Source organism: Pseudomonas sp. TE3910, assembly GCF_056279025.1.
Genome location: NZ_JBWBQN010000001.1, coordinates 1,886,903 through 1,944,573, shown reverse-complemented (window position 1 = coordinate 1,944,573; position 57,671 = coordinate 1,886,903). Strand labels below are relative to the sequence as shown.

Below are 57,671 nucleotides of genomic sequence, written 5' to 3'. Positions count from 1 at the left end.
TTTTTTTAAGCCCCAGACATGCTGGCGCAGACACCCCACCGACTGAGCCCGCGCAAGCCTGTAGGAGCCGGGCTTGCCCGCGATGCAGGCGCCGCGCACGCGCTGACACCCCACCGACGTCATCGCAGGCAAGCCAGCTCCAACAGGGTAGGAGCCGGGCTTGCCCGCGATACAGACGCCGCGAACTCGCTGCGACCCCACCGACGCCATCGCAGGCAAGCCTGCTCCAACAGGGCCCGCGCAGCCTGTAGGAGCCGGGCTTGCCCGCGATACAGACGCCGCGAACTCACGGATACCCCACCGACGCTATCGCAGGCAAGCCTGCTCCAACAGGGCCCGCGCTAGCTGTGGGAGCCGGGCTTGCCCGCGATGCAGACGCCGCGAACTCACGGACACCCCGCCGAGGCCATCGCAGGCAAGCCTGCTCCAACAAAGCCCGCGCAAGCCTGTGGGAGCGGGTCTTGCCCGCGATGCAAACGCCGCGAACTCGCGGGCCCCCCACCGACGTCATCGCAGGCAAGCCAGCTCCAACAAAGCCCGCGTAACCTGTAGGAGCCGGGCTTGCCCGCGATGCAGACGCCGCGTACTCATGGATACCCCACCGACGCCATCGCAGGCAAGCCAGCTCCAACAGAGCCCGCGCAAGCTGTAGGAGCCGGGCTTGCCCGCGATACAAACGCCGCGCACTCACGGACACCCCACCGACGCCATCGCAGGCAAGCCAGCTCCAACAAAGCCCGCGCAAGCCTGTAGGAGCCGGGCTTGCCCGCGATGCAAACGCTGCGAACTCACGGACACCCCACCGACGCTATCGCAGGCAAGCCAGCTCCAACAAAGCCCGCGCCAGCCTGTGGGAGCGGGTCTTGCCCGCGATACAGTCGCTGCGTACTCACAGGCACCCCACCGACGCCATCGCAGGCAAGCCAGCTCCAACAAAGCCCGCGCCAGCCTGTAGGAGCGGGGCTTGCCCGCGATGCAAACGCTGCGTACTCACAGGCACCCCACCGACGCCATCGCAGGCAAGCCAGCTCCAACAGAGCCCGCGCAAGCTGTAGGAGCCGGTCTTGCCCGCGATGCAAACGCCGCGAACTCACGGATACCCCATCGACGTCATCGCAGAGCTCCAACAGAGCCCGCGCAGCCCGTAGGAGCCGGGCTTGCCCGCGATACAGTCGCTGCGTACTCACAGGCACCCCACCGACGCCATCGCAGGCAAGCCAGCTCCAACAGAGCCCGCGCAAGCTGTAGGAGCCGGGCTTGCCCGCGATACAAACGCCGCGTACTCACGGACACCCCACCGACGCCATCGCAGGCAAGCCAGCTCCAACAGGGCCCGCGCCAGCCTGTAGGAGCCGGGCTTGCCCGCGATACAGACGCCGCGAACTCGCTGAGACCCCACCGACGTCATCGCAGGCAAGCCAGCTCCAACAGAGCCCGCGCCAGCTGTGGGATTGGGGCTTGCCCGCGATGCAGCCACCGCGAACTCACGTACACCCCACCGACGCCATCGCAGGCAAGCCTGCTCCAATAGAGCCCGCGCAAGCTGTAGGAGCGGGTCTTGCCCGCGATGCAGGCGCCGCGCACTCGCAGACACCCCACCGACGCCATCGCAGGCAAGCCAGCTCCAACAGAGCCCACGCAAGCTGTAGGAGCCGGTCTTGCCCGCGATGCAGACGCCGCGTACTCACAGGCACCGCGCTGAGGCCATCGCAGGCAAGCCAGCTCCAACAGAGCCCGCGCAAGCTGTAGGAGCCGGGCTTGCCCGCGATGCAGACGCCGCGCACTCACAGGCACCGCGCCGAGGCCATCGCAGGCAAGCCAGCTCCAACAGAGCCCGCGCCAGCTGTAGGAGCGGGTCTTGCCCGCGATGCAGGCGCCGCGTACTCATAGGCCCCGCGCCGAGGCCATCGCAGGCAAGCCTGCATCCCCCAGAGGCTTTAGCGATCCTCGGGGGCTTCCTGCAGCAGTTCGCGAAACTCGTTCAGCGGCAGTGGGCGGCTGTGCAGGTAACCCTGGTAGAGGTGGCAACCCAGCTGTTCAAGAAATTCCAGTTGCTCGGACAACTCCACCCCTTCGGCAATCACCGCCAGGTCCAGGCTGCGGGCCATGGCGACGATGGCGCGGACGATCTCGGCGTCGTTGGGGTCTACTGGCGCGTCGCGAACGAACGATTGGTCGATTTTCAGTGCATCAACCGGCAGTCGTTTGAGGTAGGTCAGTGACGAGTAGCCGGTACCGAAGTCGTCCATGGCGAAGCTGACGCCAAACGTCTTGAGTTCGCGCATTTTGTTGATGGTGTCTTCCAGGTTCTGGATCACGATGCCTTCGGTAATCTCCAGCTTGAGCATCCGGTAGGGCAGGCCATAGTCATCCAGGCTGCGGCGTATCCGTTCAACGAAGTCGTTCTGGCGGAACTGCCGTGGGCTGATGTTGACACACAGGCTGAACTCATCGGCATCGATCAGGCCGTCCTGCAGCATGCGCGCGCAGGCATCACAGGCTTCGTCGAGAATCCAGCTGCCGACTTCAAGGATCAGGCCGCTTTCTTCCAGCACCTGGATAAACTGGCTGGGCGGTTGCTGGCCCAGTTGCGGGTGATGCCAGCGCAGCAAGACCTCGGCGCCGATGATGCGGTTATCGCGGGCGTCGACCTGCGGCTGGAAGTGCAGTGCCAGTTCACCCCGTGCCAGTGCAAGGCGTAGGTCATTCTCCATGCGCAGGCGCTCGCTTGCGGCCTTTTGCATGGTGTTGTGGAACAGTTGAGTGGTGTTGCGGCCCGAGTCCTTGGCGCGGTAGAGGGCGATGTCGGCGCGCTTGAGCAGGTCGGCCGGGGTCGAGCCATGGTCGGGAATCAGTGCCACACCAATGCTCGGGGTTACTTGCAGGCGTTGTCCGTCCAGTGACATCGGTTCCGCCAGCAGTGCTCGCAGGGTGTCGGCCAGGCTACGAACCTTGTCTTCGACCTCTTCACGGCTACCTTCCAGGCCGCTGATCAGGACAACGAACTCGTCCCCGCCGAGCCGCGCCACGGTGTCTTCCAGGCGCACGCTGGCCTCCAGGCGAGCGGTGATGATTTTCAGCACGGTATCGCCCACCGGATGGCCCAGCGAGTCGTTGATGTGCTTGAAGTGGTCCAAGTCGAGGAACAGCAGGGCGCCGCGCAGGTTGTGACGTTTGAGCAAGGCGATCTGTTGGCTCAGGCGGTCCATCAACAAGGCACGGTTTGGCAAATTGGTCAGCGGGTCGTGATAAGCCAGGTGGCGAATCTGCGCCTGGGCGTTTTTCAGTTGGCTGACATCGCGTGCGGTCAGCAGCAGGCACTCGGTTTCATTGAGCGTGATGGGTTCTACCGACACTTCCAGGGTGAGCACTTCACCGCGCTTGTTGCGCCCAAGCATTTCCCGATGGTGGACTCGTCCCTTTTCCTGCAGTTCGGCAAGCAGTGCTGCCCGCTGTTTGTCGTCAGCCCAGACACCGATCTCCAGGGATGTACGGCCAATGACTTCGGCGGTTTTGTAACCGGTCAAACGGCAGAAACCGTCGTTCACCTCCAGGTAGCGGCCGCTCTCTCGTTCGGTGATGGTGATCGCGTCGGGGCTTGAGTGGAAGGCTTTGGCGAATTTTTCTTCGCTGGCTTTCAGTGCCGCTTCGGCGCGTTGTTGCTGAGTAATGTCACGCAGGGTGGTAACGCTGCACGGCTCATTGTCGACCTTGATCAGGCGGCTGGAGATTACGCAAGTCAGGGGGTGGCCATCCTTGTGGTTGACCAGCACGGCGACATTGTTCAGGGCCTGATCGCGAATAACCTGTTCAATACGCTTGGCCCGTTCGTTCGACTCGGCCCACAGGCCTATCTGTTCAGCGGTGCGTCCGAGTACTTGTTTGGCTTGCCAGCCAAAGGTCTGGGTAAAGGCCGGGTTGATCTCGATGAATTGACCGCTGTCCTGGCGGGTTACGCAAATCGGGTCTGGGCTGGCCTGGAACAGGCTGGCGAATTTTTCTTCCGAGCTGGTCAGGCGTTGTTCGCGTTCGACCTGTTCGGTAATGTCCAGCAGGGTGCCGGCCATGCGCAGAGGATTACCCTGTTCGTCGCGGTAGAGGCGCGCGCGGCTCTCGATGTAGCGCGAGGTACCATTTTCCAGCTGTATACGGTAGGTGATCTGGTAGTTGCCGGCTGGGCCTTCGCGCAGGCTGCGATAGGCCTGGCGCATGCTGCTGCGTTCTTGCTCGGGCACGCCTTCGAAGAAGGCTTCGAAAGACTCATGGAATGGAACGGGCTCAAGGCCGTGCAGCTGTGCGGCGCGGGCTGATCCATAGAGCATGCCGCTGGGAATGTGCCAGTCCCAGGTACCCAGTTGCGCGGAGTCCAGCGCCAGGTCCAGGCGCTCCTGGCTGTCCTTGAGTGCCTGTTCGGCACGTTTGCGTTCAGTGGTGTCGACAAAGGTGCTGAGCAGGTAGGCGACGCCCTCCATCTCGATGCCCTGGGTGCTCAGTATGCCGTCATGGATTTGTCCGCTGCCTGCACGAAACTGCACTTCCAGGGTGATGGGGTCGCTGGTGTTGCGGGTGGCTTCCAGGACCTGATGGCGTTGTTGCGGATTGACCCACAGGCCCAGCTCCAGTGTGGTCTTGCCGATCACCTGGTGGCAGGGCCAGTCCAGGGTTTTCTCAAAATGCTGATTGGCTTCATAGATCTGACCATCGATGCGTCGGGTCAGCAGGATCACGTTGGGGCTGAGGTGGAACAGGGTGGCGAAGCGCTTCTCGGAGTTGATCAGCGCCGCTTCCCGCTCGCGCTGGCGAGTAATCTCGCGTATGACCCCGATCATCTGTGGCTTGCCCTGTTTGTCATGGGTCAGGCTGCCATTGATCTCCAGCCAGTGAACGCTACCGTCCGGCCAGCGGATGCGATGGCGCAAGGCTTGGTCCTGTGGCTCGCCGGCCATTACCGCATAAAAGGTCTGCAGGGTGCGGGCGCGGTCTTCCACGGGCAACAGCTCGAGATAGTCGAGGTCGTTGGGCAGTGGCTGCTGCGGGTCAAAACCGAACAGTGCCTGCGTTCCGCGTGACCAGCTCAGGCGTCCGCTTTCCACATCCCAGAACCAGGCGCCCAGGTGCGCGCCGTTTAGAGCAGCCAGCAATTGCGTGGCGCTTTCCCAGGTTTGCTCGGATTCCTGAGGGTCGGCGGCGTGTATACGGGGCAGGCGCGGAAACCGGTTTGCTGATTTGGGCATCGATACCAGACCTTTGGCGAGTAACACATCCTTTGGATCAGAGCCTTCTGTAAGCGTTCAGCCTGGGCTCAAGGTCATACTGCGTGGCTGTCGAGCAAAGCCATGAAGGCTTTGGCGGCATTCGATAACGTTCGCTCAGTGTGCAGAATGTAGCCTAGTTGTCGCGACAGTTGTATGCCTGGCAACGCGATGGATGCGACCTGATCATCGAGCATAGTACGTGGCAGCACACTCCACGCCAGCCCGATGGACACCATCATCTTGATGGTTTCCAGGTAGTTGGTGCTCATGGCGATGTTGGGGGTAAGACCCTGCGCTTCAAACAGGCGCTGAACGATATGGTGGGTGAAGGTGTTGCCGCCGGGGAAAACCGCTGGGTGGTGTGCGATATCGGCCAGGCTTACAGCGCCCTTGCGTGCCAGCGGGTGTTCGGGGGCGGCGACGAAGTCCAGCGGGTCGTCCCAGACGGGCACGGCGCGAACCAGGGCGTGAGGCTCGGGCGCGAGGGTGATGACGGCGATTTCGGCGCGGCCATGAAGAATTTCTTCATAGGCCACTTCCGAGTCGAGGAACTGAATATCCAGTGCGACGGACGGGTACGCTCGGGTAAAGGCTCGCAGCAATGGCGGCAAACGGTGCAGGCCGATGTGATGGCTGGTGGCCAGAGTCAGGCGGCCGCTGACTTCGCCGGTCAGGTTGGTCAGGGCGCGGCGGGTGTCGTCCAGCACGTTGAGGATCTGGTAGGCCCGCGGCAGCAGCGCACGCCCGGCCTCGGTCAGGTTCACTTCGCGACCCAGGCGGTCGAACAGTCGTACGTCCAATTGTTGCTCAAGCCCGGCAATGCGTTTGCTGACGGCCGGCTGGGTCAGGTGCAGGCGTTCGCCGGCAGCGGAAAAGCTCCCGGTTTCGGCGATGGCAATAAAAGCATTGAGGTTGGCCAGGTCCACTACTCGGATTCCTTTTGGTTATCCAAAGTATAAAAATTATGAATTTGAGTTATTCAATCTAACCTCATAGCATCGTCCGTACAAGCCAAGTGGTTATTGGCATAGAAAGACGCTGATGAGGAACAGTCTGATGGCCGGCAAAACGCTCTACGACAAGCTCTGGGATTCGCATTTGGTCAAGCAGCGCGACGATGGGTCGGCGCTGATCTACATCGATCGTCACATCATTCACGAAGTGACGTCGCCGCAAGCCTTCGAAGGCCTGCGTCTGGCCAATCGCAAACCCTGGCGCATCGATGCCAACATTGCCACGCCTGACCATAACGTGCCGACCACGCCTGAGCGCAAGGGCGGCATTGAGGCCATCGTCGACCAGGTGTCGCGCCTGCAGGTGCAGACCCTCGATGAAAACTGCGACGAGTATGGCATCGTCGAGTTCAAGATGAATGATGTGCGCCAGGGCATTGTCCACGTGATCGGCCCGGAACAGGGCGCGACCCTGCCAGGCATGACCGTGGTTTGCGGCGATTCGCACACCTCCACCCATGGTGCTTTCGGTGCCTTGGCCCATGGTATTGGCACCTCCGAGGTCGAACACGTACTGGCTACCCAGTGCCTGGTCGCCAAGAAAATGAAGAACATGCTGGTGCGCGTCGAAGGCCAATTGCCGTTCGGTGTGACTGCCAAGGACATCGTGCTGGCCGTGATCGGCAAGATCGGTACCGCTGGCGGTAACGGCCATGCCATCGAGTTCGCCGGTAGCGCGATTCGTGACCTGTCTGTCGAAGGGCGCATGACCATCTGCAACATGGCCATTGAAGCCGGTGCCCGTGTCGGTCTGGTCGCTACCGATGAGAAGACGGTCGAGTATGTGAAGGGCCGCCCGTATGCGCCGAAGGGCGAGCAGTGGGCGCTCGCGGTCGAAGCCTGGAAAGACCTGGTTTCCGATGCTGATGCCGTGTTCGACACCGTCGTCGAACTGGACGCTGCGCAGATCAAACCGCAAGTCAGCTGGGGCACCTCGCCGGAAATGGTCCTTGCTGTCGATCAGCGCGTACCGGACCCGGCTGCCGAGGCCGATCTGGTCAAGCGCGGTTCCATCGAGCGGGCCTTGAAGTACATGGGCTTGCAGGCCAACCAGGCGATCACCGACATCCAGCTTGATCGTGTATTTATCGGTTCCTGCACCAACTCGCGGATCGAAGACTTGCGTGCCGCCGCTGAAATTGCCAAAGGCCGCAAGGTTGCCTCGACCATCAAGCAGGCGATCGTGGTACCCGGCTCGGGCCTGGTGAAAGCCCAGGCCGAGCAGGAAGGCCTGGACAAGATCTTCCTTGAAGCCGGTTTTGAATGGCGTGAGCCAGGGTGCTCGATGTGTTTGGCGATGAACCCGGACCGTCTGGAGTCGGGCGAGCACTGTGCGTCGACCTCCAACCGTAACTTCGAGGGCCGTCAGGGTGCTGGCGGACGTACCCATCTGGTCAGCCCGGCAATGGCCGCGGCCGCCGCCGTTACCGGTCGTTTTGTCGATGTACGCGAGTTGATTCAAGGGAGCGCAGCATGAAAGCCTTTACCCAGCATACCGGCCTTGTCGTCCCGTTGGACCGTGCCAACGTCGACACCGACCAGATCATTCCCAAGCAGTTCCTGAAGTCGATCAAGCGCACCGGTTTCGGCCCGAATCTGTTCGACGAGTGGCGTTACCTGGATGTCGGTCAGCCTTATCAGGACAACAGCAAGCGCCCGGTAAACCCGGATTTCGTGCTCAACCATGAGCGCTATCAGGGTGCCAGTGTGCTGCTGGCGCGGGAAAACTTCGGTTGCGGTTCCAGCCGTGAGCACGCGCCGTGGGCGCTTGAGGAATATGGTTTCCGTACCATTATTGCGCCGAGCTATGCCGACATCTTCTTCAACAACAGCTTCAAGAACGGCTTGCTGCCAATCATCCTCAGCGATGAGGAAGTCGACGCACTGTTCAAGCAGGTTGAAGCGGCGCCAGGTTATCAGTTGACGGTCGATTTGCAGTCGCAGACCGTCACCCGTCCCGATGGCAAGGTGTTGAGCTTCGAGATCGACGCGTTCCGCAAGCATTGCCTGCTCAATGGCCTGGACGATATCGGCCTGACCCTTCAGGACCGTGATGCCATTGCGACGTTTGAAGCCAAGCATCGCGCCAGCCAGCCCTGGCTGTTTCGTGACGCCTGATTGCTGTATTGAGTTTGTCGAGGCTATCGCTGGCACTGCCGGCGATAGGGCCCAGGAGATCTGCCGATGACCCGCAGCACCGTTCACACCGAAGTCGTCCAGCGCCAGTTCGGCGAGCAGGCTGCCGCCTACCTGAGTAGCGCCGTGCATGCCCAAGGCACCGAATTTGCGCTGTTGCAGGCCGCGTTGCGCGACCAGGGCAGTGCGCGTGTACTGGACCTGGGCTGCGGCGCCGGGCATGTGAGTTTTCACGTCGCGCCGTTGGTGGCTGAGGTCGTCGCCTACGACCTGTCGCAGCAGATGCTCGATGTGGTGGCAGCTGCGGCCACTGAACGTGGCTTGGGCAATATCGTTACCGAGCGTGGTGCGGCTGAACGCCTGCCGTTTGCCGATGCCTCGTTCGATTTCGTGTTCAGCCGTTACTCGGCGCATCACTGGAGCGATTTGGGCCTGGCGTTGCGTGAGGTGCGTCGTGTGTTGAAACCGGGCGGGGTTGTGGCGTTCATTGATGTCATGTCGCCCGGCAGCCCGTTGCTCGACACCTACCTGCAAACCGTGGAAGTGTTGCGTGACACCAGTCACGTGCGTGATTACTCGGCCGCCGAGTGGCTGCAGCAGGTCAGTGAAGCCGGCTTGTTCACGCGCAGCCACACCCGTCAGCGTTTACGTCTCGAGTACACCTCGTGGGTGGAACGCATGCGTACCCCTGAGCCGATGCGTGCGGCCATACGCCAATTGCAGCAGGCAATGGGTGAGGAAGTGCGGCAGTATTACCAGATTGAAGCTGATGGCTCCTTCAGCACCGACGTGCTGGTACTGTGGGCCGAGCGCTAGTTTTTTGGGTGGGCCTGTGTCGGCACACCGCTTGAATTGAATAGAGGAAAGCATGAGCAAGCAGATTCTGATTCTCCCTGGTGACGGTATTGGTCCGGAAATCATGGCCGAAGCGGTCAAGGTGCTGGAGCTTGCCAACGACAAGTTCCAACTGGGCTTCAGCCTTGAGCACGATGTGATCGGTGGCGCGGCCATCGACAAGCATGGCGTGCCGCTGGCCGACGAAACCCTGGAGCGTGCGCGCAAGGCTGACGCCGTGCTGCTGGGCGCTGTCGGTGGGCCGAAATGGGACAAGATCGAGCGTGACATTCGCCCTGAGCGTGGCCTGCTGAAGATCCGTTCGCAGCTCGGTCTGTTTGGCAACCTGCGCCCGGCGATCCTCTATCCGCAACTGGCGGATGCCTCGTCGCTGAAGCCTGAAATCGTCGCCGGCCTGGACATCCTCATCGTTCGCGAGCTGACCGGTGGTATCTATTTCGGCGCCCCGCGTGGCACCCGTGAGCTGGAAGGTGGCGAGCGTCAGGCCTATGACACCCTGCCATACAGCGAGAGTGAAGTGCGTCGTATCGCCCGTGTCGGCTTTGACATGGCACGCGTGCGCGGCAAGAAGCTCTGCTCGGTCGACAAGGCCAACGTGCTGGCTTCCAGCCAACTGTGGCGTGAAGTGGTCGAGCAGGTGGCCAAGGATTACCCGGACGTCGAGCTCAGCCACATGTACGTCGACAATGCGGCCATGCAACTGGTTCGTGCGCCCAAGCAGTTCGACGTGATCGTCACCGACAACATGTTTGGCGACATCCTGTCGGATGAAGCTTCCATGCTCACCGGCTCTATCGGCATGCTGCCTTCAGCGTCGCTGGATGCCAACAACAAGGGTATGTATGAGCCTTGCCACGGCTCGGCACCGGACATCGCCGGGCAGGGTATTGCCAACCCTCTGGCGACCATCCTGTCGGTCTCGATGATGCTGCGTTACAGTTTCAATCAGACCGCAGTGGCCGATGCCATTGAAAAGGCGGTGAGCCTGGTGCTGGATCAAGGCCTGCGTACGGGCGACATCTGGTCGGCAGGTTGCAACAAGGTGGGTACGCAGGAAATGGGCGACGCAGTAGTCGCAGCGCTGCGGAATCTGTAATCTCTCTGGCCCGCTGCCGATTTTTTCCCTTTAAGGCAGCGGCCCACTTTTTAGCAAAGGTGTAGTTGCGATGAAACGTGTAGGTCTGATCGGTTGGCGCGGTATGGTCGGTTCCGTGCTCATGCAGCGGATGCTGGAAGAGCAGGATTTCGATCTTATCGAGCCGGTGTTCTTCACCACCTCCAATGTGGGTGGACAAGGTCCGGCAGTGGGCAAGGAAATTGCCCCTCTCAAGGATGCTTACAGTATTGAAGAGCTCAAGACCCTCGACGTCATCCTGACCTGTCAGGGTGGCGACTACACCAACGAGGTGTTCCCAAAGCTGCGTGAAGCCGGCTGGCAGGGTTACTGGATCGATGCCGCTTCCAGCCTGCGCATGCAGGACGACGCGGTCATCGTGCTGGATCCGGTCAACCGCAAGGTGATCGACCAGCAACTGGATGCCGGTACCAAGAACTACATCGGTGGCAACTGCACCGTCAGCCTGATGCTGATGGGCCTGGGCGGGCTGTTTGAGGCTGGTCTGGTCGAGTGGATGAGTGCCATGACCTACCAGGCCGCGTCCGGTGCCGGTGCACAGAACATGCGTGAGCTGATCCGTCAGATGGGCGCTACCCATGCTGCCGTTGCCGACGACCTGGCCAACCCGGCCAGTGCCATTCTCGACATCGACCGCAAGGTTGCCGAGGCCATGCGCAGCGATGCTTACCCGACCGAGAACTTCGGTGTGCCGCTGGCTGGCAGCCTGATCCCCTGGATCGACAAGGAACTGCCAAACGGCCAGAGCCGTGAAGAATGGAAAGCACAGGCCGAGACCAACAAGATCCTGGGTCGCTTCAAGAGCCCGATCCCGGTCGACGGTATCTGCGTGCGCATCGGCGCCATGCGCTGCCATAGCCAGGCACTGACCATCAAGCTGAACAAGGATGTGCCGATCGCCGATATCGAAGGCATGATCAGCCAGCACAATCCGTGGGTGAAGCTGGTGCCTAACCAGCGTGAAATCAGCATGCGTGAGCTGAGCCCGACCAACGTTACCGGCACCTTGAATATCCCGGTGGGTCGTCTGCGCAAACTGAACATGGGCTCCCAGTACCTGGGCGCGTTCACCGTGGGTGACCAACTGCTGTGGGGTGCTGCCGAGCCGCTGCGCCGCATGCTGCGGATCCTGCTGGAGCGTTGATCAGCTTCTGTAGCTGACACCGAAACCCGCGCTGTCTGACAGCGCGGGTTTTTTGTTTTCAGTCACACTGGTCGAGGTTGCTTCCTGCCCGCTTGAGGTGTCCCTTGGGGCAGAATCCAAGTAAAGTGCCGCTCCCGCCGTACCCGCAGAGGATTTTTCATGAGCCAACCCATCAATATTGCCGTGATCGGCGCCACCGGAACGGTCGGCGAAACCCTTGTGCAGATTCTTGAGGAGCGCGATTTTCCGCTGGGTACGTTGCACCTGTTGGCGAGCATCGAGTCGACCGGCAGCTCGGTGGCCTACCGTGGCAAGAACCTGCGCGTGCGCGAGGTGGATGCGTTTGACTTCAGTCAGGTCCAGTTGGCGTTCTTTGCCGCCAGCCCGGCCGTGACCCTGAGTTTTGCGCCGCGAGCACAGGCCGCCGGGTGTGCGGTGATCGACCTGTCCGGCGCCTTGTCGGCCGAGCAGGCGCCTGCCGTCGTGCCAGAAGCCAATGCCGCCCTGATTGCCGGCCTGGCCTCGCCCAAGCAACTGCGTAGCCCGAGTGCCGCCGCGGTGGCGCTGGCGGTGGCATTGGCACCACTCAAGGGTTTGCTGGAGCTGGAGCGTGTGCAACTGACCGCGTGCCTGGCAGTTTCGGCCCAAGGGCGTGAGGCGGTCAAAGAGCTGGCTCGCCAGACGGCTGAGCTGCTCAATGCACGTCCACTGGAGCCACGCTTCTTCGACCGGCAGATGGCCTTCAATCTACTGGCTCAGGTCGGCGCCAGTGATGATGCGGGGCATGGTGTGCTGGAGCGTCGTCTGGTGGCCGAGCTGCGTGAACTGCTGGATTTGCCTTTACTCAAGATTTCCGTGACCTGCGTTCAAGTCCCGGTGTTTTTTGGCGATAGCTACAGTGTGTCGTTGCACAGTCGTACGGCGGTTGATCTGGCGGCGGTCAATGCTGCATTGGAGTCGGCTGAGGGCGTGGAGCTGGTCGATGCCGGTGACTATCCGACGCCGGTCGGTGACGCGGTGGGGCAGGATGTGGTCTATGTAGGGCGGGTGCGTGGTGGTATCGACGAAGCCGAACAACTCAACCTGTGGCTGACTACGGACAATGTGCGCAAAGGCGCGGCCTTGAACGCAGTGCAACTGGCGGAATTGTTGATAAAAGACCTTGCGTAAAAGATACTTGGCAACACTTTGCATAAAGATTCTGGATTGCTGGAAGTGAGCGGCCCTTGGGCGCTTGCGGGGCAGGTTGCAAACATGGCTCGCAGCTCAATGCCGGTCGATGCCCAAGGGCAGTTTTTCACTTCTTCTCGGTTGCCGGGGAAGGCTCACACAAAGGATGAGGTCATGCTTCGAATTCGCAAACTGGTGTTAGCAATAGCTGCCGCGTCGGCGCTGTCGTCCGGTATGGCGCATGCCCTCGGCTTGGGCGAGCTGACCCTCAAGTCGGCGCAGAACCAACCGCTGTATGCCGAAATCGAATTGCTCGATGTGCGTGACCTGACCGCTGCCGAAATCGCGCCGAGCCTGGCACCGAACGAAGAGTTCGCCAAGGCCGGTGTGGAGCGCCTGGGCTACCTCAATGACCTGACGTTCACGCCGGTGATCAATCCGGCCGGCAAAAGTGTGCTGCGGGTGACCTCCAGTCAGCCGCTGCCGGCACCGATGGTCAAGTTCCTTGTTCAGGTCATGTGGCCCAACGGGCGCTTGCTGCGTGACTACAGCGTACTGATCGATCAGGCGAAGTTCTCGCCTCAGTCGGCGCAGGCGGCTGCAGTGACCCCTGCGGTGACCGCGCCGGCACGCTACACCACGGTTCGCCGTGACACCTTGTGGGAAATTGCCGCCAAGGCGCGTCAGGGTGGTTCGGTGCAGCAGACCATGCTGGCTATCCAGGCCCTGAACCCGGATGCGTTCATCAATGGCAACATCAATCAGCTCAAGACGGGCCAGGTGTTGCGCCTGCCCGACGCCCAGCAGATTCAGAGCACACCCCAGCCGCAGGCCGTGAAGGAAGTGGCCGAGCAGTATGCGGCCTGGCGTGAAGGGCGCCGTCTGGGCCCGCGCGCGCGTCAACTGGACGCCACGCACCGCGTCAAGGCTCAGGCTGCACCCGCCCGTATCGTCAAGCAGGACAACCTGCGTCTGGTGACGCCTGGCGCCAAGGGTGCTTCGGGCAACAAGGCGCTGGCTGACAAGCTGGCAACCACTCAGGAAACCCTCGACACCAGCCGCCGCGATAACGCCGAGCTGAAAGAGCGCATGGCGGACCTGCAAAGCCAGCTGGACAAGCTTCAGCGCCTTATTCAGCTGAAAAATGATCAATTGGCCCGGCTTGAAGCTCAGGCTGCAGCTGCTCCAGAGCCTGCAGCGAATGCGGCGCCGGAGCAGCCGGTGATTGCTGCACAATTGCAGCCGGCGGCGACCAACCCTGTCGTCACGCCTGCGCCCGCTGCGACCGATACCGCGCCGGTATCGGTAGAGTCGCAGGCAGCCAAGACTTCGCTGGATGATCTGTTGGGCAATCCGCTGCTGCTGGCATTGATCGCAGGTTCGGCGCTGCTGGTGTTGCTGCTGCTTTTGCTGTTGTTGGCGCGTAAGCGCAAGGCTCAGCAGGAGGCGGAAAAGCACCTGCGCATGGCGCGTGCACTGGCTGAAGAGTCCGAGTTGGGGCCTGACCTGGACCTGCCGGAAAGCAGCTTCGAGGGGCTGGAAGTGTCGGCGCCAAGCGTCAAGCTGGCTCCTGCCGTGGTGGCTGCATCCGCAGCAGCGGCCACGGCCGCTGAACAGGCGCCGGTAGAGCCTGCGCCGAAAGCCGTTGAGCCGAAGCCAGTGGTGAAGGCTGCTCCAGTGGTTGAGGATGAGCCAGAGTTGGTCGCTGAGCCCGAAATTGTGGCTGAGCCAGTAGACCCCCTGTTGGCTGAGGTTGACTTGAGCATTGCGCGTGGTCGTTTGAACCATGCTGCCGAGTTGCTTGAACCAGCGGTTGAACAAGCGCCGCAGCGCAGCGATCTGCGTTTGAAGTTGATGGAGGTCTACGCGCGCCAAGGTGATCGCGATGCCTTTACCGGTCATGAGCGTCAACTGATCGCCACGGGGCAGAATCACGCCGATGTTGAAGCGCTGAAGAGCCGCTTCCCGGCGATGGTCGCCCTTGCGGGTGGTGCGGCTGCCCTTGCTGCAGAACTGGACGCACAGTACGTCAAGGAACTGCTCCAGGACGAGTCACCGGCCGAGGTTGCGCCGCAGGTGCCTGAGGATGACCTGGGTGATGCCTTTGACCTGAGCCTGGATGATCTGGAGGGGTTGGACCTGGCGGATGCCACGGTTGTCGAAGAGGCCGTTGTGCCGGAGTTGACCGAGCAGGTAGCTGCGCACACTGAAGATGATCTGAGCTTTGATTCGGTGCTGCAGGAGCAGGTGGCCGCACCGCAGGTACCTGAACCAACGCCGCAGCCTGAGCCTGAGCCTGCAGCAGTGCCTGAAGTGGTTGTCGAAGCTGAACCCGAGCCCGAGCCACTGGATGACCTGGCTGATTTCGACCTGGATGTGGGTGATCAGCCATCGCCTTCGGTCGCCCAGGCGCCTCGGGATATCGAGGCTGAACTGGCGGCATTTGATGAGTCGCTAGGGCTTGAAGCCGACCTGCCAGAGCTTTCAGGCTTGGGTGATCTGGACTTCCCTGATGATTTCGACCTGAGCGTGTCGGGGGATTCGGATGCGGCTTCCGCCAGCTTTGCGTCCGAGCTGGAGGACGTCAATGCCGAGCTCGACAAGCTGTCGCAGGGTTTCGAGCTGCCGCCGGTCGCGCCGCGGTTTACCGCTGAAGATGCCGCCAGTCTGAATGACGAACCCGAGTTCGACTACCTGGCTGGCACCGATGAGGTAGCGACCAAGCTGGATCTGGCTCGGGCGTATATCGACATGGGCGACAATGAAGGTGCTCGCGATATTCTTGATGAAGTGGTCAAGGAGGGTGATCAGGAGCAGCGCCGCGAAGCCAGCGAAATGCGTTCGCGACTGGCCTGAGTCTTTTCCTGCAAGTCCAACGGCAGCCCTGGTGGCTGCCGTTGTCGTTATACTCCCCGCCATTGCGTAAATCGACAGGTTGTATCCCCTTGGACATCATTGATAACGCGGCCGCCGAAGCAGCGGCCGAAGGCTTTTTCAGAATTGCCCTGGGCGTCGAGTACAAAGGCTCGCGCTATCACGGCTGGCAGCGTCAGCGAAGCGGCGTATTGAGCGTGCAGCAGACGCTTGAGGAAGCCCTGTCGAAGGTGGCGGACTCACCGGTTTCCCTGGTCTGTGCAGGACGTACCGATGCCGGCGTACATGGTTGCGGCCAGGTTGTGCACTTCGACACTCAGGTCGTGCGCAGTAGCAAGGCCTGGGTCATGGGCGCCAACATCAACTTGCCCCATGACATCAGTGTTGCCTGGTCGCAGGAGATGCCGGCGCATTTTCATGCGCGCTTCAAGGCCACGGCCCGGCGCTATCGCTATGTGATCTACAACGATCAGATCCGTCCGGCCCACCTGGGGCAGGAAGTGACCTGGAACCATCGTCCGCTGGATGTTCAGCGTATGGCCGAGGCGGCCGCGTACCTGGTCGGGACGCATGACTTCAGCGCGTTTCGTGCGGGGCAGTGCCAAGCCAAGTCGCCGATCAAGGAAATCCATCATCTGCGCGTGACCCGTCACGGCAAGATGATTGTGCTGGATATTCGCGCCAGTGCCTTCCTGCACCATATGGTTCGGAATATTGCAGGCGTACTGATGACCATTGGCGCGGGCGAACGCCCGGTGGTCTGGGCGCGAGACGTGCTGGAAAGTCGTGACCGCCGTAGTGCGGGCGTTACGGCCCATCCTTACGGGTTGTACCTGGTACAGGTCGAGTACCCCGAAGAGTTCGCCTTGCCTGAGCGTTTTATCGGTCCGCACTTCCTGACCGGCTTCGAAGCATTGGCGGCTGACGACCGGCAAGTCATTTGCTAACATCCGGTGCTTTCCGGTTCAGCTGAGGTTTTACCGAGTATGTCAGCAGTTCGCAGCAAAATCTGCGGGATTACCCGTGTAGAAGATGCGCTGGCAGCGGCCGAGGCGGGCGCTGACGCCATTGGGCTGGTCTTTTACGCGAAGAGTCCGCGGGCGGTTGATGTGCATCAGGCGCGAGCGATCATTGCCGCGTTGCCGCCGTTTGTTACCACGGTGGGCTTGTTCGTCAACGCCAGCCGCTGTGAACTCAACGAAATTCTCGACGCCGTACCGCTGGACCTGTTGCAGTTTCATGGTGATGAAACGCCTGAGCAGTGCGAGGGATTCAATCGGCCCTGGATCAAGGCACTGCGGGTGCGCCCGGGGGATGACCTGGAAGCCAGTTGCCGCCGGTATCACAACGCCAGTGGGGTGCTGCTTGATACCTACGTGGCGGGCGTACCGGGTGGTACGGGTGAGTCTTTCGACTGGTCGCTGGTGCCGGCGAAATTGAGCAAGCCGGTGATCCTGGCCGGCGGCCTGACGGCAGACAACGTGGCGTCGGCCATTGCCCAGGTTCGACCTTATGCGGTGGATGTCAGTGGCGGGGTCGAGCAGGCCAAGGGGATCAAGGACCCGGCCCGTATCGAAGCGTTTTTACGTGCGGTGCGTCAGGCGTGATACGCGGATGTGACGGTTGGCGGCGGGCCATCGTCCATAGCTATCGCAGCCTGATGCTGCCTGGCTGTGCCGCAAGGCCGGTCGAAATTACCGGGTGGTGCCTGTGGCATCGCCTGTAAAGAGTGAATGGGGTGCGGGATCGACGCGAGACCTCGCGGGTCCGCGCCACCTTCTTATAAACACGAATTGGCTCAAGGGCATACGCGTGACCCGACAGTGCGCTGTCTGCGGTCGCCGCTACTGGAGAAAGAAAGCATGAGCAACTGGTTGGTAGACAAACTGATCCCTTCGATCATGCGTTCCGAGGTGAAGAAAAGTTCCGTGCCTGAAGGGCTGTGGCACAAGTGCCCATCCTGCGAAGCGGTACTTTATCGTCCGGAGCTGGAAAAGACCCTGGATGTCTGCCCGAAGTGTAATCACCACATGCGTATCGGTGCGCGGGCGCGCCTGGACATTTTCCTCGACGCCGAAGGCCGTGCGGAGCTGGGTGCCGACCTGGAGCCGGTGGACCGTCTGAAGTTCCGTGATGGCAAGAAGTACAAGGACCGCCTGAGCGGTGCGCAGAAGCAGACTGGCGAAAAAGACGCGCTGATCTCCATGAGCGGCACCCTGTTTGGCATGCCGATTGTGGTCAGTGCTTTCGAGTTCTCCTTCATGGGTGGCTCGATGGGTGCCATCGTCGGTGAGCGTTTTGTTCGTGCGGCCAACTATGCCCTGGAAAACCGTTGCCCAATGGTCTGCTTCTCTGCTTCCGGTGGTGCGCGCATGCAGGAAGCGCTGATCTCGCTGATGCAGATGGCCAAGACCTCGGCCGTGCTGGCGCGTCTGCGTGAAGAAGGCATTCCGTTCATTTCGGTGCTGACCGACCCGGTGTATGGCGGCGTCTCTGCCAGCCTGGCAATGCTGGGTGATGTGATCGTTGGTGAGCCCAAGGCGCTGATCGGCTTCGCCGGCCCGCGTGTCATCGAGCAAACCGTACGTGAGAAGCTGCCAGAAGGCTTCCAGCGCAGCGAGTTCCTCCTTGAGCACGGCGCCATCGACATGATCATTCCGCGTCAGGAGTTGCGTGCACGTCTGGGCACGCTGCTGGCCCAGATGATGGGGCTGCCGACGCCGAAGATCGTTGCTGCGGTTGCCGAGCCTGTGGTTGTTCCGCCGGCGCCTGCCACGGTATGACCTCGCGTACCCTTGGCGACTGGCTTGCCTACCTGGAGCAGTTGCATCCGTCGGCCATCGACATGGGCCTGGAGCGCTCGCAACAGGTTGCGGCGCGGCTCGGGTTGGGCAAGCCGGCGCCACGGGTAATCACCGTGACCGGCACCAACGGCAAGGGTTCGACCTGCGCCTTCGTGGCGGCACTGTTGCAGGCGCAGGGGCTCAAGGTGGGTGTCTACAGCTCGCCGCACCTGCTGCGTTACAACGAGCGCGTGCAGATCGACGGTGTCGAGGCCAGCGATGCGCAGTTGTGCGAGGCGTTCGTGGCGGTCGAGGCCGCCCGTGGCGACATTTCCCTGACCTACTTCGAGATGGGTACCCTGGCGGCGTTCTGGCTGTTCCGGCAGTCGGCGCTGGATGCCGTTGTGCTGGAAGTCGGGTTGGGCGGTCGGCTGGATGCTGTCAATCTGGTCGATGCCGACCTTGCTGTTGTCACCAGTATTGGTGTTGACCATGCTGACTGGCTGGGCGATACCCGCGAATCGGTCGCCTTTGAAAAGGCCGGGATCTTCCGCCAGGGCAAGCCGGCCTTGTGTGGTGATCTCAATCCGCCACAGCCCTTGCTGGATAAGGCGCGTGAGTTGGCCTGTCCGTTTTTCCTGCGTGGTCGTGACTTCGATCTGTCCAGTACTGACCAGTATTGGCAGTGGCGCGGCGTTGATGCACGCGGCAATGTAGTCGAGTTGCAGGACTTGCCGTTGCTTGACCTGCCGATGGAAAACGCGGCGCTGGCCTTGCAGACATACCTGTTGCTGGATTTGCCCTGGAATGCCGGGCAGATTGTCACTGCCTTGAAGGCGACCCGGATCGTGGGTCGCCTGGACCGTCGGCAGTTCACCTGGCAGGGCAAGCGTCTGAGTATTCTGCTGGACGTGGGGCACAACCCTCATGCAGCGCAATACCTGGCGCAGCGACTGGCAGCGCGAGCGCCTGAAGGCAGGCGCCTGGCGGTGTTTGGCCTGCTCAGTGACAAAGACCTGGCGGGCGTTATCGAACCGTTGTGCAAGCAGGTTCAGGGCTGGGCGGTGGCGCCGCTGCAGAGCGCCCGTAGCCGACCGGCTGTCGAGTTGCAGGTAGCGCTAGAGAATCTTGGTGCGAACGTGCAGTCTTATCCAAGTGTCGCAGCGGCCCTTGAAGGGCAGTGTGCGCACGCAACGGCAGATGATGAAATACTGCTGTTCGGATCATTTTTCTGTGTCGGTGAAGCCCTTGAGTGGCTCGCTCGGCAGGCCAAGGAGGACGAGGTAGATGGCGTCGCTGGATAAGGTCGTCAAGCAACGTATGGTCGGCGCATTGGTGTTGGTTGCGCTGGCGGTAATCTTCCTGCCCATGTTGTTCTCGCGTGAGGATGAGTTGCGTCAGGTGCGGGTCGAGGCGCCGGAAGCGCCTGGCATGCCGAATTTGCCGCAGGTTCAGGTTGAACCGGTGCAGGTGCCCGAGCCGCAGCCGTTGCCTGAGGAGCCGGTTGTGGTGCAGCAAGTGCCTGCGTTATCGGCCCCGAGTACGCCGGTCGCACAGGTAGCAACGCCTGTTCCAGCGCCCGCTCCCGCGCCGGCCACCACGCCTGTGCCGGTGCCTGCGGCGGCCAAGCCGGTCGCGCCAGCGGCAGCGCCGGTGAGTAAGCCAGCGCCGACGACTGCTCCGGTTGCGGCTGTTGCAGCGGCCAAGCCGGTTGCGCCGAGCAAGGTCGATGTCAACGGCCTGCCGGTCAGCTGGTCGGTGCAGTTGGCCAGCCTGTCCAACCGTGCCAGTGCCGATACCTTGCAGAAAACCCTTCGTAGCCAGGGCTACAACGCCTATATTCGTTCCTCTGACGGCATGAATCGGGTGTTTGTCGGGCCGTTGATCGAACGTGCCGAGGCTGAGCGCTTGCGTGATCTGCTGGGGCGTCAGCACAAGCTCAAGGGCTTTGTCGTTCGTTTTCAGCCAGAACGCAGCTAAGCCTTGCCGTCCGGTCGTTACCGGACGGCAAATCACCGCTTACCGATAGCGCATCGCTCTGGTAAAATGCGCCGCCTTATCCGTTTGCAGGCAGCACCGTGGCATTTACCTGGGTCGACTGGGCGATCATCGCGATTATCGCCATTTCCTCGCTGATCAGTTTGAAGCGCGGCTTTGTCAAAGAAGCCTTGTCGCTGCTTACCTGGATCATCGCCGGGGCTGTGGCCTGGATGTTTGGCGGCGGTGTATCGCAATACCTGGAAAGCTATATCCAGACGCCGTCGGCCCGCGTCATCGCCGGCTGCGCCATTCTTTTCGTCGCCACCTTGCTGGTGGGGGCAATGATCAACTTTATTATCGGCGAGCTGATTCGTGTCACCGGGTTGTCCGGGACCGATCGTTTCCTCGGCATGGCCTTCGGCGCCGCGCGGGGTGGCTTGCTGGTTGTCGTGGCGGTCGGGCTGCTGAGCCTGGGGCCGGTACAACAGGATCCGTGGTGGCAGGAGTCCCGGCTTTTGCCACAATTTCTATTGGTCGCTGACTGGTCGAAAAACCTTATTCTGGGGTTTACCAGCCAGTGGCTCGCCAGCGGGATCAGCGCACCGGTTGATCTCCCGTTCAAGGAGCAGCTCCTGGGGCCCAAGACGCCTTGAGTGCTGTTCAGTCCAGTTTCATTAAGTAGGGGTTGCGTCGCATGTGTGGCATCGTCGGTATCGTCGGTAAGTCGAACGTCAATCAGGCGCTGTATGACGCGCTAACCGTCCTCCAGCACCGCGGCCAGGACGCTGCCGGTATTGTGACCAGCCATGATGGCCGGTTATTTCTGCGCAAGGACAATGGCCTGGTGCGTGATGTGTTCCAGCAGCGCCACATGCAGCGCCTGGTGGGGCATATGGGTATTGGTCATGTGCGCTACCCGACTGCGGGCAGCTCGACCTCGGCCGAGGCTCAGCCGTTCTATGTCAACTCGCCGTACGGCATTACGCTGGCGCACAACGGTAACCTGACCAACGTCGAACAGTTGGCCAAGGAAATCTACGAATCCGATCTGCGTCATGTCAACACCAGTTCCGATTCGGAAGTGCTGCTGAACGTCTTCGCACATGAGTTGGCGGTGCGTGGCAAGTTGCAGCCGACTGAAGAAGACGTCTTCGCTGCCGTCACCGACGTTCACAATCGCTGCCGTGGTGGCTACGCCGTAGTGGCCATGATCACCGGTTACGGGATTGTCGGCTTCCGCGACCCGAACGCCATCCGTCCGATCGTCTTCGGTCAGCGTCATACCGACGAAGGCGTCGAGTACATGATCGCCTCCGAAAGCGTTTCGCTGGACGTACTGGGTTTCACCCTGATTCGTGACCTGGCGCCGGGCGAAGCGGTATACATCACCGAAGATGGCCAGTTGCACACCCGTCAGTGCGCGACCAATCCGAAATACTCGCCGTGCATTTTCGAGCACGTTTACCTGGCGCGTCCTGACTCGATCATCGACGGCGTTTCGGTCTACAAGGCTCGCCTGCGCATGGGTGAGAAGCTCGCCGAGAAGATCCAGCGCGAGCGCCCGAATCACGATATCGATGTGGTCATCCCGATTCCCGACACCAGCCGTACCGCTGCGCTGGAGCTGGCCAACCACCTGGGCGTCAAGTTCCGCGAAGGTTTCGTCAAGAACCGCTACATCGGTCGTACCTTCATCATGCCTGGCCAGGCCGCGCGCAAGAAGTCGGTTCGGCAGAAGCTCAACGCCATCGAGCTCGAGTTCCGTGGCAAGAACGTCATGCTGGTCGATGACTCGATCGTGCGCGGCACCACCTGCAAGCAGATCATTCAGATGGCCCGTGAAGCGGGTGCGAAGAATGTCTACTTCTGCTCGGCGGCGCCAGCGGTACGTTACCCTAACGTCTACGGCATCGACATGCCGAGCGCTCATGAGCTGATCGCACACAACCGCACCACTCAGGACGTCGCTGACCTGATCGGCGCCGACTGGCTGGTCTACCAGGACCTGTCGGACCTGATCGACGCAGTGGGCGGCGGCAAGATCAAGATCGAGAATTTCGACTGCGCGGTGTTCGATGGCCAGTACGTGACCGGCGATATCGACGAAGCCTACCTCGAGAAGATCGAGCAGGCGCGTAACGACGCCTCCAAGGTCAAGAATCAAGCGGTCAGCGCGATCATCGACCTCTACAACAACTGAGTGGGAGCAGCGGCATGACACAGGAATGGGATGCCGGGCGCCTCGACAGCGACCTTGAAGGGGTTGCGTTCGATACCCTGGCCGTACGTGCCGGTCAGCATCGCACGCCGGAAGGTGAACACAGCGATCCGCTGTTCTTCACCTCCAGCTATGTGTTCCGTACGGCGGCTGATGCCGCCGCGCGGTTCGCGGGTGATGTGCCGGGCAACGTCTATTCGCGCTACACCAACCCGACCGTTCGGGCTTTCGAGGAGCGCATCGCCGCCCTTGAAGGCGCCGAGCAGGCGGTTGCGACGTCGACGGGTATGTCGGCCATTCTCTCTACGGTGATGGCCCTGTGCAGCGCTGGCGATCATGTGCTGGTGTCGCAGAGTGTGTTCGGTTCGACCATCAGCCTGTTCGAGAAGTACTTCAAGCGCTTCGGTGTGCAGGTTGACTATGTGCCGTTGACGGATCTGGCTGCCTGGGAATCGGCGATCAAGGCCAATACCAAGCTGCTGTTCGTCGAGTCGCCGTCTAACCCGCTGGCCGAGTTGGTGGATATCGCCGCGTTGGCCAGCGTGGCCCATGCCAAGGGCGCGCAACTGGTGGTCGACAACTGCTTCAGCACGCCGGCCTTGCAGCAGCCGCTGAAGCTGGGCGCCGACATTGTCGTGCACTCGGCGACCAAGTTCATCGACGGCCAGGGTCGTTGCATGGGCGGTGTGGTTGCAGGTCGCGCCGAGCAGATGAAGGAAGTGGTGGGTTTTCTGCGTACGGCAGGCCCGTCGCTGAGCCCCTTCAATGCCTGGATCTTCCTCAAGGGCCTGGAAACCCTCAACCTGCGGATGCGTGCCCATTGTGCCAACGCACAGGCACTGGCCGAATGGCTGGAGCAGCAGGATGGCATCGAGAAGGTTCACTATGCCGGGCTCAAGAGCCATCCGCAGCATGAACTGGCCGAGCGTCAGATGAAGGGCTTCGGTGCGGTGGTGAGCTTTGAGGTCAAGGGCGGCAAGGAAGGAGCCTGGCGCTTCATCGATGCCACCCGCTTGATTTCGATCACCGCGAACCTGGGCGACAGCAAGACCACCATCACGCACCCGGGCACCACCTCGCACGGCCGTCTGTCGCCGCAGGAGCGTGAGGCGGCGGGTATCCGCGACAGTCTGATCCGTGTTGCGGTCGGCCTGGAAGATGTGGCTGACCTCAAGGCCGATCTGGCCCGCGGGTTGGCGGCGCTGTGATCGACTGGTCAACCCCCGAAAGCAGCCATAACGGTCGTGTCGCACTGGTCACCGGTGCGGCACGGGGGATTGGCCTTGGCATTGCTGCCTGGCTGATCTGTGAAGGCTGGCAGGTGGTGCTGACCGACCTTGACCGTGCGCGTGGCTCCATGGCCGCCAAAGTGCTGGGTGACAATGCCTGGTTCGTTGCCATGGATGTCGCGGATGAGGCCCAGGTCGCCGTCGGTGTGGCCGAGGTGCTGGGCCAGTTCGGCCGGCTTGATGCACTGGTGTGCAATGCCGCCATTGCCGACCCTCACAACACGACCCTGGAAAGCCTCAGCCTTGCGCACTGGAACCGTGTGCTGGCGGTCAACCTGGGTGGGCCGATGCTGCTGGCCAAGCATTGTGCGCCTTACCTGCGTGCGCATTGTGGCGCTATCGTGAACCTGGCTTCGACCCGGGCGGCGCAGTCCGAGCCTGATACCGAAGCCTATGCCGCGAGCAAGGGCGGTTTGCTGGCCTTGACCCACGCCCTGGCGGTGAGCCTTGGCCCGGAGATCCGGGTCAATGCCGTCAGCCCGGGCTGGATCGATGCCCGTGACCCCTCCCAGCGCCGTGCCGAACCGCTGACTGAATCCGACCATGCTCAGCACCCGGCGGGCAGGGTAGGGACGGTAGAGGATGTGGCGGCTATGGTGGCCTGGCTGTTGTCGAAGAATTCCGGCTTTGTTACTGGGCAGGAGTTCGTGGTCGACGGTGGCATGACCAAGAAGATGATTTACCAGTAACAGGTTTTACGCTGGGCGCTTCATGAGGTACACGGCGGTTTCTGCTTTTGCGGGCAGCTTGTCGCTTAAGGGTGAAGCAACTTTTTTGCGGTTTTTTAAAAAAACTTCAACAGGGGTATTGACTTAGGTTCGATACCTGCGTAAATTTCGCCACCTCAGCGAAGCACACGGGTGATTAGCTCAGCCGGGAGAGCATCTGCCTTACAAGCAGAGGGTCGGCGGTTCGATCCCGTCATCACCCACCACTTCCTGAGATGTTCCTGACCCAGGCGCTTTTGAAAGAAGGCACCTAATTGAGAGGAACAGGACGCAAGTCCATATGCGCAGCGGTAGTTCAGTCGGTTAGAATACCGGCCTGTCACGCCGGGGGTCGCGGGTTCGAGTCCCGTCCGCTGCGCCACTTTTCTCCAGATCGGTTTAACAGCCGGTTTGAGGTCGGAAGGTACCGAAACCTTCAGGCCAGATCCCAGTTTCAAACGGACGAAAGTCTGTGCGATACGCAGCGGTAGTTCAGTCGGTTAGAATACCGGCCTGTCACGCCGGGGGTCGCGGGTTCGAGTCCCGTCCGCTGCGCCATATCCGCTTCGAGGCCCTTGAACTCCTCGAAGCAACAGAGAAAGCGACCTTAGGGTCGCTTTTTTTGTTTGGGTCACTGCTTCAATCTCGAAAGGGGCTTCCGGGCAATTTACCGCCCAATCTTGCCTCGACACTTCAGTGATGCGCCGATGTGTAGCACAATAGGCGCCGAACGTTCTCCCCAGGATTTGCAATGTCAAAGTCAACCGTCTTCGGTGCGCTCGGGCTGGCCCTAGTGCTGGCGGGTGTTTCCGGCTGCTCCTCGAAAAAAGCCGCCATTTACGAACACGAGAATTTCGACGATTCGGGCACCTTCTCGCGCAGCTTTCCGGTGAGCGAAGCCGGTTCGTGCGAAGCTGCGCGGCGTGCCTTGCTCAGTCAGGGCTACATCATCACTACCAGCAGTGCTGGTCAGGTCACGGGTAACAAGAGTTTCCAGCAGACTGGCGACACTCATATGCAGATCAGCTTCAACGTGGTCTGTGCGGCTGACAACAGCAGCGCCAAGCGCTCAACCATGTTCGCCAACGCCCTGCAAGACCGTTATGCGCTGAAAAAATCCAATACCTCGGCCAGTCTTGGTGTCGGTGTGCTGGGTTCGGTGTCGATGCCGATTGGCTCTACCGACGACTCGATGGTCAAGGTGGCCAGCGAGACCGTAACCTCGGCCAAGTTCTATGAGCGCTACTTCGCGCTGGTTGAGAGCTTCTTGCCCAAAGAACAGAAGAAGCCACAGAAGAAGGCGACTGAGCCAGAGAAGGCGCCAGAGCACGCACCAGAGCCGGCGCCTGCGGCTGCTCCAGCCGTTGAACTGGGTGTGCCGGAAAGCAACCCGGCGTCGGCCCCGACTCAGGCCCCGACTCCGCCAGCTGCAGCCAGCGTGCCTGAACCTGCTCCCTTGGCGCCTGCACCCGCTGCGCCGCCCGCCGCGCCATCTGCCACGCCGGTAGTCGATGACGGTGCAGCTTCGAAGCCTGTTGCCCCTCCGGTTGAGGCCGCGCCAATCACGGTTCAGGAGGTGCCTGCCGCTCCGCTCGCGCCTGCACTCAGTGAGCCGACACCTGCGGTCAACCCTACGGTGAGTGCGGAGCAACCGGTTCAGTAGGCGGCGCGGATAAATCGTCCGGCGTCTGCTACGTTTATTTCAAACAGCGGTCTTGTCATTTTTTCGTCACTGCGCAACTTTAAGGTGAATGACGAATCAATGAGATGAATGAGAAAAACGGAGCAGATAATGGACGACTATCAAGAAGAGCTTCTCGACTACAACGCCTACGAACTCGATCTGCCAGAGCCTGCAGATGACGCTACAGAGCTCTAGGTGGTGCGCCGCTGACTGCGACGGAAGTCGCCAGGGGTAACCCCGCTCCAACGCTTGAATGCACGCTGGAAGGCCTCTGCCGAAGCAAATCCCAACAGGTAGGCGATCTCGCCAAAGGCCAGCTCCGTATCGCGGATGTAGGCCATCGCCAGGTCGCGCCGCGTGTCGTTCAGAATCGTTCGGAACTGCGTGCCTTCCTCAGCCAGTTTGCGTCGTAGCGTCCAGGTCGGAAGCTGCAGACGGTTGGCGATTTCTTCCAGGTCCGGCTCATGCCCACCGCTGAGCAGCGGCCCCAGCAGTTGCACGATGCGCTCGCTGAGGCTGCGAATGCGCGTGCGCTGTTCCAGTTCAAGTTCGCACAACTGCAACAGGTGCTGCCAGGTGCTGGGGCAGTGGGTGCTGTTGCGCAACTCCAACTGGTTACGGTTCAGGCGTAGCTGGTTGGTCTCGGCAGCAAAATGAACCGGCGTCAGGCACAACCCCTGATACTGCTCGGCATAAGCTGGGGCCTCGAATTCGATATCGATACGTTCGGCGTGTAGCGGCATGCCCGCCACGCTCGACAGTTGCGCCAGCCAGCCCGCCAGGAGTGAGTCGACCACGAAGCGGTTGTAGGCGTTGTATGGGCTGATCGAGTAGAAGCGCAGCCAGGCACCTTGCGGGTCTTCATGAAACGTCGACTGACCGCGGTAGTTGGCGGCATACAGGGGTTCAAAGCGCAGCAGGGTGCGAGCGGCTTCGCCGACGGTGGGCGCCTGGGCTGCGGTCACCCCGGCAAGGCCTGTCTGGCTCAGGCGGCTCAGGCGGCCCATGTGCAGGCCCAGGGCCGGGTTGCCCGTGAGGGTGATGGCGGCATGGCCCAGGTGCATGTAGCGCGGTATCGACAGCCGGGCACCTGGCTCGGCCAGGCGCGCCGGCTCCAGGCCATAGTGCGCAAGCAGAGGCGCGGGGTCGTGGCCGAGGTAGCGGACGGTTTCCTCCAGGCTCTGTACGAACCCTACCGAAAGATCTCCCAGGCGTACCCGTGGACGAGGCATCGTCTTACAGCCAGAGGTTGAGCAGGCGCGCGCCAGGTTTGGCGCTGACACTAAAGTTCTGGCCGTTACGGCTGGCAAAGCCCTCGCCGTCGGTGCTGACTTCCCAGAAGCGCCCCTGCAGGAACACGCTCATGCTCGCCTGTTCGCGGCCTTTGTTGGCAAGTATCAGACGCTGCCAGGCTTCGCCCTCGCTCACTTCACCGGGTTTGAGTGGCAGTTGTGTCGCCAGCGGCTGATGGCGGTTGCCACGCCAGGGCGCGCGCCAGCCATGCTTGACGCCGATGAAGGCCGGGTTGGCGATCACCTGCACCGCCTGTTGCTCAAGCTGGCGGTAGTTGTCCGGGTACCAGCTGTCACTGCCCACCAGGACGCCCAGGCGTCCTGCCGGCGTCTCGAGTACTTGCAAGGGTTGTGCGCCGGCATGAATGAAGCGGCGTACGCCGTTGTCCGGGTGTTTTTGGCGTACTGGTTGGCCCAGTATTGAGCCGTCATTGGCGAACACCAGGCTGCTGTTGTACAGGGCACCTGAGCCCACCCGCAGAGTGCCGCCGTCTACATACGGCTCGGGCAGGACGATGGAACCTGCTACGAGGGTGATGTCGAACTCGCGTGCCAGGCCGCCGAACAGTTGCTGGTAGTCGCTCGCCATCTGGGCCGCCTTCATGCGCAAGTGTGCGTCAGCGCGGCGGTCATCCCCTGTGGCGCCAAGCATCGCCAGCCCATAGCGCAACGGGTTGCTCAACTCCAGCCACTGCCGGGCCTGATCAAGGTGGGTGACCTGGTACATCTCGCTCTTTTCGCCAAGCGCCCAAAGCCAGGTGCCGATGTGTTCGGGCAGGATGACAACGGTTTTACGGCTGATCAGGCCCTGCTCACGTGCGTGCTGCAAGTAAGCCGCCAGCTTCAGGTGCAAGCGTTGCAGGCTTTGGTAGTCACCGGGGAACAGCTCAGGCTCGATACCGAGCAGGTTGCCCTGGTTCGCGGGGATGCCCTGGTTCAGTGTCAGTTCGACACGCAGGTCGGACAGGTAATGGCCGGCGGGACGTTGTTCTGTCCATAGCCCGTAGCCGCAAAGCATGGTGATGACAACCAGGGCGAGAGCCCCGAGCAGGAGTTTTTGCATGAGGCGGGCAAGGCCGACTGAGGATTTAAGCCGTTAGGGTAGTCGTGCTGCGCGGTTGGATCAATAAGTTGTCACTTTCGGTCATTGAGCGACGGGTAACAGCTCTTTAATGTCGACCTCAGATAACTGACGGGTTCCACCTCCGGGTGAGAGGCCTGCATTCCGTGATTAACGCTTGTTGTGGAGTACGTTATGGCCGCTGCCCAATACCCGCATCTGTTGGCTCCGCTGGACCTGGGGTTCACCACGTTGCGCAACCGCACCCTGATGGGCTCGATGCACACCGGCCTTGAAGAAAGACCGGGTGGTTTTGAGCGCATGGCGGCCTATTTTGCCGAGCGCGCCCGGGGTGGGGTGGGGCTGATGGTGACCGGCGGTATTGGCCCGAACGAAGAAGGGGGCGTGTATGCCGGTGCGGCCAAGCTGAGCACGCCGGAGGAAGCCCGGAAGCACCGTATCGTGACTCAGGCGGTGCATGAAGCCGGTGGCAAGATCTGCCTGCAGATCCTTCATGCCGGGCGTTATGCCTACAGCCCCAAGCAGGTCGCACCCAGTGCCATTCAGGCACCGATCAACCCGTTCAAGCCCAAGGAGCTGGACGAGGAGGGGATCGAGAAACAGATCCGGGACTTCGTAACCTGTGCAACGCTGGCACAGAGCGCCGACTACGATGGCGTCGAGATCATGGGCTCGGAAGGTTATTTCATTAACCAGTTCCTCGCCGCCCATACCAACCATCGTACTGACCGCTGGGGTGGCAGTTACGAGAACCGCATGCGTCTGGCGGTGGAGATCGTTCGTCGGGTGCGTGAAGCGGTCGGGCCGAACTTCATCATCATCTTCCGCCTGTCGATGCTCGACCTGATCGAGGGGGGCAGCGATTGGGACGAAATCGTGCAGTTGGCCAAAGCCATCGAGCAGGCTGGCGCCACGCTGATCAACACCGGTATCGGTTGGCACGAAGCGCGTATTCCGACCATTGCCACCAAGGTACCGCGTGCCGCCTTCAGCAAGGTCACCGCCAAGTTGCGCGGTTCGGTGAAGATTCCGCTGATCACCACCAACCGTATCAATACCCCGGAAATCGCTGAGCAGATCCTCGCTGAGGGCGATGCCGACATGGTCTCCATGGCGCGTCCGTTCCTGGCGGACCCGGAGTTCGTCAACAAGGCCGCTGCCGGTCGTGCTGACGAAATCAACACCTGCATTGGCTGCAACCAGGCGTGTCTGGATCACACCTTTGGCGGCAAGCTGACCAGTTGCCTGGTCAACCCGCGTGCCTGTCATGAAACAGAGCTCAACTACCTGCCGACCCGCCTGTTGAAGAAAATTGCGGTGGTCGGTGCAGGTCCGGCGGGCCTGGCGGCTGCCACGGTGGCTGCAGAGCGGGGGCATCAGGTCACCCTGTTCGACTCGGCCAGTGAAATTGGCGGCCAGTTCAATGTGGCCAAGCGTGTGCCGGGCAAGGAAGAGTTCTATGAGACCCTGCGCTACTTCAAGCGCAAGCTGCAGACCACCGGTGTCGAGGTTTGCCTTGAGCAGCGCATGAGTGTCGAGCAACTGCTCAAGGGCGGCTACGATGAGGTCATTCTCGCTACCGGTATCGCACCGCGTCTGCCGGCTATTCCCGGTATCGGGCACCCTAAGGTGTTGAGCTATCTGGATGTCTTGCTGGCGCGCAAGCCGGTAGGCCAGCGCGTGGCGGTCATCGGTGCCGGCGGGATCGGCTTTGATGTGTCCGAGTTCCTGGTTCACCAGGGAGTAGCGACCAGCCAGGACCGTGAGGCCTTCTGGAAGGAGTGGGGCATCGATACCACCTTGCAGGCCCGTGGTGGCGTTGCCGGGATACGTCCACAACCGCATGCGCCGGCCCGTCAGGTGTTTCTGTTGCAGCGCAAGAAATCCAAGGTGGGTGACGGTCTGGGCAAGACCACCGGCTGGATTCATCGCACGGGTTTGAAAAACAAGCAGGTGCAGATGCTTAACAGTGTCGAATACCTGAGTATCGACGATGAAGGGCTGCATATCCGTATTGGCGAGGGCGAGCCGCAGGTTCTACCGGTCGACAACGTGGTTATCTGTGCTGGTCAGGATCCGCTGCGTGAGCTGTACGATGGCTTGCACGCCGCCGGTCAGTCGGTGCACCTGATCGGTGGTGCCGATGTTGCGGCCGAGCTGGATGCCAAGCGCGCAATCAATCAGGGTTCACGGCTGGCTGCCGAACTCTGATGCGGCAGGTACGGCGGGGTGCGCTAGACTGCGCTTCCCGCCCTGTACCGAGTTTGTTGTCGGAATGTTCGATTCACTTCCCTTGGCCCCACTCCAGCCGCTGTCACTGCCCTGGTTGAGCCGTGCCGGTGTTGAAGCGGCGGTGCTGCGCCTTGACCTCATCGACCCGCTGATCAGCGGCAACAAGTGGTTCAAACTGCTGGAGCACCTGCGTGAGGCCCGTGCTGCCGGGGCTCCTGGCGTCATCAGCCTCGGTGGCGCGCATTCCAATCACCTTCATGCACTCGCGGCGGCAGGCCTGCGCTTTGGTTTCGCTACTGTCGGGTTGCTGCGCGGTCATCCGCAGGACACACCGACGGTCCGTGACCTGCGCGCCTTCGGCATGGAGCTGCACTGGCTGGGTTATGGCGGCTATCGGGCGCGGCATGAACCGGGCTTCTGGACACCTTGGCACGCCCGCTACCCTGGCTGGCATTGTGTACCGGAAGGTGGCGGTGGTGCGTTGGGGGTCAAAGGGTGTGCGCAGATTGTAGAGCAGGCGCGATGTCAGCTTTCGGCACTGGGTTGGCCTGACTACGATGGTTGGTGGTTGGCGGTCGGGACCGGTACCACATTGGCCGGTCTGGTGGCGGCTGAAACAGGCGCGCACTGGGTGCAGGGTGCTTTGGCGGTGCCCGGGGATCATGGTGTTGCCGCACAGGTCGATGGGCTGCTGGGAGCATGCCGGGCAGGTTACGTGCTGCACGACGCCAGCCGCGCAGGTTTTGCCAGGGTCGATGCAGAACTGTTGGCGTTCATTGAGGCGAGCGAAGTGCAGTCGGGCCTTCCCCTGGAGCCGCTGTACACGGGGAAAGCCCTGCTCGCCTTGCGCGAGCAGGTGGAACAGGGCGCCTTCGCGCCCGGCACGCGGCTGATATTCCTGCACACCGGTGGCCTGCAAGGCCGTCGGGGGCTGGTTTAGTCGCCTTTTGGCAGCATGCGCCGCAGCGTGTTGTCGCGGCTGACATAGTGGTGATACAGCCCAGCCAGGGCGTGCAGGCCGATCAGCCAGTAGCCCAGCGAGGCAATCAGCTCATGCCAGCCCTTGATCTGCTTGCCCAGGTCTGGATCTGGCGCAATCAAGGCGGGCAGGTTGAAGCCATAGAAGGGGATCGGTTTGTCGCTGGCGCTGAGAATCAGCCAGCCGGCCACAGGCAAGCCGATCATCATCGCGTACAGCGCCCAATGCATCAGTGTGGCCAGGCCGCGCTGCCAGGCCGGTGGGTTAGGTTCGATACGGGGTGTCGGGCTGATGACGCGCAGCAACAGGCGCAGCCAGACCAGCACAAAGACACTCAGGCCGAGCATGAAGTGCAGGTCTTTCATCAGGGCGCGCTCGGCGCTGTCCTTGGGGAACATACCCCGTAGCTCGATACAGGCGTACACCGCTGCCAGCAGTATCAGCATCAGCCAGTGAAGGGCAATCGACAGACTGCCGTAGCGGTCCCGGGTGTTGGTTAGCGTCATATGAGCTCCTCGTTATCAGGTCGTATTTCGCGCTCTTGCTTGGCGCTGGGCATTAACTGTAATTGTTTGTTTCAGAGATCATAGGAGAAATAGCAGCAAAATTTCGTTAGTGACCAAACGAACACTCGTTAAAATCCGCCGTCTTTTCCCCTCTACTTTCTGCAAGGCTGTTGTCTCATGCTGATGGCGTCATTGATCTTCCTGCTGACCATCACCCTGGTGATCTGGCAACCCAAGGGCCTCGGTGTCGGCTGGAGCGCGACGTTCGGGGCGTTGTTGGCGCTGATCAGCGGTGTGGTGCACTGGAGCGATATTCCGGTGGTCTGGCAGATCATCTGGAACGCTACCGGTACCTTCATTGCGTTGATCATCATCAGCCTGCTCCTTGATGCAGCGGGGTTCTTCGCCTGGGCGGCCCTGCATGTGGCGCGTTGGGGGCGTGGCAGCGGGCGGCGGCTGTTCGCTTACATCGTGTTGCTGGGGGCGCTGGTGTCGGCACTGTTTGCCAACGACGGCGCAGCGCTGATCCTTACACCTATCGTCGTTGCCATGTTACTGGCCTTGCGTTTCTCGCCAGCGGCGACTCTGGCATTCGTCATGGCTGCGGGCTTCGTGGCCGACACCGCCAGCTTGCCATTGGTCGTGTCTAACTTGGTGAACATCGTTTCTGCGGATTTCTTCGGCATCGGCTTCAACCGTTATGCCGCCGTCATGTTGCCGGTGAACCTGGTCAGCGTGGCGGCGCCACCCTGGGTATCCTGATGTGGTTCTTTCGACGTGACATTCCGCGCGATTACGACCCGTTGCAACTGGATCGGCCACGCAGTGCGATTCAAGACCCGGCCACCTTTGTGGCCGGCTGGCTGGTGTTGTTGATCTTGCTGCTGGGGTGTTTTGCCCTGGAGCCGCTCGGCATTCCCATCAGCGCGATCTCGGCGGTGTGTGCGGCTGTCTTGCTGCTGGTCGCCGCCCGCGGCCACACCATTTCCACACGCAAGGTCCTCAAGGAAGCCCCGTGGCATATCGTGATCTTCTCGCTGGGCATGTACCTGGTGGTGTATGGCTTGCGTAATGCCGGGTTGACCGGGCAACTGGCCACCTGGCTCGACACGTTCGCCCGCTCCGGTGTCTGGGGGGCGGCACTGGGCACCGGGCTGCTCAGCGCCGTCCTGTCGTCGATCATGAACAACTTGCCGACCGTACTGATTGGCGCCTTGTCCATCGACGCCAGCCAGGCCACTGGGGTCGTCAAGGAAGCGATGGTCTATGCCAATGTGATTGGCAGTGACCTGGGGCCGAAAATTACCCCGATCGGCAGCCTAGCGACCCTGCTCTGGCTGCATGTGCTGCAGCGTAAAGGGGTGCACATTGGCTGGGGCTACTACTTCAAGGTCGGCATCGTGCTCACCGTGCCGGTGCTGCTACTCACCCTGATGGCGCTGGCACTGCGTTTGACGGTTGTCTAGACGGCGCCAAGGGTGTGTGTCAGCCGGGCAGATTCGGCCAGGTATCCGCCACCAGAAACACGCGCTCGGCTTCTTCCCAATCGCCGGGCCCGGTTTCCACCAGCCTTACCATGAGTTGCGCAGGGGCCATTGGATCGAGGGCGCTTAGCCAGGTCTGCAGGTGCTCGGCCGTCCAGGTCTGTTCAGTCGGGTAGCGCGCCGGTGCCAGCCAGGCATGGCGCGGCAGGTGTTGCCAGCGGCCGGTCGGGCTCTGCGCAAAGAAAGCCGGCCAGTCGCGTTGGTGCAGCCAGCGACCCTTGAGGTGCTCGGGGTGGGCCCCGCGTGGTGATGCGGCATGACCCGGCCAAGGGTAGAGCAGGTAACCGCCCAGCCATAGGTGTGCGCTGAGCTGCGCGATGTCCAGCGCCGCCAAGGCTTCGCGGCTCTCGGCGCGGGCCGAGATGGGAAGCTGGTGCTGTGCCAGATGGGCCAGTTTAAGATCAAGGCGGTCATGACAGCCGGGGCCAAGCCACTGCGCCGGATCGCTGCCGTCGCCTGCCTGTGGTCCGAGGTAGAGTTTGATGGCCAACTCCAGGTGATGTACCCCGTCGCGGTCACGCAGGAGGATATCCAGTTCGCCCAGCGTGTGCCCACCGTCACGGATCGGCAGGTTGGCGGCCAGCAGTTCGATCCCGGGGGCATGATGCAGGGCAAACTGCCAAAGGCGTTCGTAGTACAGGCCCAGTCGACGGTTGGCGGCCTGTGCCAGCCAAAGCAGCAGTGCGCTGCTGTCCTGGTCCAGGCGCTGCAGCCATTGGCTCAGGTGCGTCGGTTGCTGTACCCAGTCACTGCCCTGCAGCGGGTGGCGTTGAGGCCACGGCGTGGCGCTGAGCATGGGCGGGGCCAGGATGACCCAGGCCAGATCACGCACTTGCGCTTGGCGCAGTTGGCGGGGCAGGTCGGTCAGGTCAGGAAATGGGTTCATTCTGCGAGCATAGCCCTGATGCCCGCTGCAGTGCGAAAAAACGCCAGCGTTTGCCGCTGCACAGCGCTTTCGCCCATAATCGGTGTCTTTCGCCCACTGGCCATTTCACCCGCCGCAGAGCCTTGCAGGAGCCCCATGGAGCATTTTCGCAATATCGGTATCATCGGTCGCCTTGGCAGTTCCCAGGTACTCGATACCATTCGCCGACTGAAAAAATTCCTGTTGGCGCGGCATCTGCACGTCATCCTTGAGGACACCATCGCCGAAGTGCTGCCAGGTCACGGCCTGCAAACTTCGTCGCGCAAGCTGCTTGGCGAAGTCTGCGACATGGTCATCGTGGTCGGTGGCGATGGCAGCCTGCTGGGCGCTGCCCGGGCCTTGGCCCGTCACAACATTCCGGTATTGGGGATCAACCGCGGCAGCCTGGGTTTTCTCACCGATATCCGGCCCGATGAGCTGGAGGTGAAGGTCGCCGAAGTGCTTGATGGCCATTACCTGGTGGAAAACCGCTTCCTGCTTCAGGCCGAAGTCCGTCGGCATGGCGAGGCCATTGGCCAGGGCGATGCACTGAACGACGTGGTGCTGCATCCGGGCAAGTCGACACGCATGATCGAGTTCGAGATCTACATCGATGGGCAGTTTGTCTGCAGCCAGAAGGCCGACGGCCTGATCGTGGCCACCCCGACCGGCTCGACCGCCTATGCGCTGTCGGCGGGCGGGCCGATCATGCACCCCAAGCTCGACGCTATCGTCATTGTGCCGATGTACCCGCACACGCTGTCCGGGCGACCGATCGTGGTCGATGGCAACAGCGAGCTGAAGATCGTCGTGTCCAAGGACCTGCAGATTTACCCGCAGGTTTCCTGTGACGGCCAGAACCACTTTACCTGCGCCCCGGGCGACACCATCACGGTGAACAAAAAGCCGCAAAAGCTGCGCTTGATTCACCCGCTGGACCACAATTACTACGAGGTGTGCAGAACCAAACTCGGCTGGGGCAGCCGTTTGGGTGGTGGAGGCGACTGATGCTCGATCCCGCGCGCAGTTACGATCTGATCGGTGATGTACATGGGTGCGCCCAAACCCTTGAACACCTGCTGGAAACCCTTGGCTACAGACGCCTGGGAGGGGTCTGGCGGCATTCGCAGCGTCAGGCACTGTTTCTGGGCGACATCATTGACCGTGGGCCACGGATCCGCGAGGCGCTGCACCTTGTTCATGACATGGTCGAGGCCGGTCAGGCCCGGTGCATCATGGGCAACCACGAATTCAGCGCGCTGGGCTGGAGCACGCCGGCCTTGCCGGGTAGTGGCAAGACCTATGTGCGTGAACACACCCCACGTCATGCCCACCTGATTGACGCAACACTCACCCAGTTCGCCCAGCATCCTGGTGACTGGCACGATTTCCTCGGTTGGTTCTATGAGCTGCCGTTGTTCCTCGATGCCGGGCGTTTCCGCCTGGTTCACGCTTGTTGGGACGCCAACCTGATCGAGCCGCTGCGCCAGGAGCGTCCGAACGGTTGTATCGACGAGCGTTTTGTCCAGGCGTCGGCGGTGTCCGACAGCTTTGCCTCTGTCGTATGCAATCGCCTGTTGCGGGGTACCGACATGCGCTTGCCGGGCGGCTTGACCCTGACCGGTGGCGATGGCCTGACCCGAGCATTTTTCCGGACCAAGTTCTGGGAAGAAGACCCGCAGACCTACGGCGACATCGTTTTCCAACCCGATGCCTTGCCCGAGCAGGTTGCCAGCACGCCACTGACCCACACGCAGAAAAGTAACCTGCTGCGCTACGGTGAGGACGAGCCTATGCTGTTCGTCGGCCATTACTGGCGCAGCGGCAAGCCCGCGCCGATTCGCCCCAACCTGGCTTGCCTGGACTACAGCGCCGTACTGTACGGCAAGCTGGTGGCCTATAGGCTGGACAATGAAACCCGGCTCGATCCGCACAAGTTCGTCTGGGTCGATGTCGAGCGGCCGGAGGCCAATGTATGAGCGTGGTGAATGTGGTCGAGGTGCTGCGCTTGCCGTTGAGCATCGACCTGAGCGGGTTCATCGGCCTGCTGAGGCGCCTGCAGGTGCCTCACCGGGTCAGTGAGGAGGGCGGCGAGCAGGTGTTATGGGTCAGCGAGCCGCTGGCGGGCGAGGTGCTGGCGTTGTATCAGCGCTTCCCTGAAGGCAATGCTGAGTTTGCCGCCGAGTCTTTACCGAACAGTGAACCGACACGCCCCGGCTTTATCGATCAGCTTCGCGCGAGCAAGGCGACAACGGCGATCTTGCTGCTATGCCTGGTGGTGGCGGGCTTGACCGGCCTGGGTGACAACCTCTCGACCTTGAGCTGGCTGACGTTTCTCGATTTCACCGTGCACGGTGACTACCTGTACTTCACACCGCTGGCCGAGAGCCTGGCCGCTGGCCAATGGTGGCGCCTGGCAACACCGATGCTGGTGCATTTCGGCCTATTGCACCTGGCCATGAACGGTATGTGGTTTTGGGAGCTGGGCCGCCGTATCGAGTGGCGCCAGGGCGCTTGGGTCATGCTCGGCCTGACGCTGTTGTTTGGCGTGGTGTCCAACGCTGCGCAGTACCTGTTCGGTGGGCCGAGCCTGTTTGGCGGTTTGTCCGGGGTGCTTTACGGCCTGCTGGGGTATATCTGGTTGTACCAGTGGCTCGCGCCCAACCCGCTCTATCGCATGCCGCGCGGGGTGTTGGTCATGATGTTGATCTGGCTGTTGCTGTGCCTGTCCGGCCTTGTCAGTTTGCTCGGCTTCGGCCAGATCGCCAACGCCGCCCATGTCGGTGGGTTATTGGTCGGTTGTCTGAGCGGGCTCTTGGGCGGGGCGCTGGCCCGGCGTAAACTGACGACTTGATTTTGGGAGACGCTATGTCCACTTTTTCGCAAATGATCGAAAACATTACCCCGGAAATCTACGAGAGCCTGAAGCTCGCCGTGGAAATCGGTAAATGGTCCGACGGGCGCAAGCTCACCGCCGAGCAGAAAGAACTGTCGTTGCAGGCCGTCATTGCCTGGGAAATGCAGAACCTGCCGGAAGAGCAGCGCACCGGCTACATGGGCCCGCAGGAATGCGCGTCGAAGTCGGCACCGGTGCCGAACATTCTGTTCAAGTCGGATGCGCTCCATTGATCGAGCTCGGTCGCGGATCCATCAGCAAAATGTCGGCGCGTCTTGAGACGCCCCTGGTTCAGTACGCGTTTCGTCTTGGCGACAGCGAAGTACCGGTCAACCCCTTGTTGGGAACCACCGTGCGCCTCGAGTACCTGGGGGCAATTCACTGCATCCATTGCGGGCGCAAGACCAAGACCAGTTTCAGCCAGGGTTACTGTTACCCCTGCATGAGCAAGCTGGCCCAGTGCGACGTCTGCATCATGGCCCCGGAGAAGTGTCACTACGACCAGGGCACCTGCCGCGAGCCGGCCTGGGGCGAACGGTTCTGCATGACGGATCATATCGTCTACCTGGCCAACTCGTCCGGGCTCAAGGTCGGCATCACCCGAGCCAGCCAGTTGCCCACCCGCTGGCTCGATCAGGGCGCCAGCCAGGCGCTGCCGATCATGCGTGTGGCCACGCGGCAACAGTCAGGGTTGGTCGAGGACCTGTTCCGCGCCCATGTACCGGACCGTACCAACTGGCGTGCGTTGCTCAAGGGCGATGCCGAGGCGGTGGACCTGGTCGCCGTGCGCGATCAACTGTTCGAGCAGTGCGCCGAGGGCCTCCAGGCACTGCACGCACGCTTTGGCCTGCAGGCCATTCAACCGTTGTCAGATGCTCAAACCGTCGACATTCGCTATCCGGTCGAGGCCTATCCGAGCAAGATCGTCAGCTTCAACCTGGACAAGAATCCCCTGGCTGAAGGCACGCTGCTGGGCATCAAGGGCCAGTACCTGATCTTCGACACCGGCGTGATCAATATTCGCAAATACACGGCCTATCAACTCGCCGTGCATCAGTAAAAGGATCGCCACATGCGTACCGAACAGCCGCAAGTGATTTACCTCAAGGACTATCAGGCTCCCGAATACCTGATCGACGAGACCCACCTGACCTTCGAGTTGTTCGAGGACCACACATTGGTCCACGCGCAGTTGGTCATGCGCCGCAACCCGGCGCGGGGCGCTGGCTTGCCACCGTTGGTGCTGGATGGCCAGCAGTTGGAACTGCTGTCGGTACAGCTCGACGACCGCGAACTGAGCGCTACCGAGTATGAGCTGAACGACAGTCACCTGACCCTGCAGCCGACGGCGGCGCGCTTCACCCTCGACACCTCGGTCAAGATCCATCCGGAAAGCAACACCGCGCTGGAAGGCCTGTACAAGTCGAGCGGCATGTTCTGCACCCAGTGCGAAGCCGAGGGCTTTCGCAAGATCACCTATTACCTCGACCGTCCGGACGTCATGAGCAAATTCACCACCACGGTGATTGCCGAGCAGCATAGCTACCCGGTGCTGCTGTCCAACGGTAACCCGGTCGGCACCGGGCCTGGCGAAGACGGTCGGCATTGGGCGACCTGGGAAGACCCGTTCATGAAGCCGGCCTACCTGTTTGCGCTGGTGGCGGGCGACCTGTGGTGTGTCGAAGACACGTTCACTCGCCAGTCGGGGCGTGACGTCACCCTGCGTATCTATGTCGAGCCGGAAAACATCGACAAGTGCCAGCACGCCATGACCAGCCTGAAGAAGTCCATGCGCTGGGATGAAGAGGTCTATGGGCGTGAGTACGACCTGGACATCTTCATGATCGTTGCGGTCAACGACTTCAACATGGGCGCTATGGAAAACAAGGGCCTGAACATCTTCAACTCCAGTTGCGTACTGGCCCGCGCCGAAACCGCCACCGACGCTGCGCACCAGCGTGTCGAGGCGGTGGTCGCCCACGAATACTTCCACAACTGGTCGGGCAACCGCGTGACCTGCCGTGACTGGTTCCAGTTGTCGCTCAAGGAAGGCTTCACGGTGTTCCGCGATGCCGAGTTCTCGGCTGACATGAACTCGCGTACGGTCAAGCGTATCGAAGACGTGGCCTACCTGCGTACCCACCAGTTTGCCGAAGATGCCGGCCCTATGGCTCACGCCGTGCGCCCGGACAGCTTCATCGAAATTTCCAACTTCTACACCCTGACCGTGTACGAGAAGGGCTCGGAAGTGGTGCGCATGGTGCGTACCCTGTTGGGCGTTGAAGGCTTCCGCAAGGGCAGTGACCTGTACTTCGAGCGTCATGACGGCCAGGCGGTCACCTGTGACGACTTCATCAAGGCCATGGAAGATGCCAACGGCGTCGACCTGAGCCAGTTCAAACGCTGGTACAGCCAGGCTGGCACGCCACGCCTGGCGGTCAGCGATGCCTATGACAGCGCAGCGCAGACCTACAGCCTGACCTTCCGGCAGAGTTATCCACAAACCCCGGACAAACAGGAAAAGCAGCCCTTCGTCATTCCTGTAGAGCTGGGCCTGCTTGATGCCCAGGGCAATGACTTGCCACTGCGTCTGCTCGGTGAGGCGGCGGCCGAGGGCACCACCCGCGTACTGTCAGTTACCGAGGCTGAACAAACCTTCACCTTTGTCGATGTGGCGGCCAAGCCACTGCCGTCATTGCTGCGTGGCTTCAGCGCACCGGTCAAGCTGAGCTTCCCCTATGACCGCGACCAATTGATGTTCCTGATGCAGCATGACAGCGACGGCTTCAACCGTTGGGAAGCCGGCCAGCAGTTGTCGGTGCAGGTCCTGCAAGAGCTGATCGAACAGTACAAACAGGGCGCCAAGCTGGTACTCGACCCGCGCCTGGTAACTGCACTGGGCAGCGTCCTGAGCAATGATCAACTGGATCAGGCGATGGTCGCTGAAATGCTTTCGCTGCCCAGCGAGGCCTACCTCACTGAAATCAGTGAAGTGGCGGATGTCGATGCTATCCATGCGGCCCGCGAATTCGCCCGCAAACAACTGTCCGAGCAGTTGTTCGACGCACTGTGGGCCCGTTACCAAGCCAATCGCGCGGTGTCGCGCACGACCGCGTATGTGGCCGAAGCCGAGCATTTTGCCCGTCGCAGCCTGCAGAACATCGTGTTGTCCTACCTGATGCTCAGTGGCAAACCACAGGTGCTGGAAGCGACCCTGGAGCAGTTCGACGCGTGTGACAACATGACAGAGCGTTTGACCGCGCTGGCCGTGTTGGTCAACTCGTCGTTCGAGGCCGAGCGGGCCAAGGCGCTGGAGACGTTCGCCGACCACTTCAAGGACAATCCGTTGGTGATGGACCAGTGGTTCAGCGTCCAGGCGGCCAGCACCTTGCCGGGCGGTTTGGCGCGAGTCAAAGCACTGATGCAGCATCCGGCCTTCACGATGAAGAATCCGAACAAGGTGCGCGCCCTTATTGGTGCGTTTGCCGGGCAGAACCTGGTCAACTTCCATGCGGCAGACGGTTCCGGCTACCGCTTCCTGGCGGACCTGGTGATTGAACTCAATGCACTCAACCCGCAGATCGCCTCGCGGCAACTGGCACCGCTGACTCGCTGGCGCAAGTACGACGCTGCGCGTCAGGCGCTGATGAAGGGTGAGTTGGAGCGCATTCTTGCCTCCGGCGCGCTGTCCACTGATGTCTATGAAGTGGTCAGCAAAAGCCTGGCTTGATCGGGTTTTTGACACGCTTGTCGGCGTCTGCTTTCGCTGATGCCGTCGCCGGCAAGTTGGCGCCCACAGGGCTACACAAGGCCCTGTGGGCGTTGGCTTGCCAACGATGCAGGCGCCACGCGCCCGCAGCCTCCTTTCCCGCGCTTAACAAAAGATAACGTCTTGTTCGTTGTCAGCCCTTTCTAAACCCCGATAGGATGGTTCTCAGCTATTGCGGGGCTCTGGAACAGGGTTTTTGGCTGTGCCCGCAACTGGATTTGACCCAAATAACAATTAAATCGGGGGAGAGATCTATGGGTGAGCCCGTCATGGCGCGCACCGGGTATGGTGCAGGACAAGGGCGCAGGGGGCCGACCGTGTTGGTTGGCAGCAGCCTTCTGGCGTTGGCCCTGGGCATGTTTGCCAATGCTATCGAGGCGGCGCAGGCGCAGGAGTCTGCAGCCTCGGCAACGGTCTACGCCATTGAGTCCGATAAGGCCGCTCGCAGTCTGTTGCTTGACGTCACCAAGGCCGGCGCCCGGCTGGTAGCGGTTGGTGACCGTGGCCACATCCTTTTCTCCGATGACCAGGGGCAGACCTGGACCCAGGCACGGGTGCCCACCCGGCAGATGCTCACTGCGGTTTACTTTGCCGATGCCCTCCATGGCTGGGCGGTAGGCCATGATGCGCAGATCCTCGCCAGCAGTGACGGCGGCGCGACCTGGAGCAAGCAATTCGAAGACCTCAAGCGTGAAGCGCCCTTGCTGGATGTGTGGTTCCAGGACGCGCAGCACGGTTTTGCTGTGGGGGCTTATGGGGCTCTGCTTGAAACCGTTGATGGCGGCGCAGCCTGGCAAGAGGTCAGCGACCGTCTGGATAACGAAGATCAACTGCACCTCAATGGCGTCGCGGCGGTGAAGGATGCAGGGCTGTTCATCGTTGGAGAGCAGGGCGTGATGTTCCGCTCAGCCGACGCTGGGCAAACCTGGAACCGGGTGGAAGGGCCCTACCAGGGCTCGTTGTTCGGTGTGGTCGGTACGGCGCAAGCACGCACGCTGCTGGCCTATGGCTTGCGCGGCAACCTGTTCCGCTCCACCGACTTTGGCGACACCTGGCAAACCATTCCCCTGCATGCCGAACGCGGGCAGTTGGAGTTCGGCTTGTCCAGCGCGACCCTTCTGGACGATGGCAGCCTGGTGCTGGTCGGTAATGGCGGTAGCGTCCTGCGCAGCACCGACGATGGTGCAAGCTTCAGTGTCTATAACCGGGCCGATCGTATCGCGCTGGCGGCTGCCAGCGCAGTCACGGATGGAAAGCTGATTCTGGTAGGCCAGGGCGGCGTCCATGTTGCCACGTCATCTGGCGCTGAGAGGGTACAACCATGACCAGTCGGGAATCGTTCGGCACCCACCAGCACCATCACGACAAGGCGTCGGTTCTTGAACGCCTGATTTTCAACAACCGGCCTGCTGTCATCTTCATCTGCCTGGTCGTCAGCCTGTTCCTGTTCTGGCAGGCCACCTTGATCCGCCCCTCGACCAGCTTCGAGAAAATGATCCCGCTTGAGCATCCGTTTATCGAGAAAATGCTCGAGCACCGTAACGACCTGGCCAACCTTGGCAATACGGTGCGTATCTCGGTGGAGGCAGTCGATGGCGATATCTTCGACAAGCACTACATGGAAACCCTGCGTCAGATCCATGATGAGGTGTTCTACATTCCCGGTGTCGATCGTTCTGCGCTCAAGTCGTTGTGGAGCCCGAACGTTCGCTGGACCGAGGTGACCGAAGAAGGTTTTGCCGGTGGCGAGGTCATTCCGAAGACCTACGATGGTTCCGCCGACAGCCTGGATGAACTGCGCAGCAACGTGCTCAAGTCCGGGCAGATAGGCCGTCTGGTGGCCAACAACTTCAAGTCCAGCATTGTCGATGTACCGCTGCTGGAGTCCTACCCCGACCCGCAGGACCAGGGCAAGCAGATCAAGCTGGATTACCAGCAGTTCTCCCATCAGCTGGAAGAGAAGATCCGCGACAAGTTCCAGGCACAGAACCCCAATGTAAAAATCCACATCGTCGGTTTCGCCAAGAAGGTTGGTGACCTGATCGATGGCCTGATGATGGTCGCGATGTTCTTCGGCATCGCCCTGGCCATCACCTGGGTGCTGCTGTACTGGTTTACCTGGTGTATCCGTAGCACCATCGCCGTGCTGATCACCACCCTGGTGGCGGTAGTCTGGCAGTTGGGCTTGATGCACGCGGTGGGCTTTGGCCTTGATCCGTACTCGATGCTGGTGCCGTTTCTGATCTTCGCCATCGGCATTTCCCATGGGGTGCAGAAGATCAACGGTATCGCCTTGCAGTCCAGCAATGCCGACAATGCCCTGACCGCTGCACGGCGAACCTTCCGCCAACTGTTCTTGCCGGGGATGATTGCCATCCTGGCCGACGCGGTGGGCTTCATCACCCTGCTGATCATCGATATCGGGGTGATCCGCGAGTTGGCCATTGGTGCCTCCATCGGTGTGGCGGTGATCGTCTTTACCAACCTGATCCTGCTGCCGGTGGCGATCTCCTATGTCGGCATCAGCAAGAAGGCTATCGAGCGCAGCAAGCGCGATGCCACGCGTGAGCACCCGTTCTGGCGGCTGCTGTCCGGTTTTGCCAGTGCCAAGGTAGCGCCTGTGTCAGTGGTGCTGGCGCTGTTCGCGTTCGGTGGTGGCCTCTGGTACAGCCAGAACCTGAAGATCGGTGACCTCGACCAGGGAGCGCCTGAACTACGCCCGGACTCGCGCTATAACCTGGACAACCGTTTCATCATCAGTAACTACTCGACCAGCTCGGATGTGCTGGTGATCATGGTCAAGACGCCATCCGAAGGCTGCTCGGTCTATTCGACCATGGCGCCGATCGATGAGTTGATGTGGACCATGGAAAACACCCCGGGCGTGCAATCGGCGATTTCACTGGTGACGGTGTCCAAGCAGGTCATCAAGGGCATGAACGAGGGCAACCTCAAATGGGAGACCTTGTCGCGCAACCCGGATGTGCTGAACAGTTCGATCTCCCGTGCCGATGGCTTGTACAACAGCGACTGTTCGCTGGCCCCGGTGCTGGTGTTCCTCAACGATCACAAGGCCGAGACCCTTGATCGCGTGATCAAGGCGGCCCAGACCTTCGCCGATGAACACAACAAGGACGGCCTGGAGTTCCTGCTGGCAGCGGGTAATGCCGGGATCGAGGCCGCGACCAATGACGTGATCAAGTCGGCCGAGCTGACCATCCTGATCCTGGTGTACATCTGCGTGGCCGTGATGTGCATGATCACCTTCCGCTCGTTTGCCGCGACCTTGTGCATCGTGCTGCCGCTGGTGCTGACTTCGGTGCTGGGTAATGCGCTGATGGCCTTCATGGGCATCGGTGTGAAGGTGGCGACCCTGCCTGTGGTGGCGCTGGGGGTGGGTATCGGTGTGGACTACGGCATTTACATCTACAGTCGGCTGGAGAGCTTCCTGCGCGCCGGGCTGCCGCTGCAAGAGGCCTACTATCAAACCCTCAAGTCCACCGGCAAGGCGGTGCTGTTCACCGGCTTGTGCCTGGCCATTGGCGTCGCGACCTGGATCTTCTCGGCAATCAAGTTCCAGGCTGACATGGGCTTGATGCTGACCTTCATGTTGCTCTGGAACATGTTCGGCGCGCATTGTGGTTGTTGCCGGCACTGGCTCGTTTCCTGATCAAGCCAGAGAAACTGGTGGGCAAGGAGGGTGGGTCGATTTTCGCCCACTGATCGCCTCGGTTGAGCGCATCGCCGGCAACGCCGGCCCCTACGGGGGCTTGGGTGCCGGCGATGTTGTTTGCATTGGAGTATCATTGTGCTTTTCCGCACGATGATGCCTCTCTCATGACGACCCTTTCCCACGCCCTGCAAGCCAGCGACATGCTGTTGATCGACGGCCTGCATGCCTTTGATTTCACCTTCGATGAGACCGGTCTGCAGGTTGAATGCATGGATGGCCGTGCACTCAAACGCTGGCAGTTCAGCATTGAGCAGATCAATGCCGCCCGCGCGGACGGCGGCGACTGGTTGATCGCGGCCGACGGTGTCGAGCACCGTCTGGTGTGCATGAGTGCCTTGCGCGCCTCGGAAGAGGATGACGATGAAACGTCTGCTGACGTGTCTATTGATCAATAGTGCTGTTGCCATGACGGCTACGGCGCAAGGCCACGAACTGCTGGTCGGTAGCTACACCCAGGGCAGCAGCGAGGGGATCTATCGCTACCGCTTTGACAGCCAGAGCGGGCAGATCGAGCCAGAGCCGCTGCAGGTGGTGCAGAGCGTCAACCCGTCCTGGCTGGTCGTGTCCAGTGACCGTCGCCTGTTGTTTGCGGTCAACGAAAACGGCGCCGGGCGTGGCCAGGTCAGCAGCTTTGCGCTTGCCCCCGGCAGCGGTGCGATAAGCCCGCTGAGCCGGCTCGACAGCCTGGGTGACGAGCCGACCCACGCCAGCCTCAGTAATGACGGCCGCTACCTGTTCGTTGCCAACTATGCGGTGCAGCCAACCCCGGGCGGGAGCCTGTCGGTGCTGCCCGTGGCGGCAGACGGGCGCTTGTTGCCGGTGGTGCAGCAAGAACGCCATCCGCCCAGCTACGTCAACCCGGAGCGCCAGTCCGGCTCCCATGTGCATGCGGCGGTGTCGTCGCCGGATGGGCGCTACCTGTATGCCTGCGACCTGGGCGCCGACAAGGTGTTCATCTATCGCTACGACAGCGCCAACCCCGAGCGCCCCTTGAGCCCGGCCCGCCCTGCGGCGGTCAACCTGCCGCCGGGCAGCGGGCCACGCCATCTGGTGTTCGCAGCCACTGGCAAACAGGCTTACCTGACCCTGGAGATGAGTGCCGAAGTGGTGGTGTTCGATGTACAGGATGGCGTACTCATCGAGCGTCAACGGCTGCCCTTGAGCGACTCTCAGGCGCCGGCCAGCAAAGCGGCGGGGGCCTTGCACCTCTCGCCGGACGGGCGCTTCCTGTACGTGAGTAATCGCGGTACCGCCAACGAGCTGTTGGTGTTCGCAATCGACTCGGCCCTGGGTACGCTGACGCCGCTGCAACGGCGCTCGGTGGAAGGTGATCATCCTCGCGAGTTCAGCCTTGACCCGAGCGGTGGCTATGTGCTGGTTGCCAACCATAAGAGCAACCAGATCGTGGTCATCCAGCGTGACCGGCACACCGGCCTGCTGGGCAAGACTGTGCAGAAGCTTGCCCAGGATGCGCCTTCGGACCTGAAGTTCGTCAATTGACCATCGCGGGCTTGCCTGCGATGCAGGCGCCGCGCACCTGCTGATGCAACACGGTCCCCATCGCGGGCAAGCCCGCTCCCACAGGTGAACTGCCCCCAAGAAGTTGGACACAAATCCAACCCTTGGTGGGCAGTCCAAGTTGTAGGAGCAGGTCTTGCCTGCGATGCGGGCGCCGCGCATCTGCTGATACACCACGGCCCCCATCGCGGGCAAGCCCGCTCCCACAGGTGGACTGCCCCCGAGAAATTGGACACAAATCCAACCCTTGGTGGGCAGTCCAAGTTGTAGGAGCAGGTCTTGCCTGCGATGCGGGCGCCGCGCACCTGCTGATACACCACGGCCCCCATCGCGGGCAAGCCCGCTCCCACAGGTGGACTGCCCCCGAGAAATTGGACACAAATCCAACCCTTGGTGGGCAGTCCAAAGTTGTAGGAGCAGGTCTTGCCTGCGATGCAGACGCCGCTAAGCCACTGACACCCCACCGGCGCCATCGCAGGCCAGCCTGCAACAACAGGGCGGGTGGCTTCAGCGGGCCATGATTGCCTTGAACAGTGCCGAGTCCAGCCAACCCTGCAGCCAAGCTCGCAGCCTGGGGTAGGGGGCTTGGGCAAACCAGTCTGGTTCGACCCCGGCGAACTGGCGAATGAACGGCATCAGGGCTACATCCGCCAGGCTTGGGTGCGAGGTGAGCAGGTAGTCGTGCTGCGCCAGGTGTGCCTCCAGGTCATCAAGGATTTCACAGGCCAGCTGTCGGTATTCCTCACGCGAATGCGCCGGGTAGCGCTCGGCATACTTGTAGTGGTTGAGTCTGACTTTAAACAGGCTGTCGTTACGCGCTATCAGTGCGTTGGCCTGTTGCGCAGCCTGTGAGTCGGTACTCAGCAGCCAGTCTTGCGGGTCATGCCGGGCCAAGGCCCAGCGCATGATGTCCAGGCTTTCCTCCAGCACCTTGCCCTCGATACTCAACACCGGCACCGTACCTTTGGGCGATAAGGCAAGCATGTCGGCCGGTTTTTCCTTGAGGCTGACCTCGCGGATCTCGACCGGGCATTGGCTGTAGCGCAAGGCCATGCGTGCACGCATGGCGTAAGGGCAGCGCCGAAACGAGTAGAGGATCATCCACTGACCTCCAGGGTACTCAGGCCATTGCCTTGGCGACGAACCTGGATCTGTACCGGAATTCGCTCGTGCATTTCCTGCACATGAGAGATCACCGCGACCTTGCGCCCTTGAGCCTGCAAACCGTCCAGTGCATCCATGGCCAGTTGCAGCGATTCGGGGTCGAGGCTGCCGAAGCCTTCGTCGATGAACAGCGACTCGATCTTCAACGTGCTCGAGGCCATCGACGCCAGCCCCAGTGCCAGCGCCAGCGAGACCAGGAAGGTTTCGCCCCCGGACAAGGAGTGTACCGAGCGCAGTTCATCCCCCATCTCGGTATCCTGCACCAGCAGGCCCAACAGGCTGCCGCCGCGCTTGAGCCGATAGCGGCGGGCCAATTGACGCAGCTGTGCGTTGGCATGGTGCACCAGCAGGTCGAGGTTGTAGCCCTGGGCGATCTTGCGGAAGGTATCGCCAGTGGCAGAACCGATCAGGGCGTTCAGGCGTGCCCAGCGCTGCCACTCGGTATAGGCCAGGGCAATCTGTTCTGCCAGCGCTTGGTTGGCCTGCTGGCGGCGTTGGTCGTCGGCTTGTTCGGCGCGCAGTTCGGCACACTGTTGCTCGCGGGTGTGCAGCTGTTGCTGCAACGTGGCCATGGCCTGTTCCAACTGATCGGCTGGCAGTTCCCCGTTGGCTTGGGCCTGATGTTGCTGAAGGCGCTGTTCGCGCTCTTGCACCAGGACCTGAGTGTGCTCGATGGCTTTTCTGGCGTTTTGCAGGCGCTGACGCAACTGGCCGATCTGTTCGTCATCGAACGCCAGCAATTGCGTCAGGCCGGCATCGTCCAATTCAGGATGGGCGTGTCGCCATTGGCCGATGACGGCCTCCAGTTGACGGCATTCCTCTTCCAGGGCATCTCGCTGTTGCGCTTTGGCCTTGAGCTCGGCTGTCAGCTCGATCGAGCGGGCGCGGCTGTCCTGCAGTTGCTGCTGGGTGGTCGCTTCGACGCTGCGCGCCTGTTCAACGGCCTGCTCCAGTTGCTGTTGCCAGTGCTGGGCGTTTTCGTGCTCGCCAAGCAGGCCGTCTAGCGTTGCTTTTGCCTGCTGCTGTTGGGTTTGCCGGGCAACGACCTGCTGCTGCAGCTCCTCCAGCTTCTGTACCCGTGCCTGTTGTTGCAGGCTGGCCTTTTCCAGTTGCTGCTGGCGGTCGTTGTAGTCCTGTTGCTCGTCTTTTTGCCGGTCTACCAGTTCCAGGCGCTGCGCCAGTTGCTGGTCGAGTTGCAGGAAGGCGGCTGACGGTTCCTGACGCAGGGCTTGCAGGATGTCGGCGGGCAGCAGGCCGGCGAAGCTTGCCAGTGCCTGTTCCAGGCGTTCCTCGTCGTCACTCAGCGCCTGCTGTTGCTGGCTCACGTGCAGCGTTGCCTGCTGGCTGGCCTCGACGGCCACCTGCAGTTGTTGCTGCAGGCGGGCGGCGTCCTGCTGAAGCGTAAGCAGTGTGTGCTGGCGTTGCTCGTCCCGGTTGATGTCATCGTTCAGGCGGCGCAGTTGAAGCTCCAGCCAGGCCGAGCAGGCGTTGCTGTCCTGATGGGCCAACTGGGCGTAGAGCGGGTGAGCATCGAGGCTGGGGGCCAACGCCTGCTGTTGAGTGACAAGGTGCTCGTGCTGGTGCAGGTATTCCTTGATCTGGCCATTGACGCCGGCCAGTTTCGCTCGCAGTTCATCCAGTTTTTCTTTCAGCCCGTCGACCAGGCGCTGGGCGTTGGCTTCTTCATCCTGGTCATGTCGGCCAAGGCTTTGCAACAGCGCTTCGGGCTGGTGGTACGGGTGCTCCTGGCTGCCGCAGACGGGGCAAGGCTGGTCGTCCTGTAGCTGCGCTCGGAGCTCTTCGACGCTGGCGCTGCGGGCCAGGCGCTGACGCTCAAGCAGCTGTCGTGTGAGGTTCAGTGCCTGCTCGGCGGCAATCAGCTCTTGTTTGCCTTGCAGCCCCTCGCTGATCAACTGTTCGCGTTGCTGCTGCGCGGTCTGCTGGCGTTCACGCAAGGCGTGGATTTGTTTGTCCAGATCCTGCTGGCTGTTCCAGAGCCGGGTCAGTTCTTCGACCGCACGCTGTTGCTTGCGGTTGTCTTGCAGCAGCGTTCCCAGCAGGCTGATCTGCTCTGCCAGGGCCTCGGGTTCAGCGCCGGCTTCGTGGTAGATCTGCGCCAGGTGAGTGCGCTGTTCTTCCAGTTGGCGGGCCGCATCCGTGGCGCGTTGCTGCAGGGCGGGCAGTTCCTCTCGGCCTTTGTTGAGCCGATTGCCAATGAGCATCAGTTGCTGCAGTTGGCCCCGGTAGGCGCTCCAGGCGTCGCCCAGGCCGGACAGGTGCGCGCTGTGTGCGAGTTGCTCGCCCAGTTGGTTCAGACGCTCGCTATTACGCTGCTGTTGTTCGATCAGGGTGTGTAGCTGCTGCTGGCCCTCGCGGGAGGCCTGCTCGGCCTGTTGGTGCAGGGCAAGGCTGTCGGCCAGTTCCTGTTCCAGGCGCGCCAGGGTGTCTTGCTCGGCGAAGGCCTGGCGCAGCAACGGCGCGTTCTGCGCCTGATGAGCCAGTGCCTGGCTCAGTGCCTCGCGTGCATGGTGCAGGTGTTGTTCCAGTTGTTGCTGGGCGGCCTGCAACTCAACCTGTTGCTGGCGCTGTTGTTCAATGGCAACGGTCAGTGGCGAGCGCTGGCCGGTCAGCTCCAGTTGTCGGGCAAACTGATGGCGCTGCGGCGCCAACTGTTCCAGCCGCTCCAGGTTCAGGCGCTCTGTGGCCAGTTGCTCCCAGTGTTGCTGGGCACTGTGGGCGTCCTCGGCGGCGGCACGTTGTTGCGCCTGCAGGTTGCCTAGCTCTGTCAGCCAACTGCGCTGCTGCTCGAACTGGCGCAGTTGCGCCTGCTCGGTCTTGAATTGGCGTTGTGCCTGCTCAACGCGCTGGTCGAGTTCGGCGCGTGCCTCCGGGCTGAGCGGGGTGATACCACTGGCCTGTTGTTGCAAGGACTTGTGGATATCTTCGGCTTCTTTGCTCTTGCTGTAGGCGCGTCGGCCCAACTGGCTGTAGATCGCTGTGTTGGTGAGTTTTTCCAGCAGTTCGCTGCGGTCCTTGTCGTCAGCCTTGAGGAAGGCGCTGAACTCGCTTTGGGCCAGCATGACCGCACGGGTGAACTGTTCGAAGTTGAGCCCCAGCTTGGCCTCGATCAGCTGTTTGTACTCGCTTTTGCTCTGGCTGCTCAGTAACTGGTTGCCGTCCAGGTCATGCAGGCTCTGACGGCTGCCTTGCAGCTTGCCGTTGGCTTTATCGCGGGCGCGGTTGGTCTCCCAGCGTGCCCGGTAACGGTGGCCGTCGATACCGACGAAATCAACTTCGGCAAAGCCGCTGCCGGTGCCCCGGCGTAGCAGCGTGCGCGGGTCGCTGGTGAGGATCTCGCTGTCGACTTCTGGCAGTTTGGTTTCCCGGCCAATGCTGTTCAGGCGTGGTACAGCGCCGAACAGTGCCAGGCACAAGGCATCGAGCAAGGTGCTCTTGCCCGCGCCGGTGGGGCCGGTGATCGCAAACAGGCCAGCACTGGCCAAGGGCTCGGCGGTGAAGTCGATTTCGCAAGGGCCGGCCAGGGACGCAAGGTTTTTCAGGCGAATGGCGAGAATTTTCATGGGTGCTCCTCCTCCTGTTGCACGTCCTGCAGCAGTTGGGCGAAGTCGGCCAGTGTCTGCTCGTCCACGGCATTGCCATAGGCCTGCTCCCAGGCGCGGCTGAACAGGTCTTGCGGGCTGAGTTGGCCCAGTTCAATCAAGGGGCTACTGTCGTCGTCATCCTGTTGAGCGCCGGCATACTCGACGGCGATCCGTACCAGGCGCACGGCCTTGCCGTTCAGCGCGAGTTCGATTTGCTGGCGCAGGTCCGGTTGTGGTTCATCCAGACGCACGCGCACTTCCAGCCAGGGCTGGCGTTGCAGGTCAGCCAGCAGGTCGACTTCCGGCAGCGCTGCCAGGTGTTCCAGCACCTCGTTCAGGGAGGCAGGGCCCAGGCGTTGCAGGTGCACGGCCCGCGGTACCAGCCGTGGCTCGACGCTGCGCAGTGCCGCGCCGTCCAGTTCCACCTCGAGTATCTGGTGTTGATAGCCAATTTCCGAGAACGACAACGGCAGCGGCGAGCCGCTGTAGCGAATGCGTTCCTCGCCGTTGACCCGCTGCGGTTTGTGCAGGTGGCCCAGGGCGACATACGCCACCGAGTCGCTGAACAGCTTGGCCGACAGTGCTTCGGCGTTGCCGATGATCAGGCTGCGCTCGGAGTCTTCCGAAATCGACCCGCCAGCCATGTGCGCATGGCTGATGGCGACCAGCGCCTGCCCCGGTTTGCGTCGGCTTTCAGCGGCAGCGATCAGGCGTTCATGTACCTGGGTGATGCCGCGCAGGTAATCGTCACCCACGTGTGCGCCGGTCACTTCGGCCGGGCGCAGGAAGGGCAGCGCCAGGCACCAGGCGCGGGTTTTACCCTTGGCATCGGTCAGCGGGATCAGCAAGCGATCACTGTCGAGCTGGCCGTCATCCAGCCACTGCACACGGCCCAGGGCATGGGTGCGCAGGCGGCGCATCAACGGTGCCGGCAGTTCGATACGGGCACCGGAGTCATGGTTGCCGGCGATGATCACGATATCCAGCGCAGGCTGCTGTTCGTGAGCGCGGACGATGAAGTCGTACAGGCGTTCCTGGGCTTTGACCGGAGGGTTGACCGTATCGAAGATGTCGCCGGCAATCAGCAGGGCATCGGGTTGACGCAGGGCCAGTTGGCCGAGCAGCCAGTCGAGAAAGCAGGCATGTTCGAAGTCACGTTCCTGGCTGTGGAGGGTTTGCCCCAGGTGCCAGTCGGAGGTGTGAAACAGACGCATTGAAAGTCCTGTGCAGAGGAAACCGGGTCGCTCTGGGCAGCGTTGGCCAGCAGGGGCGGTCGGCTATGGTAGCGCGACTACGCCCAGGGGTTGCCAGTTTCCGGGATCAGCAGGGCCGAGACAACCGGCGGCATGCGAACTTCAGGCATGCGCCAGGGGGAAGTGCACGCTTGCACACAGGCCACCCTGCGGCAGGTTGTCCAGGCTGACTTTTGCGCCGAGGCGCTTGGCGATGGTTTGTACAATGGCCAGGCCGAGGCCGGCGCCTTGGTCGTTGCCACGGCTGAAGAAGCGCTCGAACAGGCGATCACGGTGTTCAGGGTCGATGCCAGGGCCTTGGTCTTCGACGCTCAGCAGCACTTCGCTGGCGGTCTCCTCCAGGCGCACGGTGATCAGCCCGCCTTTGGGTGAGAAATTCGCGGCATTGGTGACCAGGTTGTTCAAGGCAATATCGAGGGTTGCGCTATCGCCCAGTATCCGCAGGGGCGCCTCAGGCGCTTCCAGGCTCACCTCAAGGCCCCTGTCGAGCAGCCAGGGGGTCAGTTGTGCCAATGAGTCACGCACACTGGCAGTCAGGTCGATGGGCTGTAGTGGTGCGCTGCCAAGCCGTGGCTCCAGGCGTGCCATGGTCAAGAGTTGATTGACCAGGCGCGAGGTTCGGTCCACACCGGCAATCAGGTTGTGCAGGGACTGTTGGCGTTCCGCGTCGTTGCGCGCTTCCTGCAGATTCTGCGCGTGTACCCTTAGCACTGCCAGCGGGGTACGCAACTCGTGGGCCGCATCGGCGATGAAACGTCGCTCCCGGCCAAGGACTTCCTGAATCTGTCCCAGCAGCCGATTGAGTGCGGCTTGCATCGGCTCCAGCTCATTGGGCAATGGTGACAGTTGTATGGGCTCCAGCGACCCGGGGTGGCGGGCGCGCAGTGTCGTGGCCATATTGGCCAGTGGTTTGAGCCCCCAGCCGATGGCAAACCAGATCATCGTCGCTAACAGCAGGCTGCCAATCAGGTTGGGGCCCAAGGTGTGGCGGACGATGCGGTTGACCAGGTCGTTGCGCACATCGTCGCGCTCGCCAACCCAGATTCGCAGGGAATGCTCGGTGTCGACCAGCACGAAGGTACGCCATTGCTGGTTCTTCAGGTCGACCACATCATTGAAGCCGGCATCGCTCGGCGGTGCAGTGAAGCTCGGTGCACTGGCGGTATGCACCAGTAACTGGCCATCGAGGTTCCAGACCTGAAAGGCCATTTTGCTTTCGTAAGGGTGCCCATCGACCTTAGGGGATGCCTGACCCAGCGCCTCGTTGAACGCACGGTACAGTTCGCTGTGATCGCTGCTGTGCATTGGCATGCGCATGATGCCCTGCAGCAAGCGGGCATTTTGTGCCAGTTGGGCGTCATAGACTTCGGCAATTTCGTGGTTGCTGTCATGCAGGTTGAGTACAGACAGGGTCATCAGGCCGCCGATCAACAGGCCAATGATCAGGGTCAGGGTTCGCCGCCGGATGGATTTCATCGTGCTTCTTGCACCAGGTAGCCAACGCCGCGAATGGTCCGGATCAAGTCACTGGAGAGCTTCTTGCGCAAGTGGTGGATATGGACCTCAAGCGTGTTACTTTCTGCTTCGTCGTTCCAGCCGTAGAGCAACTGGGTCAGCCGTTCGCGGGTCATGACCCGGCCGGGGGGTGACAGCAGCTCGTACAGCAGTTGGTACTCTTTGGGGGTCAATGAAACTGGCTGCCCCAGGTAGGTGACCTGATGGCTGACAGGGTCCAGGCTGATTCCAGCATGTTCGATGCGCAGTTGGGCCCGCCCGGCACTGCGTCGCATCAAGGCGCGCAGGCGCGCCTTGAGTTCGGCCAGGTCGAAAGGTTTGACCAGGTAGTCGTCGGCACCGGCATCAAGGCCGGCAATGCGGTCTTCGGTGGCATCACGCGCGGTCAGGATCAGCACGGGCAGGTTCGAGCCGCTGCTGCGCAGACGCCGCAACACCTCCAGCCCGTCCATGCGCGGCAGGCCAAGATCGAGGATGGCCAGGTCGAAGGTTTCACTCAGTAACGAGTGCAACGCGCTGCTACCGTCTTTGATCCAGTCGGTGGTATAGCCGTCGCGGCTCAGTGCCTGGTAGATACCTTCACCCAGCGAAACATCGTCCTCGATCAGCAGCAGTCGCATGCCGGCTCCTTGGTCAGTTGAGTTTTTTGTCTATTTCAACCAGCAGCGCCTGTATGTCCTTGTGTCGCCCTTTATCGGCGCTTTCTCGACCCGGACGAGCAGGAGCCTGTTGTGCCTTGAGCAAGGCAGCCTTGGCTTCAGCGTAGTGCTTCTGGCGGTAGAGATGGTCGCCCCAGAAGTACAGGTTGTCTATACCGTTGGGGTTAATCTGCAGTGCTTGTTTGAGCAGCGTATCGGCCTTGTCACTATCACCGAAGCCAACCGGCCAGCCAGGCACTCGATCATACAGTGCAGCGAGGCTGGCGTAGGCGGAACCCTGCAGCGCCGTCGGGTCGATCGACAAGGCTTTTTCCAGGTCGCTGCGCGCCTCTTTGACCTTGCCCAAGGCACCGAGCCCGCCTTGGGCGCCTGCCCAACTGCTGGTGACGATGCCAGACCAGATCCAGGCCTCGGCTGCGGTTGGGCGCTCCTTGGAGAAGGCATTGGCCTTGGCGGCCAACTGCTCGAAGGCATCGGCGCGTTTACCCTCGGGTGTTTCGTACTGGATTTTTGCCCATTGCTGTTGAATATCGCTCAGGCGTTGTTGGTCGGTGGCGTCCATGGCCCACAGTGAGGTGCTTGATACGGTGGCCAGCAGGGCGATCAGCAGTTTTTTCATGGTTTGTTTTTCTCCGTGGAGCCAATATGGCTGAAGCGTCTGATCAACGGCAGCTGCTTGCGCAGGGCGCGGTCTACCAGGCTTGGCAGCAGGTTATTGAGGCTTACAAAAAAACGCTCAGGCCAGCCCAGGTAAAGGTCGCGGCGGTCACCGGCAATGGCGTGGATCACGGCGTTGGCGACCATTTCCGGGTCGTCGGTATTGGCTTTCAGGGCGTCATTGAGCGCCTGTGCAGCCGCGCTGTTCATGCGTGTCTGGGTCGCTCGTGGGGCCACATAAAGTACGTTCACCCGGGTATCGGCCAGCTCTCGACGCAGTGCTTCGGAAAAGCCGCGCAAGGCGAATTTGCTGGCGCAGTAGGGGGAGTACCCGGGGTAGCCGATCGAACCATAGGTTGAACCGACATTGACCACCATTGCTGCTGGGGCCTCTCTGAGAAGTGGCAACAGCAAGCGTGTCAGCGAAATCGGGGCGATGATGTTCAGGTCCAGCATGTGGCTGATGTCGCTGTCTTCCAGTTGCTCAAGCATGGCGAACTGGTTTACCCCGGCGGCGTTGATCAGCAGGTTGATGCCGCCCATGGCCTGGGCGGCATTCTGCACTTTATGCCGGTCTGTGGCGCTGGTCAGGTCTGCCGACACCCAGCGCAGCTGGCTGGGGTAACGCGTCATGCTTGGGCGCAAGGCGTCTTCATGGCGAGACACCGCCAGTACCTGAGCGCCGCTGGCGAGCAGCGCATTGGTGATTGCCAGGCCAATGCCACCACTGGCACCGGTGAGCACGACCCGGGCTTCATTGAGCCGCATGATTGCTCTCCAGCAGGGTTGGCGCCTGGGTGTTTTGCGGCAGTGCCCGGAACATGTCCGCGTACAACCGGTAGACCACTTTCGAGGCATGAATGACCGCGGCCTGATCAGCTGGGTCGTCGAGACGATCCATCAGCTTGCGGTAGGTCTGCATGTGCCCGATATCCAGCGCGCCATGGGAGTTCAGGTAGCTGAAGGCCTCCTCAGGCAGTGCCAGGCGGTCGCGAATGCGTTCGGCGGCATGGGTTGCCAGGGCGATGCTGGTGCCTTCAAGCACGTTGACCATCCCGAACAGGCCCACCGGGTTGCCACGTGCGATCAGGTCATAGAGAAACGCAACCATCAGCTCGATGGGTTGATCGGGTTGGCCGGTGCGCACCGCTTCACGGTCGCCGCCACAGGCGACGATATCGTTCAGTACCCACTGCTCATGGCCGTACTCGTCTTCGATGTATTCGCACACTGCGTGGCGCAACCACTCCAGTCGCTCGGGCAGGCGTGCACCGCAGGCCATCATCAGCGGTACGGTATGGCGAACATGGTAGTAGGCCTGAATCAGGAAGGCCCGATAGCTCTCCAGTGTGACCTCACCGGCCAGTGCCTTGCGGATGACCGGCACTTCAAACAGCGCGCTGCGTTCCTGGGCGGTTGCAGCTTGCAGGGTTTCAAAAAAACTCATGACGACAGTTCCTCAGAACGATTAAAGGATTCCAGTGCCGCGTGGTATTGCTCAAGGATGGCATCGCGGCGTGGTCGGCCATTGGCGGTCAGCAAGCCATTGGCAGGGGTAAAGGGTTGAGGCAAACGCAGCCAGTGATGAACGCGTGCGTAGTCGGGCAGGGCTGTATTGGCCTTGGCTACGGCATCGGCAAGGGCCTGGTCGCTGCAGCTCGGGTCATGAGGCCAGAGCAGGGCTGCGTTATAGGGCAGGGCTTCGCCATGCACGAATGCCTGGGCAATGACCCCGCCTTGGGTGAGTTCTGCTTCCACCCACTCAGGATTGACGTTACGGCCGTAGCTGGTGACGAACTGATGCTTCTTGCGGCCCTTGATGTACAGAAAGCCTTCGTCATCGAACTCACCGATGTCGCCACTGGCCAGCCACGTTGCCGGTTGGGCCGGGTTGCCCAGGTAGCCGAGCATGGTCGAGCCTTGAATCAGTACTTCGCCGTCATCAGCCAGCTTGACCTCTACATGGGGCAATGGCCGCCCGACGCTTCCCGGCCTGATAGCGCCAGGTACGTTCAAGCACACCACCGAGGCGCACTCGGACAAGCCGTAGCCTTCATAGGCCGGTATGCCGAGTTGGTGTGCACCTTGAAGCAGGCCTGGGGATACCCGTGCACCGCCTACCGC

The 57,671-nt window shown here is 61.5% G+C and carries 43 protein-coding genes, 3 tRNA genes and 2 pseudogenes (1 of these 48 cut by a window edge); 33 read left to right on the top strand and 15 right to left on the bottom strand.

The features are described from left to right. Positions 1–1,937: 1,937 nt before the first annotated feature. Entirely contained in the window at positions 1,938–5,234 is a 3,297-nt protein-coding gene (locus tag ACZ9H3_RS08660; RefSeq protein ID WP_102053698.1) for a PAS domain S-box protein, read from the bottom strand. 74 nt (positions 5,235–5,308) lie between these two features. Then, a complete protein-coding gene (locus tag ACZ9H3_RS08655; RefSeq protein WP_065760964.1) occupies positions 5,309–6,181 on the bottom strand; it encodes a LysR family transcriptional regulator in 873 nt (290 codons plus the stop codon). 130 nt (positions 6,182–6,311) lie between these two features. On the opposite strand from ACZ9H3_RS08655, the gene leuC reads away from it, so the two are divergent. The 20 genes from leuC to ACZ9H3_RS08555 all read left to right on the top strand — a co-directional run bounded on the left by leuC (position 6,312) and on the right by ACZ9H3_RS08555 (position 26,222). Beyond that, positions 6,312–7,745: a 3-isopropylmalate dehydratase large subunit gene (leuC, locus tag ACZ9H3_RS08650; RefSeq protein WP_065760965.1), complete on the top strand. Its 1,434-nt coding sequence runs from the start codon at positions 6,312–6,314 to the stop codon at positions 7,743–7,745. Beyond that, a complete protein-coding gene (gene leuD, locus ACZ9H3_RS08645; RefSeq protein WP_330523943.1) occupies positions 7,742–8,386 on the top strand; it encodes a 3-isopropylmalate dehydratase small subunit in 645 nt (214 codons plus the stop codon). Before leuC ends, leuD begins: the two co-directional genes overlap by 4 nt. 66 nt (positions 8,387–8,452) lie before the next feature. Further along, a complete protein-coding gene (locus tag ACZ9H3_RS08640; protein ID WP_476220372.1) occupies positions 8,453–9,220 on the top strand; it encodes a class I SAM-dependent methyltransferase in 768 nt (255 codons plus the stop codon). Positions 9,221–9,272: 52 nt separating this feature from the next. Next, complete coding sequence (leuB, locus tag ACZ9H3_RS08635) at positions 9,273–10,355, top strand: 3-isopropylmalate dehydrogenase (RefSeq protein WP_476220370.1); 1,083 nt, start codon at positions 9,273–9,275, stop codon at positions 10,353–10,355. Positions 10,356–10,425: 70 nt separating this feature from the next. Then, entirely contained in the window at positions 10,426–11,538 is a 1,113-nt protein-coding gene (gene asd / locus ACZ9H3_RS08630; protein WP_099775443.1) for an aspartate-semialdehyde dehydrogenase, read from the top strand. A 159-nt stretch (positions 11,539–11,697) separates the two neighbouring features. Then, positions 11,698–12,708, top strand: a complete 1,011-nt coding sequence (locus ACZ9H3_RS08625; protein ID WP_476220368.1) for an aspartate-semialdehyde dehydrogenase — start codon at positions 11,698–11,700, stop codon at positions 12,706–12,708. Positions 12,709–12,882: 174 nt separating this feature from the next. Then, positions 12,883–15,564, top strand: a complete 2,682-nt coding sequence (locus ACZ9H3_RS08620; RefSeq protein ID WP_476220366.1) for a motility hub landmark protein FimV — start codon at positions 12,883–12,885, stop codon at positions 15,562–15,564. 83 nt (positions 15,565–15,647) lie between these two features. Beyond that, positions 15,648–16,529, top strand: coding sequence for a tRNA pseudouridine(38-40) synthase TruA (gene truA, locus ACZ9H3_RS08615; protein ID WP_476222734.1), 882 nt, complete (start codon positions 15,648–15,650; stop codon positions 16,527–16,529). Positions 16,530–16,568: 39 nt separating this feature from the next. After that, on the top strand, positions 16,569–17,189 hold the full coding sequence (locus ACZ9H3_RS08610) for a phosphoribosylanthranilate isomerase (protein WP_065758560.1): 621 nt from the start codon (positions 16,569–16,571) through the stop codon (positions 17,187–17,189). Positions 17,190–17,444: 255 nt separating this feature from the next. After that, positions 17,445–18,365, top strand: coding sequence for an acetyl-CoA carboxylase, carboxyltransferase subunit beta (accD, locus tag ACZ9H3_RS08605; protein WP_065758561.1), 921 nt, complete (start codon positions 17,445–17,447; stop codon positions 18,363–18,365). Further along, on the top strand, positions 18,362–19,669 hold the full coding sequence (gene folC, locus ACZ9H3_RS08600) for a bifunctional tetrahydrofolate synthase/dihydrofolate synthase (protein WP_476220363.1): 1,308 nt from the start codon (positions 18,362–18,364) through the stop codon (positions 19,667–19,669). Before accD ends, folC begins: the two co-directional genes overlap by 4 nt. Then, positions 19,653–20,345 carry an SPOR domain-containing protein gene (locus tag ACZ9H3_RS08595; RefSeq protein ID WP_102053357.1) on the top strand — a complete coding sequence of 231 codons (693 nt, stop codon included), beginning with the start codon at positions 19,653–19,655 and terminating at the stop codon, positions 20,343–20,345. Before folC ends, ACZ9H3_RS08595 begins: the two co-directional genes overlap by 17 nt. Positions 20,346–20,443: 98 nt before the next feature. Then, positions 20,444–20,998, top strand: a complete 555-nt coding sequence (locus ACZ9H3_RS08590) for a CvpA family protein (RefSeq protein ID WP_102053356.1) — start codon at positions 20,444–20,446, stop codon at positions 20,996–20,998. 41 nt (positions 20,999–21,039) lie between these two features. Then, on the top strand, positions 21,040–22,545 hold the full coding sequence (gene purF / locus ACZ9H3_RS08585) for an amidophosphoribosyltransferase (protein WP_065758565.1): 1,506 nt from the start codon (positions 21,040–21,042) through the stop codon (positions 22,543–22,545). A 14-nt stretch (positions 22,546–22,559) separates the two neighbouring features. Then, positions 22,560–23,771 (top strand): O-succinylhomoserine sulfhydrylase, encoded by a 1,212-nt coding sequence (locus tag ACZ9H3_RS08580; RefSeq protein ID WP_065758566.1) that lies wholly within the window; start codon positions 22,560–22,562, stop codon positions 23,769–23,771. Beyond that, a complete protein-coding gene (locus tag ACZ9H3_RS08575; RefSeq protein WP_065758567.1) occupies positions 23,768–24,541 on the top strand; it encodes an SDR family oxidoreductase in 774 nt (257 codons plus the stop codon). Before ACZ9H3_RS08580 ends, ACZ9H3_RS08575 begins: the two co-directional genes overlap by 4 nt. 169 nt (positions 24,542–24,710) lie before the next feature. Further along, positions 24,711–24,786: transfer RNA gene (locus ACZ9H3_RS08570), tRNA-Val, on the top strand. A gap of 78 nt (positions 24,787–24,864) precedes the next feature. Next, positions 24,865–24,941, top strand: a tRNA-Asp gene (locus ACZ9H3_RS08565). Between the two features lie 99 nt (positions 24,942–25,040). Continuing rightward, positions 25,041–25,117: transfer RNA gene (locus ACZ9H3_RS08560), tRNA-Asp, on the top strand. 193 nt (positions 25,118–25,310) lie between these two features. Continuing rightward, positions 25,311–26,222: a DUF2242 domain-containing protein gene (locus ACZ9H3_RS08555; protein ID WP_476220360.1), complete on the top strand. Its 912-nt coding sequence runs from the start codon at positions 25,311–25,313 to the stop codon at positions 26,220–26,222. A 212-nt stretch (positions 26,223–26,434) separates the two neighbouring features. On the opposite strand, the gene ACZ9H3_RS08550 is transcribed toward ACZ9H3_RS08555, so the two are convergent. Together ACZ9H3_RS08550 and ACZ9H3_RS08545 are read right to left on the bottom strand one after the other, a co-directional pair. After that, on the bottom strand, positions 26,435–27,475 hold the full coding sequence (locus ACZ9H3_RS08550) for an AraC family transcriptional regulator (RefSeq protein ID WP_476220358.1): 1,041 nt from the start codon (positions 27,473–27,475) through the stop codon (positions 26,435–26,437). Positions 27,476–27,479: 4 nt separating this feature from the next. Continuing rightward, positions 27,480–28,598: a carbon-nitrogen hydrolase family protein gene (locus ACZ9H3_RS08545; RefSeq protein WP_476220356.1), complete on the bottom strand. Its 1,119-nt coding sequence runs from the start codon at positions 28,596–28,598 to the stop codon at positions 27,480–27,482. Between the two features lie 192 nt (positions 28,599–28,790). Between ACZ9H3_RS08545 and ACZ9H3_RS08540 the strand changes: the two genes are divergently transcribed. Both ACZ9H3_RS08540 and ACZ9H3_RS08535 read left to right on the top strand, forming a co-directional pair. Beyond that, positions 28,791–30,827: an oxidoreductase gene (locus ACZ9H3_RS08540; RefSeq protein ID WP_476220354.1), complete on the top strand. Its 2,037-nt coding sequence runs from the start codon at positions 28,791–28,793 to the stop codon at positions 30,825–30,827. Between the two features lie 64 nt (positions 30,828–30,891). Then, positions 30,892–31,788: a 1-aminocyclopropane-1-carboxylate deaminase/D-cysteine desulfhydrase gene (locus ACZ9H3_RS08535; protein WP_476220352.1), complete on the top strand. Its 897-nt coding sequence runs from the start codon at positions 30,892–30,894 to the stop codon at positions 31,786–31,788. On the opposite strand, the gene ACZ9H3_RS08530 is transcribed toward ACZ9H3_RS08535, so the two are convergent. After that, positions 31,785–32,333 carry a cytochrome b gene (locus ACZ9H3_RS08530; protein WP_102053352.1) on the bottom strand — a complete coding sequence of 183 codons (549 nt, stop codon included), beginning with the start codon at positions 32,331–32,333 and terminating at the stop codon, positions 31,785–31,787. The two genes, ACZ9H3_RS08535 and ACZ9H3_RS08530, sit on opposite strands and share 4 nt — an antisense overlap. 177 nt (positions 32,334–32,510) lie before the next feature. On the opposite strand from ACZ9H3_RS08530, the pseudogene ACZ9H3_RS08525 reads away from it, so the two are divergent. Next, a pseudogene (locus tag ACZ9H3_RS08525) lies at positions 32,511–33,799 on the top strand (arsenic transporter). 19 nt (positions 33,800–33,818) lie between these two features. On the opposite strand, the gene ACZ9H3_RS08520 reads toward ACZ9H3_RS08525, so the two are convergent. After that, the gene (locus ACZ9H3_RS08520; RefSeq protein ID WP_476220350.1) at positions 33,819–34,763 is read right to left on the bottom strand and encodes a DUF1853 family protein; all 945 of its coding nucleotides are present in this window, start codon (positions 34,761–34,763) and stop codon (positions 33,819–33,821) included. Between the two features lie 135 nt (positions 34,764–34,898). Here ACZ9H3_RS08520 and ACZ9H3_RS08515 point away from each other — a divergent pair, with 135 nt between their 5' ends. From ACZ9H3_RS08515 to ACZ9H3_RS08470, 10 genes and pseudogenes are all read left to right on the top strand, one after another. Then, positions 34,899–35,789 carry an NAD(+) kinase gene (locus ACZ9H3_RS08515; protein ID WP_065758576.1) on the top strand — a complete coding sequence of 297 codons (891 nt, stop codon included), beginning with the start codon at positions 34,899–34,901 and terminating at the stop codon, positions 35,787–35,789. After that, positions 35,789–36,760, top strand: coding sequence for a metallophosphoesterase (locus ACZ9H3_RS08510; RefSeq protein ID WP_102053348.1), 972 nt, complete (start codon positions 35,789–35,791; stop codon positions 36,758–36,760). The genes ACZ9H3_RS08515 and ACZ9H3_RS08510 overlap by 1 nt, the downstream gene beginning before the upstream one ends. Positions 36,761–36,765: 5 nt before the next feature. Next, positions 36,766–37,635: a rhomboid family intramembrane serine protease gene (locus ACZ9H3_RS08505; RefSeq protein WP_102053361.1), complete on the top strand. Its 870-nt coding sequence runs from the start codon at positions 36,766–36,768 to the stop codon at positions 37,633–37,635. 14 nt (positions 37,636–37,649) lie between these two features. Next, the gene (locus ACZ9H3_RS08500) at positions 37,650–37,910 is read left to right on the top strand and encodes a YeaC family protein (protein WP_065758578.1); all 261 of its coding nucleotides are present in this window, start codon (positions 37,650–37,652) and stop codon (positions 37,908–37,910) included. Further along, a complete protein-coding gene (locus ACZ9H3_RS08495; RefSeq protein ID WP_476220347.1) occupies positions 37,907–38,737 on the top strand; it encodes a DUF2797 domain-containing protein in 831 nt (276 codons plus the stop codon). Before ACZ9H3_RS08500 ends, ACZ9H3_RS08495 begins: the two co-directional genes overlap by 4 nt. 12 nt (positions 38,738–38,749) lie before the next feature. Continuing rightward, positions 38,750–41,407, top strand: a complete 2,658-nt coding sequence (gene pepN / locus ACZ9H3_RS08490) for an aminopeptidase N (protein WP_476220345.1) — start codon at positions 38,750–38,752, stop codon at positions 41,405–41,407. 293 nt (positions 41,408–41,700) lie between these two features. Beyond that, positions 41,701–42,771, top strand: a complete 1,071-nt coding sequence (locus tag ACZ9H3_RS08485) for a WD40/YVTN/BNR-like repeat-containing protein (RefSeq protein WP_476220343.1) — start codon at positions 41,701–41,703, stop codon at positions 42,769–42,771. Next, a pseudogene (locus tag ACZ9H3_RS08480) lies at positions 42,768–45,169 on the top strand (efflux RND transporter permease subunit). Before ACZ9H3_RS08485 ends, ACZ9H3_RS08480 begins: the two are co-directional and overlap by 4 nt. 114 nt (positions 45,170–45,283) lie before the next feature. Continuing rightward, on the top strand, positions 45,284–45,574 hold the full coding sequence (locus ACZ9H3_RS08475) for a DUF5629 family protein (protein ID WP_102053360.1): 291 nt from the start codon (positions 45,284–45,286) through the stop codon (positions 45,572–45,574). Beyond that, entirely contained in the window at positions 45,540–46,679 is a 1,140-nt protein-coding gene (locus tag ACZ9H3_RS08470; RefSeq protein ID WP_476220341.1) for a lactonase family protein, read from the top strand. The genes ACZ9H3_RS08475 and ACZ9H3_RS08470 overlap by 35 nt, the downstream gene beginning before the upstream one ends. A 525-nt stretch (positions 46,680–47,204) precedes the next feature. Here the strand turns inward: ACZ9H3_RS08470 and ACZ9H3_RS08465 are convergent. The 9 genes from ACZ9H3_RS08465 to ACZ9H3_RS08425 form a co-directional block, all read right to left on the bottom strand. Then, a complete protein-coding gene (locus ACZ9H3_RS08465) occupies positions 47,205–47,798 on the bottom strand; it encodes a glutathione S-transferase (protein ID WP_476220339.1) in 594 nt (197 codons plus the stop codon). Beyond that, positions 47,795–51,442 (bottom strand): AAA family ATPase, encoded by a 3,648-nt coding sequence (locus tag ACZ9H3_RS08460; protein WP_476220337.1) that lies wholly within the window; start codon positions 51,440–51,442, stop codon positions 47,795–47,797. Before ACZ9H3_RS08460 ends, ACZ9H3_RS08465 begins: the two co-directional genes overlap by 4 nt. After that, a complete protein-coding gene (locus ACZ9H3_RS08455) occupies positions 51,439–52,677 on the bottom strand; it encodes an exonuclease SbcCD subunit D C-terminal domain-containing protein (RefSeq protein ID WP_102053341.1) in 1,239 nt (412 codons plus the stop codon). Before ACZ9H3_RS08455 ends, ACZ9H3_RS08460 begins: the two co-directional genes overlap by 4 nt. Positions 52,678–52,818: 141 nt before the next feature. After that, complete coding sequence (locus ACZ9H3_RS08450; RefSeq protein WP_102053340.1) at positions 52,819–54,192, bottom strand: ATP-binding protein; 1,374 nt, start codon at positions 54,190–54,192, stop codon at positions 52,819–52,821. Beyond that, complete coding sequence (locus ACZ9H3_RS08445) at positions 54,189–54,851, bottom strand: response regulator (protein WP_099775433.1); 663 nt, start codon at positions 54,849–54,851, stop codon at positions 54,189–54,191. The genes ACZ9H3_RS08450 and ACZ9H3_RS08445 overlap by 4 nt, the downstream gene beginning before the upstream one ends. A gap of 13 nt (positions 54,852–54,864) precedes the next feature. After that, a complete protein-coding gene (locus ACZ9H3_RS08440; RefSeq protein WP_099775432.1) occupies positions 54,865–55,509 on the bottom strand; it encodes a hypothetical protein in 645 nt (214 codons plus the stop codon). After that, on the bottom strand, positions 55,506–56,315 hold the full coding sequence (locus ACZ9H3_RS08435) for an SDR family oxidoreductase (protein WP_065758590.1): 810 nt from the start codon (positions 56,313–56,315) through the stop codon (positions 55,506–55,508). Before ACZ9H3_RS08435 ends, ACZ9H3_RS08440 begins: the two co-directional genes overlap by 4 nt. Beyond that, positions 56,302–56,994, bottom strand: a complete 693-nt coding sequence (locus tag ACZ9H3_RS08430; protein ID WP_065758591.1) for a TenA family transcriptional regulator — start codon at positions 56,992–56,994, stop codon at positions 56,302–56,304. Before ACZ9H3_RS08430 ends, ACZ9H3_RS08435 begins: the two co-directional genes overlap by 14 nt. Further along, positions 56,991–57,671, bottom strand: the 3' end of a protein-coding gene (locus ACZ9H3_RS08425; RefSeq protein ID WP_476220333.1) for an AMP-binding protein. Its footprint extends 801 nt past the window's final position; only the last 681 of its 1,482 coding nucleotides appear in the window; the start codon falls outside the window, past its right edge; the stop codon is at positions 56,991–56,993. The genes ACZ9H3_RS08430 and ACZ9H3_RS08425 overlap by 4 nt, the downstream gene beginning before the upstream one ends.

What these genes read in the sequence shown, in the direction of transcription:
- ACZ9H3_RS08555 (WP_476220360.1), top strand. Translation starts at nt 25,311, where the DNA reads ATGTCAAAGTCAACCGTCTTCGGTGCGCTCGGGCTGGCCCTAGTGCTG.
- asd (WP_099775443.1), top strand. Translation starts at nt 10,426, where the DNA reads ATGAAACGTGTAGGTCTGATCGGTTGGCGCGGTATGGTCGGTTCCGTG.
- ACZ9H3_RS08470 (WP_476220341.1), top strand. Translation starts at nt 45,540, where the DNA reads ATGAAACGTCTGCTGACGTGTCTATTGATCAATAGTGCTGTTGCCATG.
- ACZ9H3_RS08465 (WP_476220339.1), bottom strand. Translation starts at nt 47,798, where the DNA reads ATGATCCTCTACTCGTTTCGGCGCTGCCCTTACGCCATGCGTGCACGC.
- ACZ9H3_RS08485 (WP_476220343.1), top strand. Translation starts at nt 41,701, where the DNA reads ATGGGTGAGCCCGTCATGGCGCGCACCGGGTATGGTGCAGGACAAGGG.
- ACZ9H3_RS08540 (WP_476220354.1), top strand. Translation starts at nt 28,791, where the DNA reads ATGGCCGCTGCCCAATACCCGCATCTGTTGGCTCCGCTGGACCTGGGG.
- ACZ9H3_RS08460 (WP_476220337.1), bottom strand. Translation starts at nt 51,442, where the DNA reads ATGAAAATTCTCGCCATTCGCCTGAAAAACCTTGCGTCCCTGGCCGGC.
- ACZ9H3_RS08610 (WP_065758560.1), top strand. Translation starts at nt 16,569, where the DNA reads ATGTCAGCAGTTCGCAGCAAAATCTGCGGGATTACCCGTGTAGAAGAT.
- ACZ9H3_RS08475 (WP_102053360.1), top strand. Translation starts at nt 45,284, where the DNA reads ATGACGACCCTTTCCCACGCCCTGCAAGCCAGCGACATGCTGTTGATC.
- ACZ9H3_RS08545 (WP_476220356.1), bottom strand. Translation starts at nt 28,598, where the DNA reads ATGCAAAAACTCCTGCTCGGGGCTCTCGCCCTGGTTGTCATCACCATG.
- ACZ9H3_RS08595 (WP_102053357.1), top strand. Translation starts at nt 19,653, where the DNA reads ATGGCGTCGCTGGATAAGGTCGTCAAGCAACGTATGGTCGGCGCATTG.
- ACZ9H3_RS08455 (WP_102053341.1), bottom strand. Translation starts at nt 52,677, where the DNA reads ATGCGTCTGTTTCACACCTCCGACTGGCACCTGGGGCAAACCCTCCAC.
- folC (WP_476220363.1), top strand. Translation starts at nt 18,362, where the DNA reads ATGACCTCGCGTACCCTTGGCGACTGGCTTGCCTACCTGGAGCAGTTG.
- leuB (WP_476220370.1), top strand. Translation starts at nt 9,273, where the DNA reads ATGAGCAAGCAGATTCTGATTCTCCCTGGTGACGGTATTGGTCCGGAA.
- ACZ9H3_RS08515 (WP_065758576.1), top strand. Translation starts at nt 34,899, where the DNA reads ATGGAGCATTTTCGCAATATCGGTATCATCGGTCGCCTTGGCAGTTCC.
- ACZ9H3_RS08520 (WP_476220350.1), bottom strand. Translation starts at nt 34,763, where the DNA reads ATGAACCCATTTCCTGACCTGACCGACCTGCCCCGCCAACTGCGCCAA.
- ACZ9H3_RS08550 (WP_476220358.1), bottom strand. Translation starts at nt 27,475, where the DNA reads ATGCCTCGTCCACGGGTACGCCTGGGAGATCTTTCGGTAGGGTTCGTA.
- ACZ9H3_RS08430 (WP_065758591.1), bottom strand. Translation starts at nt 56,994, where the DNA reads ATGAGTTTTTTTGAAACCCTGCAAGCTGCAACCGCCCAGGAACGCAGC.
- ACZ9H3_RS08500 (WP_065758578.1), top strand. Translation starts at nt 37,650, where the DNA reads ATGTCCACTTTTTCGCAAATGATCGAAAACATTACCCCGGAAATCTAC.
- leuD (WP_330523943.1), top strand. Translation starts at nt 7,742, where the DNA reads ATGAAAGCCTTTACCCAGCATACCGGCCTTGTCGTCCCGTTGGACCGT.
- ACZ9H3_RS08535 (WP_476220352.1), top strand. Translation starts at nt 30,892, where the DNA reads ATGTTCGATTCACTTCCCTTGGCCCCACTCCAGCCGCTGTCACTGCCC.
- ACZ9H3_RS08530 (WP_102053352.1), bottom strand. Translation starts at nt 32,333, where the DNA reads ATGACGCTAACCAACACCCGGGACCGCTACGGCAGTCTGTCGATTGCC.
- ACZ9H3_RS08510 (WP_102053348.1), top strand. Translation starts at nt 35,789, where the DNA reads ATGCTCGATCCCGCGCGCAGTTACGATCTGATCGGTGATGTACATGGG.
- ACZ9H3_RS08450 (WP_102053340.1), bottom strand. Translation starts at nt 54,192, where the DNA reads ATGAAATCCATCCGGCGGCGAACCCTGACCCTGATCATTGGCCTGTTG.
- pepN (WP_476220345.1), top strand. Translation starts at nt 38,750, where the DNA reads ATGCGTACCGAACAGCCGCAAGTGATTTACCTCAAGGACTATCAGGCT.
- ACZ9H3_RS08580 (WP_065758566.1), top strand. Translation starts at nt 22,560, where the DNA reads ATGACACAGGAATGGGATGCCGGGCGCCTCGACAGCGACCTTGAAGGG.
- accD (WP_065758561.1), top strand. Translation starts at nt 17,445, where the DNA reads ATGAGCAACTGGTTGGTAGACAAACTGATCCCTTCGATCATGCGTTCC.
- ACZ9H3_RS08620 (WP_476220366.1), top strand. Translation starts at nt 12,883, where the DNA reads ATGCTTCGAATTCGCAAACTGGTGTTAGCAATAGCTGCCGCGTCGGCG.
- ACZ9H3_RS08435 (WP_065758590.1), bottom strand. Translation starts at nt 56,315, where the DNA reads ATGCGGCTCAATGAAGCCCGGGTCGTGCTCACCGGTGCCAGTGGTGGC.
- ACZ9H3_RS08625 (WP_476220368.1), top strand. Translation starts at nt 11,698, where the DNA reads ATGAGCCAACCCATCAATATTGCCGTGATCGGCGCCACCGGAACGGTC.
- ACZ9H3_RS08445 (WP_099775433.1), bottom strand. Translation starts at nt 54,851, where the DNA reads ATGCGACTGCTGCTGATCGAGGACGATGTTTCGCTGGGTGAAGGTATC.
- ACZ9H3_RS08440 (WP_099775432.1), bottom strand. Translation starts at nt 55,509, where the DNA reads ATGAAAAAACTGCTGATCGCCCTGCTGGCCACCGTATCAAGCACCTCA.
- purF (WP_065758565.1), top strand. Translation starts at nt 21,040, where the DNA reads ATGTGTGGCATCGTCGGTATCGTCGGTAAGTCGAACGTCAATCAGGCG.
- ACZ9H3_RS08640 (WP_476220372.1), top strand. Translation starts at nt 8,453, where the DNA reads ATGACCCGCAGCACCGTTCACACCGAAGTCGTCCAGCGCCAGTTCGGC.
- leuC (WP_065760965.1), top strand. Translation starts at nt 6,312, where the DNA reads ATGGCCGGCAAAACGCTCTACGACAAGCTCTGGGATTCGCATTTGGTC.
- ACZ9H3_RS08660 (WP_102053698.1), bottom strand. Translation starts at nt 5,234, where the DNA reads ATGCCCAAATCAGCAAACCGGTTTCCGCGCCTGCCCCGTATACACGCC.